The sequence below is a fragment of the Actinomadura sp. HBU206391 genome, from assembly GCF_014323665.1.
Classification (GTDB): domain Bacteria; phylum Actinomycetota; class Actinomycetes; order Streptosporangiales; family Streptosporangiaceae; genus Actinomadura_C.
Genome location: NZ_JABVEB010000012.1, coordinates 1 through 57392, shown reverse-complemented (window position 1 = coordinate 57392; position 57392 = coordinate 1). Strand labels below are relative to the sequence as shown.

At 68.9% G+C, this 57392-nt stretch carries 52 protein-coding genes (1 of these 52 running past the window's edge); 22 read left to right on the top strand and 30 right to left on the bottom strand.

The window, feature by feature from the left end:
* Together dapC and fdxA are read right to left on the bottom strand one after the other, a co-directional pair.
* Positions 1–1107 carry the 5' portion of a succinyldiaminopimelate transaminase gene (gene dapC / locus HKK72_RS07800; RefSeq protein WP_187233581.1) on the bottom strand. The gene continues 12 nt to the left of window position 1, outside the view, so 1107 of the gene's 1119 nt are visible here — the first part of the coding sequence; its start codon is at positions 1105–1107; the stop codon falls past the left edge of the window.
* 141 nt (positions 1108–1248) lie between these two features.
* The gene (gene fdxA, locus HKK72_RS07795; protein WP_187233580.1) at positions 1249–1572 is read right to left on the bottom strand and encodes a ferredoxin; all 324 of its coding nucleotides are present in this window, start codon (positions 1570–1572) and stop codon (positions 1249–1251) included.
* Between the two features lie 96 nt (positions 1573–1668).
* Between fdxA and HKK72_RS07790 the strand changes: the two genes are divergently transcribed.
* The gene (locus HKK72_RS07790) at positions 1669–1920 is read left to right on the top strand and encodes a hypothetical protein (RefSeq protein ID WP_187233579.1); all 252 of its coding nucleotides are present in this window, start codon (positions 1669–1671) and stop codon (positions 1918–1920) included.
* 67 nt (positions 1921–1987) lie between these two features.
* Here the strand turns inward: HKK72_RS07790 and HKK72_RS07785 are convergent, their stop codons facing one another.
* Positions 1988–2887 carry a hypothetical protein gene (locus HKK72_RS07785; RefSeq protein ID WP_187233578.1) on the bottom strand — a complete coding sequence of 300 codons (900 nt, stop codon included), beginning with the start codon at positions 2885–2887 and terminating at the stop codon, positions 1988–1990.
* A 203-nt stretch (positions 2888–3090) separates the two neighbouring features.
* On the opposite strand from HKK72_RS07785, the gene HKK72_RS07780 reads away from it, so the two are divergent.
* Positions 3091–4509 carry an HNH endonuclease signature motif containing protein gene (locus HKK72_RS07780; protein ID WP_187233577.1) on the top strand — a complete coding sequence of 473 codons (1419 nt, stop codon included), beginning with the start codon at positions 3091–3093 and terminating at the stop codon, positions 4507–4509.
* 169 nt (positions 4510–4678) lie between these two features.
* Here the strand turns inward: HKK72_RS07780 and HKK72_RS07775 are convergent, their stop codons facing one another.
* A complete protein-coding gene (locus HKK72_RS07775) occupies positions 4679–5551 on the bottom strand; it encodes an enoyl-CoA hydratase-related protein (RefSeq protein WP_187233576.1) in 873 nt (290 codons plus the stop codon).
* Positions 5552–5775: 224 nt separating this feature from the next.
* Between HKK72_RS07775 and HKK72_RS07770 the strand changes: the two genes are divergently transcribed.
* The 5 genes from HKK72_RS07770 to HKK72_RS07750 all read left to right on the top strand — a co-directional run bounded on the left by HKK72_RS07770 (position 5776) and on the right by HKK72_RS07750 (position 10034).
* Complete coding sequence (locus HKK72_RS07770) at positions 5776–6621, top strand: class I SAM-dependent methyltransferase (RefSeq protein WP_187233575.1); 846 nt, start codon at positions 5776–5778, stop codon at positions 6619–6621.
* A 121-nt stretch (positions 6622–6742) separates the two neighbouring features.
* A complete protein-coding gene (locus HKK72_RS07765) occupies positions 6743–7411 on the top strand; it encodes a hypothetical protein (RefSeq protein WP_187233574.1) in 669 nt (222 codons plus the stop codon).
* A 150-nt stretch (positions 7412–7561) separates the two neighbouring features.
* Positions 7562–8545: an LLM class flavin-dependent oxidoreductase gene (locus HKK72_RS07760; RefSeq protein ID WP_410050288.1), complete on the top strand. Its 984-nt coding sequence runs from the start codon at positions 7562–7564 to the stop codon at positions 8543–8545.
* A gap of 170 nt (positions 8546–8715) precedes the next feature.
* Entirely contained in the window at positions 8716–9282 is a 567-nt protein-coding gene (locus tag HKK72_RS07755) for a hypothetical protein (protein ID WP_187233572.1), read from the top strand.
* A complete protein-coding gene (locus tag HKK72_RS07750) occupies positions 9276–10034 on the top strand; it encodes a hypothetical protein (RefSeq protein WP_187233571.1) in 759 nt (252 codons plus the stop codon). The genes HKK72_RS07755 and HKK72_RS07750 overlap by 7 nt, the downstream gene beginning before the upstream one ends.
* Here the strand turns inward: HKK72_RS07750 and HKK72_RS07745 are convergent.
* The 3 genes from HKK72_RS07745 to HKK72_RS07735 all read right to left on the bottom strand — a co-directional run bounded on the left by HKK72_RS07745 (position 9975) and on the right by HKK72_RS07735 (position 11734).
* Entirely contained in the window at positions 9975–10517 is a 543-nt protein-coding gene (locus tag HKK72_RS07745) for a C40 family peptidase (RefSeq protein WP_261986635.1), read from the bottom strand. The genes HKK72_RS07750 and HKK72_RS07745 overlap by 60 nt on opposite strands.
* 253 nt (positions 10518–10770) lie before the next feature.
* Positions 10771–11259 carry a ribonuclease E activity regulator RraA gene (gene rraA, locus HKK72_RS07740; protein WP_187233569.1) on the bottom strand — a complete coding sequence of 163 codons (489 nt, stop codon included), beginning with the start codon at positions 11257–11259 and terminating at the stop codon, positions 10771–10773.
* Between the two features lie 19 nt (positions 11260–11278).
* Entirely contained in the window at positions 11279–11734 is a 456-nt protein-coding gene (locus HKK72_RS07735) for an Lrp/AsnC family transcriptional regulator (protein ID WP_187233568.1), read from the bottom strand.
* A gap of 154 nt (positions 11735–11888) precedes the next feature.
* Here HKK72_RS07735 and rocD point away from each other — a divergent pair, with 154 nt between their 5' ends.
* On the top strand, positions 11889–13082 hold the full coding sequence (gene rocD, locus HKK72_RS07730) for an ornithine--oxo-acid transaminase (RefSeq protein ID WP_187233567.1): 1194 nt from the start codon (positions 11889–11891) through the stop codon (positions 13080–13082).
* A 40-nt stretch (positions 13083–13122) separates the two neighbouring features.
* Here rocD and HKK72_RS07725 read toward each other — a convergent pair whose 3' ends face one another.
* From HKK72_RS07725 to HKK72_RS07710, 4 genes are all read right to left on the bottom strand, one after another.
* A complete protein-coding gene (locus tag HKK72_RS07725; RefSeq protein WP_187233566.1) occupies positions 13123–13644 on the bottom strand; it encodes a flavin reductase family protein in 522 nt (173 codons plus the stop codon).
* Positions 13645–13651: 7 nt separating this feature from the next.
* On the bottom strand, positions 13652–14092 hold the full coding sequence (locus HKK72_RS07720) for a DUF6113 family protein (RefSeq protein ID WP_187233565.1): 441 nt from the start codon (positions 14090–14092) through the stop codon (positions 13652–13654).
* Positions 14093–14279: 187 nt separating this feature from the next.
* Positions 14280–15152: an N-acetyl-1-D-myo-inositol-2-amino-2-deoxy-alpha-D-glucopyranoside deacetylase gene (gene mshB, locus HKK72_RS07715; RefSeq protein WP_187233614.1), complete on the bottom strand. Its 873-nt coding sequence runs from the start codon at positions 15150–15152 to the stop codon at positions 14280–14282.
* Positions 15153–15192: 40 nt separating this feature from the next.
* On the bottom strand, positions 15193–16539 hold the full coding sequence (locus tag HKK72_RS07710; protein ID WP_187233564.1) for a serine/threonine-protein kinase: 1347 nt from the start codon (positions 16537–16539) through the stop codon (positions 15193–15195).
* 97 nt (positions 16540–16636) lie between these two features.
* Here HKK72_RS07710 and HKK72_RS07705 point away from each other — a divergent pair, with 97 nt between their 5' ends.
* Together HKK72_RS07705 and HKK72_RS07700 are read left to right on the top strand one after the other, a co-directional pair.
* Positions 16637–18709, top strand: coding sequence for a prolyl oligopeptidase family serine peptidase (locus HKK72_RS07705; RefSeq protein WP_187233563.1), 2073 nt, complete (start codon positions 16637–16639; stop codon positions 18707–18709).
* A 115-nt stretch (positions 18710–18824) separates the two neighbouring features.
* A complete protein-coding gene (locus tag HKK72_RS07700) occupies positions 18825–19379 on the top strand; it encodes a hypothetical protein (protein WP_261986630.1) in 555 nt (184 codons plus the stop codon).
* 42 nt (positions 19380–19421) lie between these two features.
* Here HKK72_RS07700 and HKK72_RS07695 read toward each other — a convergent pair whose 3' ends face one another.
* The 4 genes from HKK72_RS07695 to HKK72_RS07680 all read right to left on the bottom strand — a co-directional run bounded on the left by HKK72_RS07695 (position 19422) and on the right by HKK72_RS07680 (position 24365).
* Entirely contained in the window at positions 19422–19718 is a 297-nt protein-coding gene (locus HKK72_RS07695) for a DUF4190 domain-containing protein (RefSeq protein ID WP_261986634.1), read from the bottom strand.
* Between the two features lie 33 nt (positions 19719–19751).
* Positions 19752–21473 (bottom strand): ABC transporter ATP-binding protein, encoded by a 1722-nt coding sequence (locus HKK72_RS07690; protein ID WP_187233560.1) that lies wholly within the window; start codon positions 21471–21473, stop codon positions 19752–19754.
* Between the two features lie 19 nt (positions 21474–21492).
* A complete protein-coding gene (locus HKK72_RS07685) occupies positions 21493–23214 on the bottom strand; it encodes an ABC transporter transmembrane domain-containing protein (RefSeq protein ID WP_187233559.1) in 1722 nt (573 codons plus the stop codon).
* Positions 23215–23309: 95 nt separating this feature from the next.
* Positions 23310–24365: a LysR family transcriptional regulator gene (locus tag HKK72_RS07680; RefSeq protein WP_187233558.1), complete on the bottom strand. Its 1056-nt coding sequence runs from the start codon at positions 24363–24365 to the stop codon at positions 23310–23312.
* Positions 24366–24442: 77 nt separating this feature from the next.
* On the opposite strand from HKK72_RS07680, the gene HKK72_RS07675 reads away from it, so the two are divergent.
* From HKK72_RS07675 to HKK72_RS07665, 3 genes are all read left to right on the top strand, one after another.
* On the top strand, positions 24443–25129 hold the full coding sequence (locus tag HKK72_RS07675; protein ID WP_315987134.1) for a succinate dehydrogenase cytochrome b subunit: 687 nt from the start codon (positions 24443–24445) through the stop codon (positions 25127–25129).
* Positions 25130–25229: 100 nt separating this feature from the next.
* Entirely contained in the window at positions 25230–27173 is a 1944-nt protein-coding gene (locus HKK72_RS07670; RefSeq protein ID WP_187233557.1) for a fumarate reductase/succinate dehydrogenase flavoprotein subunit, read from the top strand.
* Between the two features lie 11 nt (positions 27174–27184).
* Positions 27185–27940, top strand: a complete 756-nt coding sequence (locus HKK72_RS07665; RefSeq protein ID WP_187233556.1) for a succinate dehydrogenase/fumarate reductase iron-sulfur subunit — start codon at positions 27185–27187, stop codon at positions 27938–27940.
* A 60-nt stretch (positions 27941–28000) separates the two neighbouring features.
* On the opposite strand, the gene HKK72_RS07660 is transcribed toward HKK72_RS07665, so the two are convergent.
* The 3 genes from HKK72_RS07660 to HKK72_RS07650 are packed head-to-tail and all read right to left on the bottom strand — an operon-like array spanning position 28001 to position 32009.
* A complete protein-coding gene (locus HKK72_RS07660; protein ID WP_187233555.1) occupies positions 28001–30118 on the bottom strand; it encodes a hypothetical protein in 2118 nt (705 codons plus the stop codon).
* 53 nt (positions 30119–30171) lie between these two features.
* Positions 30172–30654, bottom strand: coding sequence for a hypothetical protein (locus HKK72_RS07655; protein ID WP_187233554.1), 483 nt, complete (start codon positions 30652–30654; stop codon positions 30172–30174).
* Positions 30655–30668: 14 nt separating this feature from the next.
* Positions 30669–32009, bottom strand: a complete 1341-nt coding sequence (locus tag HKK72_RS07650) for a C2 family cysteine protease (protein ID WP_187233553.1) — start codon at positions 32007–32009, stop codon at positions 30669–30671.
* 317 nt (positions 32010–32326) lie between these two features.
* Between HKK72_RS07650 and HKK72_RS42030 the strand changes: the two genes are divergently transcribed.
* From HKK72_RS42030 to HKK72_RS07620, 6 genes are all read left to right on the top strand, one after another.
* Complete coding sequence (locus HKK72_RS42030; RefSeq protein WP_187233552.1) at positions 32327–33403, top strand: tyrosine-type recombinase/integrase; 1077 nt, start codon at positions 32327–32329, stop codon at positions 33401–33403.
* A complete protein-coding gene (locus HKK72_RS07640) occupies positions 33400–33735 on the top strand; it encodes a helix-turn-helix domain-containing protein (protein ID WP_187233551.1) in 336 nt (111 codons plus the stop codon). Before HKK72_RS42030 ends, HKK72_RS07640 begins: the two co-directional genes overlap by 4 nt.
* Before the next feature lie 91 nt (positions 33736–33826).
* Positions 33827–35371 carry a hypothetical protein gene (locus HKK72_RS07635; RefSeq protein ID WP_187233550.1) on the top strand — a complete coding sequence of 515 codons (1545 nt, stop codon included), beginning with the start codon at positions 33827–33829 and terminating at the stop codon, positions 35369–35371.
* A 136-nt stretch (positions 35372–35507) separates the two neighbouring features.
* Positions 35508–36101 carry a dihydrofolate reductase family protein gene (locus HKK72_RS07630; protein WP_187233549.1) on the top strand — a complete coding sequence of 198 codons (594 nt, stop codon included), beginning with the start codon at positions 35508–35510 and terminating at the stop codon, positions 36099–36101.
* Positions 36102–36256: 155 nt separating this feature from the next.
* Complete coding sequence (locus HKK72_RS07625; RefSeq protein WP_187233548.1) at positions 36257–36670, top strand: YciI family protein; 414 nt, start codon at positions 36257–36259, stop codon at positions 36668–36670.
* The gene (locus HKK72_RS07620) at positions 36667–37812 is read left to right on the top strand and encodes an RNA polymerase sigma factor (protein WP_187233547.1); all 1146 of its coding nucleotides are present in this window, start codon (positions 36667–36669) and stop codon (positions 37810–37812) included. The genes HKK72_RS07625 and HKK72_RS07620 overlap by 4 nt, the downstream gene beginning before the upstream one ends.
* Positions 37813–38118: 306 nt before the next feature.
* Here HKK72_RS07620 and HKK72_RS42025 read toward each other — a convergent pair whose 3' ends face one another.
* Together HKK72_RS42025 and HKK72_RS07610 are read right to left on the bottom strand one after the other, a co-directional pair.
* Positions 38119–39507, bottom strand: coding sequence for a C2 family cysteine protease (locus tag HKK72_RS42025; RefSeq protein WP_187233546.1), 1389 nt, complete (start codon positions 39505–39507; stop codon positions 38119–38121).
* Between the two features lie 443 nt (positions 39508–39950).
* Positions 39951–42365, bottom strand: a complete 2415-nt coding sequence (locus HKK72_RS07610) for a hypothetical protein (RefSeq protein WP_187233545.1) — start codon at positions 42363–42365, stop codon at positions 39951–39953.
* Between the two features lie 305 nt (positions 42366–42670).
* Here HKK72_RS07610 and HKK72_RS07605 point away from each other — a divergent pair, with 305 nt between their 5' ends.
* Positions 42671–43567, top strand: a complete 897-nt coding sequence (locus tag HKK72_RS07605) for a hypothetical protein (protein WP_187233544.1) — start codon at positions 42671–42673, stop codon at positions 43565–43567.
* A 78-nt stretch (positions 43568–43645) separates the two neighbouring features.
* On the opposite strand, the gene HKK72_RS07600 is transcribed toward HKK72_RS07605, so the two are convergent.
* The 10 genes from HKK72_RS07600 to HKK72_RS07555 form a co-directional block, all read right to left on the bottom strand.
* Positions 43646–44416, bottom strand: a complete 771-nt coding sequence (locus HKK72_RS07600; RefSeq protein WP_187233543.1) for a succinate dehydrogenase/fumarate reductase iron-sulfur subunit — start codon at positions 44414–44416, stop codon at positions 43646–43648.
* Positions 44413–46299 carry a fumarate reductase/succinate dehydrogenase flavoprotein subunit gene (locus tag HKK72_RS07595; RefSeq protein ID WP_187233612.1) on the bottom strand — a complete coding sequence of 629 codons (1887 nt, stop codon included), beginning with the start codon at positions 46297–46299 and terminating at the stop codon, positions 44413–44415. The genes HKK72_RS07600 and HKK72_RS07595 overlap by 4 nt, the downstream gene beginning before the upstream one ends.
* A gap of 8 nt (positions 46300–46307) precedes the next feature.
* Positions 46308–47114, bottom strand: a complete 807-nt coding sequence (locus tag HKK72_RS07590) for a hypothetical protein (protein WP_187233542.1) — start codon at positions 47112–47114, stop codon at positions 46308–46310.
* A gap of 485 nt (positions 47115–47599) precedes the next feature.
* Positions 47600–47989 carry a hypothetical protein gene (locus tag HKK72_RS07585; protein WP_187233541.1) on the bottom strand — a complete coding sequence of 130 codons (390 nt, stop codon included), beginning with the start codon at positions 47987–47989 and terminating at the stop codon, positions 47600–47602.
* Positions 47986–48561 carry a hypothetical protein gene (locus tag HKK72_RS07580; protein ID WP_187233540.1) on the bottom strand — a complete coding sequence of 192 codons (576 nt, stop codon included), beginning with the start codon at positions 48559–48561 and terminating at the stop codon, positions 47986–47988. The genes HKK72_RS07585 and HKK72_RS07580 overlap by 4 nt, the downstream gene beginning before the upstream one ends.
* Before the next feature lie 177 nt (positions 48562–48738).
* Entirely contained in the window at positions 48739–49182 is a 444-nt protein-coding gene (locus HKK72_RS07575; RefSeq protein WP_187233539.1) for a hypothetical protein, read from the bottom strand.
* Complete coding sequence (locus HKK72_RS07570; RefSeq protein WP_187233538.1) at positions 49179–49754, bottom strand: hypothetical protein; 576 nt, start codon at positions 49752–49754, stop codon at positions 49179–49181. Before HKK72_RS07570 ends, HKK72_RS07575 begins: the two co-directional genes overlap by 4 nt.
* A 17-nt stretch (positions 49755–49771) precedes the next feature.
* The gene (locus tag HKK72_RS07565; RefSeq protein WP_187233537.1) at positions 49772–51301 is read right to left on the bottom strand and encodes a hypothetical protein; all 1530 of its coding nucleotides are present in this window, start codon (positions 51299–51301) and stop codon (positions 49772–49774) included.
* Between the two features lie 263 nt (positions 51302–51564).
* The gene (locus HKK72_RS07560) at positions 51565–52968 is read right to left on the bottom strand and encodes a hypothetical protein (protein WP_187233536.1); all 1404 of its coding nucleotides are present in this window, start codon (positions 52966–52968) and stop codon (positions 51565–51567) included.
* 699 nt (positions 52969–53667) lie between these two features.
* Complete coding sequence (locus HKK72_RS07555) at positions 53668–54879, bottom strand: C40 family peptidase (RefSeq protein WP_261986629.1); 1212 nt, start codon at positions 54877–54879, stop codon at positions 53668–53670.
* Positions 54880–55042: 163 nt separating this feature from the next.
* On the opposite strand from HKK72_RS07555, the gene HKK72_RS07550 reads away from it, so the two are divergent.
* Complete coding sequence (locus HKK72_RS07550) at positions 55043–56773, top strand: hypothetical protein (protein ID WP_187233535.1); 1731 nt, start codon at positions 55043–55045, stop codon at positions 56771–56773.
* Between the two features lie 266 nt (positions 56774–57039).
* A partial coding sequence (locus HKK72_RS07545; RefSeq protein ID WP_222720464.1) for a hypothetical protein occupies positions 57040–57392 on the top strand: 353 nt, incomplete at its 3' end.

Genomic DNA, 57392 nt, shown 5'->3' with positions numbered 1-57392 from the left:
GGTGGCGGCGGCGACGCGCTCGTCCGTGGCAGTGAAGGCGACCCGGACGTGCCGGTCCCCGGCGGGGCCGTAGAAGTCGCCGGGTGCCACCAGGATGCCAAGGTCGGCGAGGTGCCCGACGGTGTCCCAGCAGGACTCTCCGCGGGTCGCCCAGAGATACAGCGCCGCCTCGGAATGGTCGATGCGGAACCCGTGCCCTTCGAGGGCGCGCTTGAGCGCGGTGCGACGCCGGGCGTAGCGGGCGCGCTGCTCCTCGGCGTGCACGTCGTCGTCGAGCGCCACGGCCATCGCCGCCTGCACCGGAGCCGGCATGATCATCCCCGCGTGCTTGCGTACGGCCAGCAGCCGCGCGACCACGGCGGGGTCGCCGGTGACGAAACCCGCGCGGTAACCGGCCATGTTGGAGCGCTTGGACAGCGAGTGAAGGGCGAGCAGGCCCTCGTGCGACCCCTCGCATACGTCCGGATGCAGGATCGACACCGGCTGCCTGCCGGGCGTGGCGTCCCAGCCGAACTCGATGTAGCACTCGTCGTTGACGACGAGCACGCCACGGTCGCGCGCCCACCCGACGACCTTGCGCAGATGCTCGGCCGGCAGCACCGCGCCGGTCGGGTTCGACGGCGAGTTGATCCAGATCAGCTTGGGAGTGACCGGCCCGAGAGAGAGCAGCCCGTCGGTGGCGATCGGCTCGGCCCCTGCGAGTCGCGCGCCCACGTCGTACGTCGGGTAGGCGAGCCGGGGAAAGGCCACCTGATCACCGGGACCCGCGCCGAGCAGCGTGGGCAACCAGGCGACGAGTTCCTTGGTGCCGATGGCCGGCAGCACGGCCGCCGGGTCGGCGTCCACGCCCAGCCGCCGGCGCAGCCACCCCGCGGCGGCGGCGCGCACTTCGGGTGCGCCGTACGTCAGCGGATAGCCGGGGGCGTCGGACGCCTCGCTCAGCGCCTTGCGCACCGCGTCAGGCGTGGGGTCGACCGGGGTGCCGACCGACAGGTCGACGATGCCGCCCGGATGGCGACCGGCGAGCTCCTTGTACGGCTCCAGCCGGTCCCACGGGAAGTCGGGCAGCGCCCTGTTCACGACCGCCCTACGTTCACTCGCACTCATGGCTTCGCCCTCCCCCGTGCTCATCTGGCTCAAGGCCGTGACCTTGCGACACCCGGTTCAAGGCCGTGACCTTGCGATCCTACCCAGGACAGGTCGCAAGATCACGGCCAGGTGAGAACGCTTCGAGAGGAAACCCGTCACCTACTCCGCGGTCTGCGGAGGCAGCGCGGAGACGATCGGGTGATCCTTGTCGATCTTCCCTACCTTGGACGCGCCGCCGGGCGAGCCCAGATCGTCGAAGAACTCCACATTGGCCTTGTAGAAGTCCTTCCACTGCTCAGGAGTGTCATCCTCGTAATAGATCGCCTCTACCGGGCACACCGGCTCGCAAGCACCACAGTCGACGCACTCGTCCGGGTGGATGTAGAGCATGCGCTTGCCCTCGTAGATGCAGTCGACGGGGCACTCCTCAATGCATGCCTTGTCAAGCAGATCCACGCAGGGCTGCGCGATGACGTAAGTCACGTCGTGACTCCTCTCGGGCCTCGTCTCGGCTCATCGCAAGCCTATGCACCTAATATTGCCGTGCCGGACCGGTAGATTCGACCTGGGGGTTGCCACATGTCCTACCGATTTGCCGCACGGCTCCTCGTTTCGGTGACGCCGGCCGACGTGGGGCAGCGGGTCTCGCTGCGCCGTCGGCTGCCAACCGGAGAGTACAGCGATGTGGTGGGCGTACTCGAATCATGGTCCGACGGGATGCTGCGGGTGCGGAGGCGTACCGATGAGGTCGTCGAGGTGCCTGAGGGCATCGTCGTCGCGGGCAAGGTCGTCCCCCCGGCGCCGCCGCGTCGCCGCCCCCGCACCGAGTGACACTCGGGGCGATCTCGCGGTCGTTCGCGATGGATCACCCGAGCGACTCTGCCGTCGGCACCTCCGATCATCCGCCCAGCAGGGCGGCGACGATCTCCCGGCGCCAACGCCCGGCCGGTCCGCGAAAAGCGCGCGGCGGCAGGACGGTGAGGTAGGACGCCCTGCCGGGCGCCCCGGGATCGAGGCGCAGCCGAACCTCGGCAGAACCCGGTGGATACCGGCGGCCGGTCGCGGCCTCGACATCCTCGGATGTGACCGTGACCGTCTCGGCGATCTCGCGGAAAGCGCGTCCGGGCTCGACGTCGAGGTCGGCCCAGTGCGCCCGCAGCAAGGTCTGGGCAAGCCCGTTGACCACGTCGCACCAGCCCACCGTCAGATCCGGCGGGATCCGCCTGCCCTGGAGTTCGGGCAGGCCGAATCGGGCCAGCCCGGCCGTGGTCATCCACATGCCGCGCCGGATGTCGGTCTGGTCGGCCGAGACGCCGACCTCCAGCCACTCCCCCACGGCGAAGCGGTGCCGGTCGCGTAACGCGCAGGGCGCCCACCGGACCGGCCGCAGGAGCGGCGCCTCGGGGTCGAAAAGGATGCCTCCGGTGGCGACGGCGAGGGCTTCGGCGGTGGTGACCGCCGTCCACGCGTGCAGCGGTGGCCACGCCGGGCCGTACGTCGCCGCGACCATAAGATGCCGTTCCGCCGAGCGCACCTTTGCCAGCGTCGCCGGATCGAGATGCGGACCGCAGTCGAGGCAGCCCAGCAGCTCCACCATTCCCGCGAGCGGTGGCCGACCGGCCTCGATCACCTCGACTCGCGGTGCGACATCGACGAGCGGAGCGCCGTCCGCCGATAACGCCTTGGCCGCGTGTCCGACGGGCCGTTCCGCCAGGCCCGACGGCATCCGCTCGGGCGCCGCGACGACGTACAGGGACAGGAGTCTCTCCGGTACGGGGAGGACCAGGGTGTTCGCCATGCCACGGAAGCTACGCCGAGGGCCCGACAGTCCGTTCGAGCACGTACCCACGAGCAATCGCCTCTTTCACCACGAACAGGCTCTTATTCTGACGCACCGTCTCGACATTTCCATGATTCTTATTGCAAGGCACATCTGTTCTTCACTTCGTTCGATATATTCTTTTCATAGATTCGAGTAGTGCCGATTGAACGGAGTCCTTGGTGCTCACCGCGACGTCGGACCAGGAGCTGCCCGCCGGTCTCGAGGAGATGTCCCCCGGCCCGGCGCTGGCGGCCGTGCCGGCGTCGGTCGACCGGTCGAGGCTGTGCGGTTTCGACGTGGTGGTGGTGCTCAAGGCACGGGCGCGACAGGTGGCCTACGAGCAGGCCGAGCTACAAGCGGACATGGTCGCGGTCGCCGACCGGGTGAAGGCCGAGACCACGCACCTGAGCACGGTGTGGGACTCGGACATCCCCAAGTTCGCCGCGGCCGAGATCGCCGCCGCGTTGACCTGGACGAAGCGGGCGGCACGAGACCGGCTGGACGAAGCCTGGTTTCTGACCGAGCGGCTTCCGATGGTGTGGGAGGCGTTGCGCGACGGGCTGATCGATCTGCCCAGGGCGCGCGTGTTCGCCGACGCCACGGCCGTCTTGAGCGAGCAGACCGCGCGCCGGGTCACGGCTCGGCTGCTGCCCGAGGCCCCCGCTCTGACCACCGGCATGCTGGCCTACCGACTGCGCAACCTCGTCGCCGACGCGGATCCGGCCGCGGCCAAGAACAACTACGAGCGCGGCGTCGGCGAACGGCGAGTGACCAAGGGCACCAACCCCGACGGCACCGCCTACCTGTACGGCACCGGACTGCCGGCCGAAGAGACCGCTGCGGCCTTCGAGCGACTCGACGCGATGGCCCGCGCCGCCAAACAGGCCGGTGACTCCCGGCCCATGGACCAGATCCGCTGTGACGTCTTCCTCGGACTGCTGTCCGGCACCTGGCAGGGCCCCGGGCCCATCCACCGTCGCGGTGTGCTGGAGCTGACCTGTGACCTCCCCACTCTCGCCGGCCTGGCGGAGAGCTCAGCCGACCTCAACGGCTTCGGCCCGGTCATCGCCGAAATCGCCCGCAAGATCGCCGAAGCCATGGCACAGGACGGGGACACCGTCTGGCGCTACACCATCACCGACCCCGTCCCCGGGCGACTCCTCCACCACGACACCACCCAGGCCCGCCCCAATCTCCCGGCGACACCTCTCCCGGCGGCACCGGGAACCGGGCGGCCGGCCCGCCGCAAAGACCCCCGCCGCAACCTCACCAGCCGCGACCGGGCCCTGGTGATTGCGCGCGACCGCACGTGCCGGGGCCCCGGTTGCCGCGTCCCGGCCAACCGTGCCGAGATCGATCACCTCGTCCCGCACGCCGCCGGTGGCCCCTCGAGGCCGTCCAACACCGACTGCAAATGCGGTTACTGCCACGACCTCCGAGACGCCGGGTGGACCGTCGTGCGTGACGCCTTCGGCCAGACGCACTGGACCACCCCGCTCGGCCACCACTACACCGTGCCACCCGAACCGATCACCGCACCGCAGCGGCTCAGTCCGCTCGAACGACACCTCTTCGAGACCGTCCGCATGCGCAGGTGACGGACAAGCCCGAAGTGCCACCCGAACCGATCACCGCATCTCCCTCGGACGCCGTGCCCGGGGGCTGTCGCCATCCGCGCAGCGCGCCCGAGGATGCTCTGGTGACCTGAGGGCGCTCCTGATGAAACGGACGGTAACGATCAATTCTCCTGTGGGCGGGCAAGCGACCTCAGGGGTGGGGCCAGTCGGGTAGCGCCTGCGGGAGGTCGGTGCTGAGCCGCATCGGAAAGTCCGCCGGCCGCTTCTCCAGGAACGACGTCACTCCCTCGGCGGCGTCCGGCGCGCCGCCCAGCGCGTACATCAGCCGCGAGTCCGCCGCATGCGCCTCCCACGGCGACGCGGCCGACAGCCCCGACCACATCAGCCGCCGAACGGCCGCCACGGACACCTGCGAGGTGTTGTCGGCGATCTCCCGGGCCAGCGCGTAGGCGGCGGGCAGCAGTTCCTCCGGGCCGTACACCCGGGACACCAGCCGCCCCCGCAGCGCCTCGGCCGCGTCGAAGACCCGGCCGGTCGCCGCCCATTCCATCGCCTGTGAGATACCGACGAGGCGCGGCAGGAACCAGCTCGACGCGGCCTCGGTGACGATCCCCCGACGGGCGAACACGAAACCGAAGCGAGCGGTGTCCGACGCCAGCCGGACGTCCATGGGCAGGGCCATCGTGATGCCGACGCCGACGGCCGCCCCGTTGATCGCGCCGATGACCGGCTTGAGGCTGCGCGCGATGCGCAGTGCGACCGTGCCGCCGCCGTCGCGGGGCGTCCCGTCCGCCAGCAGGTCGTCGTCCCCGCCGAACATGTCACGCCGCTGCGCCGGATCGAAGGTGTCGCCGCCCCCGCCGAGATCCGCACCAGCGCAGAACGCGCGACCCGCGCCGGTCACCACCACCGCGCGTACGGAGTCGTCCGCGTCGGCCTCGTCGAAGGCGGAGATCAACTCGGTGCGCATCACGAACGTGAAGGCGTTCATCCGCTCAGGCCGGTCGAGCGTGATCGTGGCGATCCCGTCTTCGGCGGAGTACTCGATCTCGCTGTAGGCCACTGCGGCTCCTCACTGCGGCGCATCCGGAACTACGGCACATCCGAAGCCCACCTGGAGACCCAGGCGATTCCGAACCAGATTCTAGAGGGGTGCGCCGCGTCGCGGTCCACCTCCGGCCACGCACCGCCGCCTCACCGCGCATGGCCTGTGACAAACCTCATGACCGCCCGTCGACCATTGTGAACAGGAGGTCACCTGCATGAATTGTCGGATATCTTTCGGATATGAACTGGGCCGTCGCGACATATGACTCCGCCTTCGGGTATGTCTCCGCGCACGGCGCACCCCTCATCGACCTGCTCGATCCACAGCAGGGAGAACGCGTCATCGACCTGGGCTGTGGCACGGGCACCTTCTCGGCGGAGATCGCCGCACGCGGCGCGACGGTGCTCGGCATCGACGGGTCCCGGGAAATGATCGCCCAGGCCGCCTCGATCCATCCGTCGCTGTCGTTCGCGGTCGGCGACGCCCACGACTTCACGGTGGCCGAGCCGTACGACGCCGTGGCCTCCAACGCGGCCCTGCACTGGATGACCCGCGACCCGGACGCGGTCATCGCACAGGCGCACGCGGCGCTGCGGCCCGGCGGCCGGTTCATCGCCGAGATGGGCGGTGCGGGCAACTGCGCCGAGCTGATCACCGCGATGCAGACCGCCTGGCGGGTGTTCGGGCTGGCCGAGCCCGAACTGCCGTGGTACTTCCCGACCCCGGCCGAGTACGCCACCCGGCTGGAGGAGGGCGGGTTCACCGTCCGCCTGCTGGAGTTCTTCGACCGGCCCACCCGCATGAGCGAGGGGCCCAACGGCGCCGCCGACTGGGTGCGGCTGTTCGCGCCCGAGGCGCTCGCCGACGTGCCACCCGAGATCGCCGAGCCGCTGCTCGACCGGATCAACGTGCTGGCCGCCCCTGCGCTGCGCCGCGAGTCCGGCTGGGTCGCCGACTACGTACGCCTGCGGTTCGCGGCCATCCGCAAGCCCAACGGCAGCGGCCCGCTGCTCGAGCCGGGCAGCGCGGTCGCCGAGACCTCATGGCCCGGCGGAGCGCCCACGGCCGCACTCGACCCCATCTGAGACGCCGACCGCGATCGGCCCGCCGGGCTCCCTCGCCCGTACGCACATCGACGGCGACGGTGGACGTCACGCTCCGGTTCGCCCCGCGCGGTGTCCTCGGGCGTGGCCCTACGCTGGGGACATGCTGCGGCTGTACGACGCTCGCACCGGCCGGCTCGACGAGCTGCCCCGTGCCCGCTTCCTGCGGGTCCATGTCGGCGGCCTCGACCTGCGCTCGCAGGTGCTGGGGGACGTCGTCCGCAGACTGGTCGAACGACATCGCCGGCAGGTTCTGCTCACCGCCTCGGGTGGCCGGGACCTCACCCCGCTCAACATCCCGCCGACCGATCAGGACGCGCCCGGCGAAGCCGATCTGTACGTCGGCCAGGGCCCGGGCCGGTTGATGGAAGTGAGCCCCACGACCGTAGAGCCGACGCTGACGCGGGTCGCCGAGCAGGGGCTCGATCCGCTGTCATTGCGGCTTGCGGCGCTCGAACATCCCTATCGTGAGCCGCTGGAGCTGGGCTCGCGGCAGGTCGAGGAGGCCGATCGGGAGCTTCGGAGGCTGAGGGAGAGCGTCGCCGGATGGGCGGAGCAGCCGTCCAAGGCGATGCACGACGGCTTCCGGGCCGAGTTGATGGAGGCCCTCGACTCGGATCTGAACACTCCCGCGGCGCTGGGGGTGATGCGGCGGCTCGCGGCCGCCGAGATCGCACCGGGATCGAAGTTCGAGACCTTCTCCTATTTCGACATGGTGCTCGCGCTTGACCTCGTCCGTGAGGTCGGCCGTTCGCGGCCGGCATCGCGATGAGCCGGACCGGCCCGCTTCTTCCCCCTGTGCACTTCCGCCACCAGGCGGAATCCCTCCTCCGGCTTCCCTGTTGATGGGAATCGGGCATAGGTAATGCCGGTTGTCCCCCTTGTGGCAGATTTCCGAATGTCCGTACTTGACCTTGCCCCGGTGAGCAGCGGCTCGACTCCGGCCGCCGCGCTGCGCGCCAGCATCGACCTCGCGCGCGCGACCGAGGCGCTCGGCTTCCACCGCTACTGGGTGGCGGAGCATCACAGCATGCCCGGTATCGCCAGCTCCTCCCCCGCGGTGCTGATCGGCTACCTCGCCGAGGCGACGAGCACCCTGCGGCTCGGCTCCGGTGGCGTCATGCTGCCGAACCACGCTCCACTCGTGGTGGCGGAACAGTTCGGCATGCTCGAGACCATGCATCCCGGCCGCATCGATCTGGGGATCGGACGGGCGCCGGGCACCGACCAGGTCACCGCGCACGCCCTGCGGCGCACCGCCGACCTGTCGGCCGACGACTTTCCCCAGGAGCTCGCGGAGCTCATGGCGTTCCTCGACGGAACCTTCCCCGAAGATCATCCCTACCGGCGGATCAAGGTGGTGCCGGGCGGGCGGCCGGCGATCTGGCTGCTCGGCTCGAGCGGCTTCAGCGCGCAACTGGCCGGCGTCCTCGGCCTGCCGTTCGCGTTCGCCCATCACTTCAGCGCCCAGAACACCGACGCCGCCATGGAGCTGTACCGCTCGTCCTTCCAGCCGTCGGAGACCCTCGATCATCCGTACGCCATGGTGACCGCGGCCGTGGTCTGCGCGGACACCTCGCACGAGGCCGAACGGCTCTCGGCGCCGATGGGCCTGTCCATGCTGCGGCTGCGCAAGGGCGAACCGGGACTGCTGCCCACCCCTGAGGAGGCACTGGCCTACCCGTACACGGCGCAGGAGTCCGGGATCGTCGCGTCCATCACCGAGTCGCACGTGATCGGTGATCAGGAGACGGTGCGGCGCGGGCTCGCCGAGCTTCGAGAGCGGACGCGAGCCGACGAGCTCATGATCTCCAGCAACATCGGCGACCCCAAGGCGCGACTGCGCTCGTTCGAACTCGTGGCCGAGGCCCATCCGGAGATTTTGCGAGGGGCCGTCGCCTCTTGACCACCGCGCGAGCCCACCGCGCCGGTTCCAAGACCGGCGGGTGGTGCTCCGGTGTGCCGCACCAAGGCAGAGCAAGGTCACGCTGACGAATCCCTTTTCTCGCTTCCTGCACATCTGTAAGCTTTCGCGGGTACTCCGCCTTGGTGTCGGCCAATTGATCAGGGGTTTCGATGAGCTCCCGGTTCGCACCCCTCCTCGGCGGGCTCGGGCTGGTCGTCGCGGTCGCGGGCTGCGGAGGTTCGGGCTCCGAGGGTGCGTTCCGCCCGGCGGGCGACGTGAACACCCGATCGACGACCGCGATGCCCTCGCAGGCCGGTCGGCCGGGCCCGGTCGACACGCCGGCGCTGACGCCCGTGATCATCGCCCAGTACAAGCGCTTCCAGAAGGTCTATGAGACCTCGTTCGCCATGAACGACACGAGCGAGCTCGCCGGCGTGGCGACCGAGCCCATTCTCGGGCAGCTCCTGCGGACGGCGCAGCGCGCTCGTAGCCAGGGCATCTTCTGGCGCTATCACAACGTGCTGAACCCCAAGCTCGCGTCGATCACCGAGGACGGGCGGCAGGCCGTCGTCCTCGACTGTGTGCAGACACTCGGCACCTTCAAGTACGACGCCAGGACCGGCCGACGGCTGACCGCCAACGAGACCGTCGGGCAGACGAGATACCGGGCGCTCATGCGCCTCGTCGGCGGCACCTGGAAACTCTCCGACTCCCGATCCGAGGTCAGGAAATGCTGATCAGGTCCTCCCTGCTGGTCACGGCGATGACGGTGAGCGCCGGGGCGGCCGTCCTGGCCTTCCCCGCGGCCGCCTCGACGCTGCGCGCCGACCCGCCCCCGCTCAACCACTGCGACACGACCACCTGTACCGCCGGTGGTACGAGGCCGGGCCGCGACGGCGAAGGCCAGGGTCCTCCGGGCTCCGCCCCCGGGACGATCGTGAGGGACCCCTGCAACGGCGATCCCCTGTGCGCCACCGGCGACATGGGCACTCCACCGCCCGCGGCCATCACGGCCGCCGACGTGGTGCTCAGGGCCCAGGCCCAGATGGAACGGCCCCTCATGAAGATCCAGACGAGCCCTCGCACCCGGACCTACGTCGGCCTCCGCACCTTCCTGTGGGTCGACCCCGGGCAGTGGCAGCCCGAGGTCACGACCGTCTCGGAGGCCGGCTTCACCGTCGTCGGAACGTCCACCCCGGTGGAGGTGGTCTGGAACCTCGGCGAGAAGACGATCACCTGCACGGGCCCCGGCACGCCGTACGACCCCAAGGGTCCCGAGAACCAGCGGAGCACGTGCACTCACGTCTACGAGAAGTCATCGGCCGATCAGGCCGGTGGTGAATACCAGATCAGCGCCACGGTCAACTGGCACGTGACCTATACCTGCGAGCCCAACTGCGCGGACGGTGACCTCGGGATGGTGCCGGGCCTAGGCGCAGTCGAACAGCTCCCCGTCGGGGAGATCCAGACCGGCTCCCGGAGCGGTTGAGTCCGCGGTCGGGTCGAGGCACGGCGCACCAGGCAGCAAGGGCTCTTCGGTGGTGGTCGGCCTGCGCAGGTCCTGATGTGGCACCAGGTGTCGCCGGCCACGCCATGCATGGGGACGAGTGGGCCTGACCGCCCCGACCATGCTGCGCGCGTAATGGCCCCTCAGCGGGACCACTCGGACGGTCTTTCCCGCCCTCGGCGAGTGGATGAATCTACCATTTCCGACATACATCCCCACATGGCCGAATCCATGGAAGAAAATCAGGTCCCCCGAGCGCAGCCGGGAGCGGCGAACCTTCTTGTGGATACGGCGGTACTGGCTTCTGGCCACCCGTGGGATGTAAACTCCGGCTGACCTCCAGGCCCTCTGAACAAGGCCGGAACAGTCATATCCGTGCGGACCGGTCCCGCCCCATCGATACGGTTTGCCCCGTTGCCGATAGGCGAAGCGCACAGCTTGTGCCGCCTGATCCCGCGCGGTCATGAACCGATGTGCCCGATCCCGCCGGGTGAACACCTGGCGAAAGGCATCGGCTTGTGCCGTCATGTCTATATGGCGAAGAGATATGTGTGATTTGCACTCCTTGGCCCAGGCTACCGGTCCCGACGCGACTGCCAGTGCGATGCCGGTCGCACAAGCGACAACCTTTAACGGAATGGTCATACCCAACTTCTTTCTCTATGGGTCGAGCGCGGTTAGGTAGTTACCCAAGATCCAAAACATAAACCCATAATCTTCAGCTCAGACGGCGATGCGCCACGACGATTCCGTCCTCATCGCTGTAGAGCCAGTCTCCAGGACGGAACGCCGCACCGCCGAATACAACCGGAACATTGGCGTCACCGGCGCCGTTCTTGGTGCTCTTACGGGGGTTGGAGCCAAGGGCCTTTACCCCCAGATCCATGGTGCGGATCGCGGCCACGTCCCGTACCGCTCCGTTGATCACCACACCGGTCCAGCCCTGCTCCACGGCGGACGCCGCGATGAGGTCGCCCATCAGCGCGGAGGCCAGCGACCCACCGCCGTCCACGACGAGCACCCGGCCCGCACCGGGCGTGCCCAGCAGATCCTTCACCAGCGCGTTGTCCCGGAAGCACCGCACGGTCGCGATGGGCCCGGCGAAGGCCGAGCGGGCGCCGTACTGGCGGAACTGCGTCTCGCAGCTCTCCAGTTCGTCCCCGAAGTCGTCGATCAGGTCGGCGGTGGCGAACTCGTCGGCAGTCATGCGACCGGAGGGTAACAACCTAGGTGGCGGGGCCGTCAGTAGGGCGTCCGATCAACCGGGACAGCACGATGGACGTCTTGGTCTGCACGATGTTCTGCTCGCGCCGCAGCCGCTCCAGCGCCTGCTCCAGGTGCTGGATGTCACGCGCCCGCAGATGTACGAGAGCGCTCGCGTCCCCGGTCACCGTGTAGGCCGCGACCACCTCCGGATGCTTGCGAACGCTCGCGTAGATCTCCTCGGGCGCCGTCGCCCCGGTACAGAAGATCTCTATGAACGCCTCGGTGGTCCATCCCAGTGCCGCGGGGTCGACGACCGCGGCGTACCCGGTGATCACACCGTCGTGACGCAGCCGGTCCACCCGTCGCTTGACCGCGGGAGCGGAAAGTCCGACCACGTCACCGATCTGCGCAAAGGACGCACGGGCGTTCTGGAGCAGGTGCGCAACGATCTGACGGTCGATGTCGTCAAGACGCAACGATCAGCCCTTTCAGAGTGCGGGTTCGTTCTTGGTCGTCCCTCGCTGCCGAACCTACGCTGGTGGGAGTACCCCACCACCTCGCGGGGGTGCGATCACGCCCGGCGGTGCCAGGGCGTCCACCGCCGCACATCGAACGCAACGAAGGAGCGCCGTGACCCAGTCGGCCCAGCTACGTGCCCTCTCCGAGGCGCACAGCGCACACAACTATCACCCTCTCCCGATCGTGATCGCCGAAGCGGACGGGGCCTGGGTGACCGACGTGGAGGGCCGTCGCTACCTGGACATGCTGGCGGCCTACTCGGCGGTCAACTTCGGCCACCGCAACCCGCGGCTCATCGCCGCCGTCAAGCGGCAGCTCGACAAGGTCACACTGGTCAGCCGGGCCTTCGACCACGACCAGTTCGGGCCGTTCTGCGCGGAACTCGCCGAGCTCGCCGGCAAGGACATGGTGCTGCCGATGAACAGCGGCGCCGAGGCGGTCGAGACCGCGCTCAAGACCGCACGCAAGTGGGGCTACGAGGTCAAGGGCGTGCCCGCCGACCAGGCGAACATCATCACGTTCGAGGGCAACTTCCACGGCCGCACCACCACGATCGTGAGCTTCTCCACCGACCCGGACGCGCGCGGCTCCTACGGCCCCTTCACCCCGGGCTTCCGCACCGTGCCGTACGGCGACATCGACGCCCTGCGCGACGCCGTCGACGAGTCGACGGTCGGTGTCCTGATCGAACCCATCCAGGGCGAGGCCGGCGTGAACGTCCCGCCGAGCGGCTTCCTCACCGCCGTCAGGCGGCTCTGCACCGACGCCGGCGCGCTGATGATCGCCGACGAGATCCAGTCCGGACTAGGGCGCACGGGCACCACGTTCGCGGTCGAGCACGAGAACGTGATCCCGGACATCTACATCCTCGGCAAGGCGCTCGGCGGCGGGATCCTGCCGGTGTCCGCGGTGATCGCCGACTCGGACATCCTGGGCGTCTTCAAGCCCGGCCAGCACGGGTCCACCTTCGGCGGCAACCCGGTCGCCTGCGCCGTCGCGCGTGAGGTCGTCGCCATGCTGAAGACGGGCGAGTTCCAGGAGCGGTCCGCCAGGCTCGGCGCGCACATGCACGATCGGCTCGGCCACCTGCCCTCCGACCTGGTCCACGAGGTGCGCGGCCGGGGCCTGTGGGCCGGCGTCGAGCTCGGCGGCCGGGCGCGTCCGGTGAGCGAGCGGCTGATGGAGCTCGGGGTGCTGGCCAAGGAGACGCACGAGACGACCATCCGGCTGGCCCCGCCCCTGGTCATCAGCGAGCAGGACCTCGACTGGGCGCTGGACCAGGTCGAGATCGCCCTCAAGGCCTGACCGGCCTCGGCGTTCCCCGCGGGCTGGCGCCTCCTCGCGGTTACGCGAGGCCGCCGTAGCGGCCCTCGTAGTAGACGAGGGGGCGGCCTCCGGGGTCGGGACGGGACACTCCCAGGACCTCGCCCACCACGATGCTGTGGTCGCCCCCGTCGTGCACCGCGTGCGTGCGGCACTCCAGCGCGGCGACGGCGTCCGAGAAGATCGCCGCACCCGTGTGCGCGCCGCGGACCGTGTTCCACCCGGGCAGCCGCCCGTCCATCGGACGGCCGCGCGTGGCGAACCACTGGGACACGTCCCGGCCGCCCTCGCCGAGCACCGACACGGCCCACTCCCCGGCCGACACGACCACGTCGTGGAACCGGGCGATCTTCTCGGCGCAGAAGAGCACGAGCAGGGGATCGAGCGACAGCGAGGTGAAGGCGCTCACGGTCATGGCATGGTCGACGCCGCCGGTGGCGGTGCTCACGATGGTGATCCCGGTCGGGAACCGGCCGACCACCCGGCGGAACTCGTCGCGGTCGACGGCCGCGTCGGGAGACGACGGGAGGGGCCCGGCGTTCACGGCCGGCTCACCGGGCCCGTGGGCCGGCGTCAATGCCTCCGAGCAGCCAGGAGCCGCCCGATCGGGAGAACGCGCCGACGACCGCCACGAGAGCGGCGGCCATGCCGCCCACCATGAACACGTAACCGGGCAGCGTGCCCGTCACCACGAGATCGCCCTCCGGGCGCCTCGCCGACATGAGCACGACGACGACCAGCCAGGGCACCGCGGGCGCCAGCGCGCCGAGCGGGGTGCGCATCGCCCAGCCGGCCAGGTGGAAGCAGCAGAAGTTGAGCAGTACGAAGAAGATCGCCGCGATCGGCACCGAGTCGACCGTGCCCGAGAAGAGGAACGACCCGGTCAGCCCGAGAGCGAGCCCGAGGACGACGAGCACGCCGTAGGCCCCGCCGGTCACGAACGCCGCCAGCCGCGGGTTCGCGGGCGCGGCGCCGTGCGACCCTCCGGACATGTGCGGCCCGTAAGGTCCGGGAGGCGGCCCGTAAGGGCCAGGCGGGGGTCTGTAGGAGCCAGGCGGAGGCGCCTCGGAGGGGACCGGCGGCGCGTCGGACGGGACGGGCGGCGTCCGGCCGTCATCGTCTGGAGACCTGCCGCCCCGGCTGCTCTCGTCCTCGCCCACAAACGCCCAGATTAATAGATCAGACAAGCCCGGCGAACAGGTCGGTCTCCCGCCCATTGGCGGCCGCGAGCCCCAGAGGCCCGGCGAGCAGCGTGTAGTACTCCGCCCCGAACGCCTGCTGCCCCAGGTTGTTCGACAGCGCGAAGAACGGCTCATCGACCTGGATCTGGGTGCGGTGGGCCCGGAGCGCGGCGAGCTTGGCCCGCAGGTGCTCGCGGGCGTCCACCACCGTCGTCACCTGCTCATCCGGCACGCCGAACGGCAGTTCGTCGACGCTCGAGACGGTCTCGAACGGCCAGGCGTCGTCGCGTGCGACGGCGACCGACCGGGCCAGGACCGTACGCGGCATCGCGGTGACGTAGAACTTCGGCACCTGCCACGGGGCGCCCTCGCCGAAGGAGGCGTCGGCCGCCTTCTCGAACGCGGCCCAGGTCACCCGGTGGGCCTGGATGTGGTCGGGATGACCGTAGTAGCCGCGGTCGTCATAGGTGACGATCACGTGCGGGCGCTGCTCCCGTACGACCGCGACCAGTTCCCGGCACGCCTCGGCGAGATCGGCGCGCCAGAAGCAGCGCGGATCGTCGTTGGTGGGCGCGCCCATCATGCCGGAGTCGCGCCAGCGCCCCTGACCGCCGAGGAATCGATGGTCCTTCACCCCGAGCGCGGCGCAGGCGGCGGCCAGTTCGCCGATGCGGAACTCGCCGAGGCGGTCCTCCTTGTCCGAGGCCAGATAGCGCAGCTCGTCGGGGATCACCTCGCCCTCTTCGCCCAGTGTGCACGTGACCAGACGGACGTCGGCGCCCTCGGCGGCGTACTTCGCCATCGTGGCGCCCGTCCCGATGGACTCGTCATCCGGGTGAGCGTGCACGAACAGAATCCGACGGTCGGGCAGAATCCGGCGGTCGGTATCCGTGGAATCCATGACCCCGAGCCTAGGGCGTCAGCGCCCCGATGGACGGTGGCGGCTCCGTGGAGACGGAAGTAGGGGTCTCGGGCGGCTCGGACGTCGGGGGCTGGGAGGTCCTCGGCGGCGCCGTCGTCAGCTCAGTGGTGGGCGGGGCCTGACCCGTCGTCGCCGGCGACTCCGGACGAGTCGACGTCTGCCGGCCGGGCGACGCCGGGCCCTCTCCGGTGGCGGGCGCCGAGCCGCTCGAGCTGGTCACGGTCACCGTGGGTCCAGGGTTACCCGAAGGATCCTTGTCGCCGTTGGTGAGCGCCCACGCGCCGACGCCGACCAGGGCGAGGGCCCCCACCAGCGCCGCGACGGCGATCGCGGCACGCCGCCCGCCGCCCGCCGGGCGGACCGGCCGGTCGGGCCCGTAGGCCGTGGCAGGGGCGGTGGCCAGGGGGGCCGCGCCCACCGCACCCCAGGTCGCGGTGCGCGCCGACGCGCCGGCCTGGTCGACGCCCTGAGCGAGGACCGTCGTGGGGATGGTGTCCCTGTTCTCGAGCCGGGTCTGCTGTGCCGGCATCGGCTGCCCCAGCAGCCGCATCAGCAGTTCCGGGGCATGCGGACGCTGCTCGGGGTCCTTGGCCAGACAGGCCCGGACGAGCTCGCGCAACTCCGCCGGGATCGAGTCGAGCGGCGGCTCCTCGCTGAGGATCCGGCTGATCACGGCCGGGATGGTGTCCTGGCCGAACGGAGGACTCCCCGTGGCGGCGTAGACCATCACCGACGCCCAGGAGAAGATGTCCACGGCCGCCGTGACCCCCTGGCCCCTCACCTGCTCGGGAGCCATGTAGGCCGGGGTGCCGATGGCCGCCGTGGCGACCGTCGAACTCGCGTCGAGCGCACGCGCGATACCGAAGTCGATCACCCGCGGCCCGTCGGGCGCCATCAGGACGTTGTGCGGCTTGAAGTCGCGATGCACGATGCCCGCCTGGTGGATCGCGGCCAGCGCGGTCACGGTGCCGATCGCGAGCCGTTCGAGATCGGCGCCGCCGCGCGGACCCGCCTCGATCACCTGCCGCTGCAGCGAGGGTCCGGGGACGAACTCGCTCACGATGTACGGGCGGTCTCCGGCGACATCGGCATCGAGCACCTGGGCCGTGCAGAACCGCGCCACCTGCTTGGCCGCGCCGACCTCCCGCACGAACCTGGAACGAGCCGTTTCGTCACCGGTCAGATCGGCACGCAGCAGCTTGATCGCGACATGTCCCCCATCGGCGCCGCGACCGAGGTACACCACACCCTGGCCGCCCTCGCCGAGCCGGCCCTCCAGTTCGTACTCGCCCAGCCGTCGCGGGTCACCGGACTGCAGCGGGGGGGTATCAGGCATGTCTCTCCTGTGCGAGGTGGACCGTCGGGGAAGCCGAGTACCGAGGGTACGTCCGGGCGGCGCACCGTGACCAGCGGAACGGTGGGAGGATCAGGACATGAGCTTTCCCCGGCAGAGCGCCCGCACCCGGCGGTTCACCCTCGGCGTTCCTCGTGGCTTCCAGATCGCACCCGACGGGTCCCGGGTCGTCTTCCTGCGCTCCCGAGGAGGCACCGACCCGGTGACCTGCCTCTGGACACTCGACGTCGCCACGGGCGAGGAGCGGCTCATCGCGGATCCGCGAACGCTGGACACCGGTGAGGCGCGGCTGCCCGCCGAGGAACGCGCCCGCCGCGAACGGGCGCGGGAATCCGCCGGGGGAATCGTCGGCTACGCCACCGACCGTGACATGAGGCTGGCGGCCTTCACCCTGGCCGGGCAGCTGTTCGTGGCCGACCTGGAGGCCGAGACCGTACGCGCTCTCGACGCGGCCGCCCCGGTCTTCGACCCGCGCCCCGACCCGGCCGGACGCCAGGTGGCCTACGTGTCCGGGCGCACGGTGCGCGTCATCGAACTCGGGCAGAGCGGTGGCCGAAACGACCGGGCGCTGGTGCAGCCCGAGAGCGACCAGGTGTCGTACGGGCTGGCGGAGTTCATCGCGGCCGAGGAGATGGGCCGCATGCGCGGCCACTGGTGGGCGCCCGACGGCGGTTCCCTGCTGGTGGCGCGGGTCGACGAGACCCCGGTCGGCCGCTGGCACATCGCGGACCCGGCCGAACCGGCCAGTGCGCCGACCGAGATCGCCTACCCGGCCGCGGGCACGCCGAACGCGTACGTGGGGCTGGTCCTGCTGACCGTCGACGGCCGGCGGACCGGAGTGGCCTGGGACCGCGGGGAGTTCCCGTACCTCGTGAACGTCCGGTGGGACGAACGCGGACCGCTGATCGTCGTACAGTCGCGCGATCAGCGGGTGATGCGCCTGCTCAGCGTCGACCCGTCCAACGGCGACACCGGCCTGGTGCACATCTCGCACGACCCGGTCTGGGTGGACATCGTTTCGGGCGTGCCCGCCCGCACGAAGGCCGGCGAGCTGGTGTGGACCACCGACGACCACGAGAGCGACACGCGCCGGCTGACCGTCGGCGGCACCGCGGTGACGCCGGCCGGCCTGCAGGTCCGGGCGGTGCTGAGCGTCGACGGCGACACGGTGCTGTTCTCCGCCTCCGAGGAGCCGACCGAGATCCACGTCTGGTCGTACTCCCCGGACGGGCTGACCCGGCTCACCGAGGGCTCCGGCGTGTTCAGCGGGAGCCGCTCCGGCGGCAGCACCGTGCTGACCGGCTCGCGGCTGGACCACCCGGACGTGATCACTTGGGTGGCCGGCTCGGACGTGAAGATCGCCTCGCTCGCCGAGAGCCCCATGATCACCCCATCGGTCGAGCTGGTGCGCGCCGGCGGGCACGCCATCCGCACCGCCGTGGTGCTGCCGACCGGCTGGGAGCCGGGCGCGGGCCGGCTGCCGGTGCTGATGGACCCCTACGGCGGCCCGCACGCCCAGCGCGTCGTCGCCGCCCAGCGGGCCTACCGGGAAGCACAGTGGCTGGCCGACCAGGGCTTCGCCGTCGTGATCGCCGATGGCCGGGGCACCCCCGGCCGGGGGCCCGGGTGGGAACGCACGATCCGCGGCGACTTCGTCGGCCCGGTGCTGGAGGACCAGATCGCCGCTCTGGAGGAGGCCGCCAGGCTGCACCCCGACGCACTCGATCTGGACCGGGTCGGCATCCGCGGCTGGTCGTTCGGCGGCTGGCTCGCCGCGCTCGCCGTGCTGCGCCGCCCGGACGTCTTCCACGCCGGGGTCGCGGGTGCCCCGGTGACCGACTGGGCGCTCTACGACACCCACTACACCGAGCGCTACCTGGGCCATCCCGGCGAGGAGCCGGAGACGTACGCGCGCCACTCGCTGCTGAGCGACGCTCCGAAACTGGAGCGGCCACTTCTGATCATTCATGGGCTGGCCGACGACAACGTGGTCGCCGCGCACACGCTCCGGCTGTCTGCGGCGCTGCTCGCCGCGGGGCGCCCGCACACGGTGCTCCCCCTGTCCGGAGTCACCCACATGACCCCCCAGGAGGTCGTCGCCGAGAACCTCCTCCACCTCCAGGTCGACTTCCTGCGCAAATCGCTCAGCTGATCGCGGCTGAGCGTCCACGGGGACGGATCGGGCGTCTGTGGGAAGGATCGTCGTCGCCGGGGTGACCACGGTCCCTTCCGATCATGACCTGACCGGGTCGGCCTAGGATGCGGGCATGGGCCAAGAGGGGTTTCGGATACTTTTCGTCTGTACGGCCAATATCTGCCGCTCGCCGATGGCCGAGGCCATGGCGCGGGAGACGCTGAGCCCGCACGGCACGCGCGTCATCGTCGAGAGCGCCGGCGTCTTCGGGCACGAGGGCAGCCCGATCGCCCCGGGTTCCGGCGCCGCCCTCGACGCGCTGGGGGTCGTTCACGCCGGTCATCGCGGACGGATGCTGACCCACGCGATCGTCGACGGGTCCGACCTCATCCTCACCATGGAGGTGGCGCACCGGAACATGATCGCCACCCAGCAGCCCGCGGCGGCCGGCCGGACCTTCACGCTCCGGGAGTTCGCCCGGCTCGTCGCCGGTGAGCCCGCGCCGGCCGGTACCGAGTTCGCCGACCGGGCCAGGCTGCTCGTCACGGCCGCGCACCTGCGGCGGGCGCAGCGGCCGGGCATCGACGACGTCCCCGACCCCTACGGCGGACCGGCCGACGGCTACCACGTCTGCGCCACGCTCATCCGCTCCGAACTGGACATCGCCCTCGGCCCCCTCGGTAAGTGATCCGGAATTCCGGGGGAATGTCGCACCGATTCGTATCTCTCGTCAGCGCGTGATGTCCCGCTCGAACTGCTTGGCACACTGGTCCCTCTGCGCTTGGCCGGTGGCCTTCTCCAAGCAGTTGTTGTAGTCCCTGCCCGAGTCGGAGCTCAGGAACGCCGCACCCATCGCGACCACCGCTCCCGCCAGCACCAGCGCCAGTCCGCCCAGCGCCACGCCGACCGTCGCCATGCCCTTGTTGGTGGCATCGCCGTGCTTCACCCGATGCCGACCCATGATGCCGAGCACGACCGCGACCACGCCCAGGGGCAACGCCACGAACCAGAGCCAGAACAGCGCCAGCGACCCGATGCCGTAGCGGGCGAGGGCGGCCGGTCAGGCACCGTGCCAGGAGGACCAGAGCGCGGCATAGGAGCCGCCCGCGGCGACGAGTTCGTCGTGGCTCCCGAGCTCGGTGATCCGCCCGTCCTCGACCACCGCGACGCGGTCGGCGTCGTGCGCCGTCTGCAGGCGGTGGGCGATGGCGACGACCGTGCGGCCGTCCAGCACCGCGGCGAGAGACCGCTCCAGATTCCGTGCCGCACGAGGGTCGAGCAGCGAGGTCGCCTCGTCCAGCACCAGCGTGTGCGGGTCGGCCAGCACCAGTCTGGCCAGCGCGAGCTGCTGGGCCTGTGCCGGCGAGAGCACCAGTGCGCCCGGCCCGACCTCGGCGTCCAGGTCGGGGCCGGCCCAGTCGACCGCCGCCAGTGCGGCACCCAGGTCCTCTGGGGAGGCGTCCGGGCTGGCCATCACGAGGTTGTCGCGGAGCGTTCCCCGGAAGACGTGGTGCTCCTGGGTGACCAGGGCGACGTGCCCGCGCAGATCGTCCAGTGGCAGCTCGACCAGGGGAACGGAGCCGACCGACACCGAGCCGATCCGGGGCCCGTGGATCCCCGCGAGCAGCCGGCCCAGTGTGGACTTCCCTGCGCCGCTCGGCCCTACGACCGCGAGCCGTTCGCCGGGGCGCAGGCAGAGGTCCACGCCGTGCAGGACGTCATGACCCTCGCGGTAGGCATAGTGCAGGTTCCGCACGTCGATCTGCTCATTCGCGGGCTTGGCGTCGGGCACCGTCACCCGGTCCTGCGGCACCGCCGAGATGCCGAGCAGCCGGGCCAGTGAGGCACCGCCGACCTGCAGCTCGTCCAGCCAGGTCAGCAGCATGTCGAGCGGCTCGATCAGCTGCTGGACGTACAGCGTGGCGGCGGTCACCTGGGCCAGCGACGCCATGTCATTGATGTAGAACAGCCCGCCGACCAGCAGCGTCGCCACGACCGGCACGACGTAACCGATCTCGACCGCCGGGAGATAGAACGTGCGCAGCCGCAGCGTGTAACGCTCGGCCGCCCACGTACGGCGGATGTCGGCCCTGCAGCGCTGCCGCCGCCGCTCGGCCAGGCCGAGCGCTTCGATCGTACGGGCGCCGTTCACGGTCTCGGCCAGCCCGTCGGTCAGCTCCGCCCAGGTGGCGTTCTCGCGCAGATAGCCGTCACCGGCGCGCGCGAGGTACCACCTCGTGCTGATCCACAGCATCGGCACGGCGATCAGACAGGGCAGCACGAACAACGGCCCGACCAGCGTCAGCGCGCCGAGCGTGAAGGCGACGACCACGAGGGCGATGAGCGTCTCCGGCACCGCCATGCGCACCGTACGGGACAGGGCGTCCACGTCGCGCGAGGTGCGGGTCACCAGGTCGCCCGTCCCGGCCCGCTCCACCGTGGACAGCGGTAGCCTCAGCACCCCGTCGACGAACTCCTCCCGCAGCTCGGCGAGCACCTGCTCACCGAGCCGGGTGGAGGCGTAGAAGGCATAACGGACGAGCACCCCCTGAGCGACGACGAAGCCGGCGATGGCCAGCGCCACCAGGTTCACGTCGACCCCGCCGGAGCGTACGCCCTCGACTAGGTCGCCGAGCAGCCGCGGCGTGACCAGCCCGGTCACCGCGGCCATGGCGTGCAGGGTCAGCGCGCCGGCCAGCGCGCGCGGATACCGCAGTGTCAGCCGGCGCGCGTACGCCCGCACCTGCGCGGGCGTCGCCACCGGCAGGATCTGCCCGCTCATGCGATGCCTCCGTCTCGCGTCATCGGTCCTGCCCTCTGGTCACGGCGGCCGCGTAGTCGGGACGGTTGCGCAGCAGCTCACGATGGGTGCCCTCGGCGACGACCACACCGCCCCGCACATACGCCACGTGGTCGGCCTGATCGAGCACCAGGGGGCTGCTCGTGCACACGACCGTCGCCCGGTCGGTCCCGGCCGTCGCGGCGTCGCCCGTCCGTGGACCGTAACGGGCCTTGCCGAGCCGCTCGGCGATGCGGGCCTCGGTGTGCGCGTCGACCGCGCTCGTCGGCTCGACGAGGACCAGGACGTCGGGGTCGGCGAGCAGGGCACGGGCGAGCCGCAGTCGCTGCTGCTGACCGCCGGAGAACTCTCGGCCCGCCTCGGCGACATGCGCGTCGAGTCCGACCGTGTCGACGAGATCCTCCGCGCACGCCGCGTACAGGGCCGGGCCGAGGTCGGCCTCATCGCTGGACGGCGAGAGCAGGGCGTCGCGGAACGGACCGGAGAACAGGGTGTCCTCGTTGACCGCGACGAGCACGCGCCTGCGCACGTCGGCGATCTCGGCCAGCGGGATCCCGCCGTAGGTCACCGGGCCCTCGGCGTAACGGCCGAGCCGGTCGGCGAGGGCGCGCGCCTCGGCCGGGTCGGCCGCCGCGACCGCGGTGAACAGACCGGGCCGCACGACCAGGCCGGACTCGACGTCGATCAGCTCGGCGCCGGCCGGCGGGACCCGGGTGCCGGCGTTCGCCAGCTCGGGTCGCATCGCCAGGATGCGGACGACCCGCCCCGCCGCCACGTGCGCCTTGGTGATCCGGTCGGCCGCCTCGCCTATGGTGCGCATCGGCTGGATCAGGAAGACCGCGTAGCCGTAGAAGGCGACCAGTTCACCGGGGGTGATCGTGCCCTTGACCGCGAACCCGGCGCCGATCCAGGTGACCAGCGCGATCAGCAGGCCCGGCAGCAGCACCTCGGCGCCGGCCAGCATCGACTCGGCCCGGGCCACCTCGACGCCCGCGCCGCGCACCCGTTGTGACTCCTCGCGGTAGCGGGTGCCGAACACCTGCTCGCCGCCGATGCCGCGCAGCACGCGCAGCCCGGCGACGATGTCGGTGGCGCGGGTGTTGAGCTCGCCGGCCAGCTCGCGCTGCCGGTGCTGGCGCCGGTGGAAGGGACGCAGCAGAGGGGCGGCCAGGGCCAGGATCACCGGGACGCCGACCACGACGATCAGGCCGAGCGGCGGTGACGTCGCGAGCAGGATCACCGCGACCACGACGATGGACACCACCGCGCCGGAGCCGCGCGCGAGGATGTCCATGGCGCCGCCGATGTGCGAGACGTCCGCGACGCCCACACTGACGACCTCACCGGTGGTCAGCCGTTTCAGCAATGTGCCGCCGAGCCGGGTCACCTGTCTGTTGACGACCTGTACGGTCCGGTAGGCCGCCGCCAGCCAGTTGAACACCGCGAACCGGTGCCGCATGATGCCGCTGACGGCCTGCATGATGCCGAGTAACAGCAGGACGCCCGACCATGCCACTAGGGCCGAGGCGTCCTTGTCCATGACGCCATCGTCGATGGCCTGCCCGATCACCGCGGGCATGAGCGCCTGGCTCACCATCCAGACGACGCCGAGCAGCATGCCCCCGGTCAGTGGACGAACCTGCCTCCGCGCCACCCACGTCAGGTAGCGCAGCGGCGATCTGTGATCCGGTTCATCGACGTCGGGCAGAGGCAGTTCGCGCATGGCGGAGTCCAGTCGGAAAGCGTCGATGGGGTTCATTCGACGGTATCCAGCGAATCCGGCCGGACGCGAACCATTTTCGATGCGCAGGGCCAGGGTCAGCCCGCGCCGCCGGGCGGGGTCGGGCCGACGAGCGCCTCGACTCCCGGCGGGAGGCTGCCGTCGCGGGCCGCCTCGGCGAGGAACGCCTCCAGCGTGGCCTGGAAGGCACGCGCGGCATGGGTGGGGGCGACGTCCTTGCGGTGCGCGAGCGCGATGGTCCGCAGCAGTCCCGAGCCGAGTTCGCCGCCGCCTGGACGCCCGGCGGCCCCTTCGGCCATCGCCGCCGGGGAGGGCTGATCCGGCCCGATCAGCGGGGCGCCGCGCAGGCCGGGCCGGCCGGCCAGGACCATGCTCGGCACCACGGCGAGACCGAGACCGGCCTCGACGAAGCGCAGGACGGCGTCCATCTCGCCGCCCTCCACGGCGAACCGCGGCTCGAAACCGGCCTGCCTGCAGGCGCTGATCGTCGCCTCTCGCAGGTCGTACCCGGGCCGGAACATCACGAGCGGCTGATCCCGCAGATCCTCGATCCGCAGAGACGACCGCTGCGGCGACACCGCTGCCAGGCCGGTGCGGCCGGGCAGGCGGGCGGGATGCGACGGCATCGCGATCACCAGGTTCTCCCGCAGGATCGGACGGGTCACAAGCGGAGCGTCCCCGCCGAGCGGAAGGATCACCAGAGCCAGGTCGAGCGCGCCGCGGGTCAGGTCCTTGACCAGGTCGCGCGAGCCACCCTCCTCGACGAGCAGCCGGATGCCCGGGTGGTCGTCGTGAAAGCGGCGGAGGACGTCGGCGAGCAGGCCGGCGAACAGCGAGGGCGTCGCACCGAGCCGCACGCGGCCGCGGCGCAGCCCGGTCAGCTCCCGCACCTCCAGGCGCGCCGTGTCGACGTCGGCGAGGATCCGCTTGGCCAGCGGCAGCAGTACCTCGCCCGCCGGGGTGAGCGCGATGTTGCCCCGCGCCCGGCTGAACAGTGAGGCGCCGAGCTCACTCTCCAGGGCCTTGATCTGCTTGGAGAGAGACGGCTGGGCGACGCCGAGAGCCTCCGCGGCCTGTGTGAAGTGCCTCACCTCGGCGACCGCGACAAAGTACGCAAGTTGCTGTAGCTGCACAGTTATAGCCTACGGCTATCGAAACGAGTTCCATCATGACTTGGACCGATAGTGCGGCGGCGACGTAGCTTGCGGCCGTGGCACTCGCGATACCCGCTCTCTACCGTTCGACGGTCGGCAAGAAGGCCGTCATGGCCGTCTCCGGCGGTCTCCTCGTGCTCTTCATCGTCGCCCACATGGTCGGCAACCTGAAGATCTTCTTCGGTCGAGGGGAGTTCGACGGCTACGCCGCCTGGTTGCGGACCATCGGGACACCGGCCCTGCACGAGACCTGGTTCCTGTGGCTCCAGCGGACCGTTCTCACGCTCTGCGTGCTACTGCACATCGGCACCGCCGCCGACCTGGCCGTACGCGCCAGGAAGGCCAGGCCGATCCGCTACCGGCACCGCGCCAAGGTGCAGGGAAGCTATGCGGCGCGCACCATGCGGTGGGGCGGCGTGATCCTCGTGCTCTTCATCGTGTGGCACATCCTCGATCTGACGGTCGGCACCGTGAACCCCCGCGGAGTGCACGGGGAGCCCTACGGGAACGTGGTGGCCGACTTCCAGCCGGGTCGCTGGTACATCACGCTGTTCTACGCGCTGGCGGTCATCGCACTCGGCCTCCACCTGCGGCACGGCCTGACCAGCGCACTGCAGAGCCTGGGCCGCCGCAACGCCGTTCGAGAGCGAGGCCTGTCCGCCTCCGCCACCGTCTTCGCCGTCGTCATCGTCGTCGGCTATCTGTCCGTACCGTTCGCGGTCATGACCGGGCTGGTGAGCTGAGCCGTGAGTGAGTCCCGCCACAGCGAGCAGAGCCGACGACCGCATCGGCCGAAGCCGCCATCCGGTCGTCGGCGGAGCGAGTGAGAAGGGCGAGCGAACAATGAGCACCGCTGAGAACTTCTACAAGAGCGGCGAGCCGATCGCCGACGCCAAGGCGCCGAGCGGGCCCATCGAGGATCGCTGGACCACCCGCAAGTTCGAGGCCCGGCTGGTCAACCCGGCCAACAAGCGCAAGCGCACCGTCATCGTGGTCGGCACCGGGCTGGCCGGCGGCTCCGCCGGTGCGACCCTCGCCGAGCTCGGCTACAACGTCGTCCAGTTCTGCTTTCAGGACAGCCCGCGCCGTGCGCACTCGATCGCCGCACAGGGCGGGATCAACGCCGCGAAGAACTACCGCGGAGACGGCGACAGCGTGCACCGGCTGTTCTACGACACCGTCAAGGGCGGAGACTTCCGCTCCCGCGAGTCGAACGTGCACCGGCTCGCGGAGATCAGCAACGAGATCATCGACCAGTGCGTCGCCCAAGGGGTGCCGTTCGCCCGGGAGTACGGCGGGCTGCTGGACAACCGGTCCTTCGGCGGCACGCAGGTGTCGCGTACGTTCTACGCCCGCGGCCAGACGGGTCAGCAACTGCTGCTCGGCGCCTACCAGGCGCTGCTGCGCCAGATGGACGCCGGCCGGATCGAACTGCACGCGCGGCACGAGATGCTCGACCTGGTCGTCGCCGGCGGGCGGGCCCGCGGCGTGGTCGTCCGCGATCTCGTCACCGGTGAGATCAAGACCTACACGGCGGACGCCGTCGTACTGGCGACCGGCGGGTACGGCAACGTCTTCTTCCTGTCGACCAACGCCAAGGGTTCGAACGTCACCGCCTCGTGGCGGGCGCACAAGAAGGGCGCGCTGTTCGCCAACCCCTGCTACACCCAGATCCACCCGACCTGCATCCCGGTCAGCGGCGACCACCAGTCCAAGCTGACGCTGATGTCGGAGTCACTGCGCAACGACGGCCGGGTGTGGGTGCCGAAGAAGGGCGGCGACTCGCGCGCACCGGGCGACATCCCGGATGACGAACGCGACTACTACCTCGAGCGGATCTACCCGTCCTTCGGCAACCTCGTCCCGCGGGACATCGCCTCGCGGGCGGCCAAGAACGTCTGCGACGAGGGCCGCGGCGTCGGGCCAGGAGGGCTCGGCGTCTATCTCGACTTCGCCGACGCGATCGACCGGATGGGGCGCCCCGCCGTCGAGGCGAAGTACGGCAACCTCTTCGAGATGTACGAGCGCATCACCGGCGAGAACCCCTACGAGGTTCCGATGCGCATCTACCCCGCCGTCCACTACACGATGGGCGGGCTGTGGGTCGACTACGACCTGCAGGCCACGATCCCCGGCCTGTTCGTCGCCGGCGAGGCGAACTTCTCCGACCACGGGGCCAACCGGCTCGGCGCCTCGGCGCTGATGCAGGGCCTGGCGGACGGGTACTTCGTGCTGCCCAACACCGTCGGCGACTACCTGGCCGGCGCCCCGTTCGGCGAGGTCCCGGCCGAGGCGGTGGACGAGGCCGAGGCCGGGGTGCGTGCCCAGATCGACCGCCTGCTGTCCATCGACGGCGACCGTACGGTCGACTCCTTCCACCGCGAGCTCGGCCACATCATGTGGGAGTACTGCGGCATGGAGCGCACGGAGGAGGGGCTGCGCAAGGCGCTCGACCTCATCCCCGCGCTACGCGAGGAGTTCTGGCAGCGGGTCAGGGTGCCCGGTGACGGCGAGGGCCTCAACCAGTCGCTGGAGAAGGCCGGCCGGGTCGCCGACTTCTTCGAGCTGGCCGAGCTGATGTGCGTGGACGCGCTTCACCGCGGGGAATCGTGCGGTGGCCACTTCCGCGCCGAGAGCCGCACCGAGGACGGTGAGGCCCTGCGCGACGACGACAACTTCGCCTACGTCGGCGCATGGGAGTGGGCCGGGGCCGGTGCGCTGCCCATCCTCCACAAGGAGGCCCTCGAGTTCGAATACGTCAAGCCGAGCCAGCGCTCGTACAAGTGAGGCCGGACAGCATGAAACTCACCCTGCGTATCTGGCGCCAGAACGGCGCTTCTGACAAGGGCGCCATGGTCCAGTACGAGGTCGACGACGTCTCCCCGGACATGTCCTTCCTCGAGATGCTGGACGTCCTCAACGAACGTCTGATCGTGGAGGGCGAGGACCCCGTCGCGTTCGATCACGACTGCCGTGAAGGCATCTGCGGCATGTGCTCGCTCGTCATCAACGGCACGCCGCACGGCCCTGAGCGGGCCACCACGACGTGCCAGCTGCACATGCGCAAGTTCAAGGACGGCGACACGATCGACATCGAGCCGTGGCGGGCCCGGCCGTTCCCGGTGATCAAGGATCTGGTCGTGGACCGCTCGGCGTTCGACAAGATCATCCAAGCCGGCGGTTACATCTCGGCGCCGACCGGCGCCGCGCCCGACGCCCACGCCGTGCCGGTGCCCAAGCCCGACGCCGACAAGGCCTTCGAGGCCGCCGAATGCATCGGCTGCGGGGCCTGCGTCGCGGCCTGTCCCAACGGCTCCGGGATGCTGTTCACCGCCGCCAAGGTCATGCACCTCGGGCTCATGCCGCAGGGCCAGCCGGAGCGCTACGACCGGGTCGTCGACATGGTCGAAATGCACGACGACCTCGGTTTCGGCGGCTGCACCAACACCGGCGAGTGCACGGTCGCCTGCCCCAAGGGCATCTCGCTCGACACCATCGGCATGCTCAACCGCGACTACCTGAAGGCGACCGCCGGCGGCGCCAAGAAGTCGTAGGGCTCACGACCCGTTACACGGGTGCCGGTCCGCCCGCTCCCTCTGCCGACTCGCGATCCGTCACGGCGAGAACGTCGACGTCAGCTCGGCGAGTTCGGCTTCGCCCGGAAGCGGTCTGCCGGAAGGGCGCGCCAGCCGTTCCGCGGTCCGCCGGCCGACCATGGGACCGTCGGCAGCGCCCTTCAGCGCGCCCCGGTTCCATCTGCGCAGGGAGGGATCGTACCAGATCTTTACGGAGCCCTTCGACACAACGATCTCCCGCACGTGACCGGACGGGCCGAGACCCTGCGCGTGGTGGTGAAAGACGTCAGGTTCCGGCGCGGTCACGAGCCGGCCTCGCCACTCCGCCACCTCATGATCGCGGTGCCAGGTCAGCCCGGCGGCCTCCACTCCGGCTTCGCGTACCCCCTCGTCCGCCCCGGCCGCGTCCAGGGGCCTGTCGCTCAGCAGCAGCACGCTCAGTTCGGACCCTGAGTCCCGGGCCAGCCTGCACAGCGACCAGTAGCGGACGCCGTACGCCTCGCGCAGAGCGGGCGAGTACTCACGGCACCTCAGACCGCCCACGGCAGTCGTCGCGGTGCGGGCGAGGCCATCCCACTCCTCGTCGGCGGGCAACGGGGTGCCGAGGGCGAGGGCCAGACGTTCCGCCTGCTCCCGGGTGACGAGCAGCCGGTGCTCTTCCTCATCGCCTCGGGCCCACCAATCCGGCGTCAGGCCGGTGGTCCAGAGCAGGGGGCCCCAACCGTTCAGGGCGGAGTCCCATCCCAGGTGAACGTCTGGATCCGTGAGCCGCCGCTCGACGAAACCGACCCGATCGTATTCGCCACCGCGGCAGACGGCGTCGAAACCCTCGTCCCAGCACCGCGGATCCTCGGTGACGTGGGCCCACCACTCGCCCGGCGGCCGGTCGCACGGCCGGACCGTCTCCACCACGACGCCCATGGCGGTGAGAGCGTCGGCCACCCGCGCCGCAGTGAACGGCCGGTCTCCGAACAGCAGCGCGGGGAGGTCCACCGCCTCTTCACCGCGCCTCCAGGACGGCACCACCGTCCGTACGGTGGTGCAGTAGCGGGCGCCGAGCACCGCTTGGAGCGACGGACCCAGTTCCCGGCATCTGGTCAACGCCGGCGAGGCCACCTCACCCGTGCCGAAGCCGCCGGCCAGGGCGATCAGCTCATCGTCGTCCGGCAGCTCGATGCCCTTGGCCCAGGCCACACGCTCGGCCTGCTCACGGCTGACGAGAAGGATCTCGCTCTCGTCGTCGTTCATGTCGTCGAGAGCATGGGGTGCGCGCCCGGCCCCGGGGACCAGCCCGGACCAGCGTTCCCACCGGCCCGATCGCCGGCTGAAGTACAGCCGGTCGTGGCCGACGGCCGGGCAGAGCGCGTAGATCTCGTCGCTACGATCGCGCTTGCCGCGGCGTACGTAGTGGCGGAGTCCACGGTGCGGTACCGGCGCGGCCAGGCTCGCCCGCCATCGCCGGGCGCTCCACTCGATCGTCGTCGGCTCCAGGCCGAGTGCCCGCAGCCGCCCGCCCACCAGTTCCTCGGTCAGCGGTTCGTCTGCCTGGATCAGCGCGAACTCGTCGAGCGGCAGATCACAGATCGCCCAGTAACGCGCTCCCGCCAGGTCTCTGTGCTCCGGGAGATATTCCTTGCAGCGCAGGACCTCAGGCTCGTCGTCATCCCTCGCGGGCCCGGTGCCGAGCTCCGCAGGCGAGGGGAGCGACGTCCCGAGGACACGCGCCCACCGCTCCGCCTGGTCCAAGGTGATGGAAAGGCAACTGCTGATCCACCCGTGTTCTCGGGTCCACCATGTTCGGCCCCATCGGCGCCGCTCGGAGTTGAAACCGGTGAGCGGCCGCTCCCGCTCCCCCGCACCCCCCATGATGACGAGGCTGTACACCCGGTCCGGACGACCGTACGGACACCACACCACGTACGGGCCGACCTGCGGTTCCTCGCTCACCTCGGCCTGCCAGTCCATCACCCCGTCGCCCGCACGCACACTGAGCACCCGCAGACCCCGCCGGGCGAGCGCGGCCGCCACGAGGGGAGCCGTGAACGGTTCGTCGCCCTCGAGCAGGAACTTCTGCTCTCCGGCGGCGCAGGCCGTGCAGTAGCGGAAGCCCAGCAGGTCACGAACGTCCGGGGGGTACTCCCTGAAGCGCTCAAGCATGACCGCCACAGTAAACGATCTCGGCCCACGGAAACGAGGGGCCGCTGAGGCCGTCAGCCCGGTGGTGTGACGGCCGGTGGTGTGACGGCCGGTGGTGTGACGGTAAGGGTGACCGATCCGCCGTCGGAGCCGGTCCGGCCAGGCCCCGCTTCGGCGTCGAAGACCTCGTCAATGGTGACCAGGTAACCGTTGGCCAGTCGTTTGGCCAGCCCGGCCCGGCCGCTCACCGTCCAGTCGGCTTCCGCGGGGACGCCGGGACCCGCCAGCACGGCGACCGCGCCCTCGCCGCCCCCGGCCGCCATGACCCCGATGCGCAGCCCGCCCACATGAGCGGTGGTGCCGCGCTCGACGTTCACGGTCTGCTTCCCGGGCCTGCCCGTCGGGTCCGGCTGAGCGGTGCGCAGGGGCCTTCGGGTGCCGTCCACAGCGGGCCTGCCCTCCTTACCGTCGTCGGTGGAACCGCATCCTGCTGCCGCTGACAGGACCAGCGCACCGACGAAGATCATGCCCGCGACACGGACGTCGCAGCGGAACATGGGACCACCCTCCCTCAGGGGATCGGATTGGTGTCCACACGCCGGAAGAGCGTGTTCAGTTCGTCCATGGTGACGGTCACGTGCCTGTTACCCCACGGGTTGTACAGCCTCACCTTGCCGTCGGAGGTGAAGCCCTGGAGGACGTATTCGTGGCCGGCGATCAGCCGGGGAACATCGCCCCCATAGGCCGCCTCGCCCGCAGCGTCGTCGGCGTCCAGGGTCGAGACCGTGACGGCCCCGTCGGCGCGCCAGCCTTCGAGATCGGATCGGCTGATGCCCCCCGTCGCGTGCGCGGCGCTTGGCCGACCGGTGATCAAAGGCATGCCGTTGAAGCCCAGATCTCCGACCAGGTCACCGTAGCCGCCCATTCTCTCGGCCAGCGCCTTCTCCAGGACCAACGGCCACACCAGCGGCGGCCGGTTCGGCTTGGCATAGGCGATGGCGCCGTCCTTCTTGACGGGGTAGAAGGGCGTGACGGTCACCGTGCGCCCGTCCGCGAATCTGACCGTGTAGGTCCCATTCGGGTTCTCGGTGATCATCTTCTTGATCAACTCACGGCCTTCAGGGGTCTGTGTCATGGCGCCCATGCTCGCCATCCACCAGCAGTCGCCGAGGGATCCCTGGCCGATGTCGAACAGCGTGGGCTCACCCGAGGCTCCGAACAACTTCGCATCCTGGAGGTACGCGTAGTCGGTGGCGGGATCACCGGGCTTCTTGCCATCGTTGCGGACGTCGGTGAAGTCGGGCTCAATGGATCTCGGCGCGATGTCCTCGAGTCGCTGCAGAAGGTACGGATCGGCGCGCAGCTTCAGGATGTCCACGACGTCGTCGACGTCCAGCAGTCTTCGGATCTCGTCGTCGGTGAGCCGATCGAACAGGGCGTTGAGCTCGCCCGGCGACATACCGGCGAGGACGTCCCTGGGATGCTCCGGCCCGTCGGATCCCCACGTCCAGAATTCGTACCAGGCGGAATCGTCGTCGAGGTAGTCGCGGATCTTGCCCGCGGCGTCTTCGCCCCGCTCGACCTCCTTCTCGGTCGGCGGTGGAGGCGCCTTGAAGGGGTCGGTGCTCCGGTCCCCCCATTCCTCGTCGGTCGGCGGTCTCTCCACCTCGTTCGGGCCACCGGTCACCGTGCCGCGCGAGGCTCCCGGGTCATTGCGTTCGCACTCTCCGCCGGCCACTTTGCACACCGCGGACTCGATGCCGCCCCCGACGGCCGAACCGATACCGCTGCTGATGATCCCTGCGGTGATCACTGCAAGGAGACAGGCGACGGCGATGTACTCGACCGGACCGGATCCGGTATCGCCGGCACGACGACGGCCACGAGACGGCGCCGGAGAACTGGCCGTCATTGCGGGTCACCTCTACCAGGGATCTACCGGGGGTCTGCCCTGGCGAGGCTACGGTCGTCCGATCTTGTAACGGTGGACTGCGGGCGAACGAGAGAAGACCGGCGGATGGCCGCACCGGTAACGCATCGGCTTGTGTTAGTTCCCTTGGGTTCCCTGCATGCAGCTGGCTGTATCTCGTGGTTACGTCGTGCCTGGCCTGGGGCTATGTCAGGTGCGCATTGAGCTAGGCCGACTTTGAGGATTCGCCAGACAGGGCGAGAGACCCGTGCTTACGTAGAGAAGTCTTCAGTGTGCGTGAAGTTACGGGAGGAGTGCCCGTGCCGGCTGCGGTGGTGAAAGCCCTGCACGAGCGGCGGGCGCCAGCCAGCGGTGAGGAACTGGCCGAGTTCGAGACTGACGTGCTCGCCGAATTCGTGTTGGCGCGGGCGGCCGCGGGGATAGCGGACACGACGATCAGCAACGATGTGACCGACTTGGAGCAGATTCGTGCCTGGTTCGGTCGCCCGTTGTGGGAGATGGAGCCCTCCGACGCCGACCGTTACCTCGGCCGGGAGCTGAGGAAGGCCTCTCCGCTGACCCGGCAGGGCAAGGCCGGGACCTTGTCGATGTTCTTCGACTTCCTGGAGTTGCGGCATCGCGCTGAGATCTATGCGCTGACCGGGCACGCGGTCGAGTGCCCGATCGACGAGATGAACCGGCCGGTCGGCAGCCCGCAGGCCATGATCAGGGTGCCGCCCAGCCGCAGGGAGATCGAGGCGCTGTTCGGCTGCTGGGCTGAGGAGCTCGACACCTGCCGCAAGTTCGCCCCCGCAGCCCGCAACTACACCGCGGCGCGGATGATGTCCCAGGTCGGGCTGCGCGTCAACGAGTCGCTCAAGCTCGACTTGGACGACGTCCGCTGGGACTTAGGCACCTTCGGCAAGCTCAACGTCCGGTTCGGCAAGGGCAAGCGCGGGCAGGGCCCCAAGCAGCGGATCGTCCCGCTGATCAACGGCGGGCGGGCGACGCTGCAGTGGTTCGTCGAAGACGTCTGGGCGATGTTCGGGGGCGACTGGACGCTGCCGGGAGTGCCGCTTTATCCGTCCGAGCGCAAGGCCCGGGACGGCGGCTGCCTGCGGGTTGGCCAGGATCAGATCCGCAGCGCACTGCATGAGGCGGTCAAGCGTTATCTGCCGGGCTGGATGGGACGGCTGACACCGCACGTCCTTCGGCACTACTGCGCGTCAGAGCTCTATCTCTCCGGGATGGACCTGGTCGCCATTCAGGAACTGCTCGGTCACGACTGGGTGGCCACGACCATGCGCTACGTCCATGTCCAGCGCACGCACATCGAAGACTCCTGGATCAAGGGTCAGCAGCGCGCCGCCGACAGGCTGAAGGGGTTGGGATCGTGAAGTGGAACCTGCGGCTGGCGGCTGCCAACCGCGACATCTGGAAGGCGAGCGAGCTGCAACGGATGCTGGCCGACCGAGGCCTGAAGATCAGCGCGGGCAAGATGTCGGGGCTGTGGTCGGGGCGGCCCAACACCATCAAGCTCGACGAGCTGGATGTGATATGCGCCGTCCTAGGCTGCGGAGTTGAGGAACTGCTGTTGCCCGAGCCGGCCAAGGTCCCGGCCCCCGTCGACGCCGAGGCCAACTTGCGGCAGGCCGCGGCTGGTGAGCCGTCCGGCTCACCGACGGTGACGCCGCACGACCGCGGACGGCGAACCCGCCCACCGCGGTGAGCCCGCGCAAAGGCCCCAACGGCAGGGTCTATCCCAGGCCGATCGGCAGTTGCCCGGAATGTCACGCCTGGGGCCGGCTCCATTGGACCAAGTGCGCGGCCTGCTACGTATTTGGGCGCAACCATCCGGTCGGCGCCTGCCAGGGCTGGCCGTCCCGCTGAAGAAGGACTTCTGCCGTCTCTGCTGGATCCAGACCCGCGACTTCCCCCACGCTCCTTCCGTCCGCTGGTCCGAGGCCGCTCGCCGGGAGGCTCTGCAGGCCACCCGGACGCATCAGCTGTTTCTGGCCAACACCTTCTATGCCTTGAGCCTGCAGGGTGCGCGGGGGCCCCGGCCGCCGGCGGAGGTCCCCCAGCTCGATCCCGCGTCGCTGCCGCCGTTGATCCCCGGGCAGCTGCGGTTGTTGGAGGCGCCCCGTGATCTACTGCGCATCCACCGCGACCGGACGATCGTGCTGCTGCGCGAGGTCAGGGCCATCCCGCACCTGGCGCAGGCATGGGAGGCAGCCGAATCGCTCGCCGACCGTCACGGCTGGTCGGCCAGGCTGCGCTATGACGTCAAGCGAGCCTTGGTGATCAGTCTGTCCTGCCGCGGCCCCGACGAGCCCGTCCTCTACTCCGAGCTGGAGCCCTTGGCCAAACGCCAGTATCCGGTCGCGCGGACCGCCCGGGTCCTGGCCGAGGTCGGCATGCTTCACGACGATCGTCCCGACCTGCTGGAGCAGCACTGGACCCGGCGTCTGGAGGGCGCCACTCCAGCGATCTTCGCTCAGGCCGATGCATGGCTGCGGCACCTGCGCGACGGAGGGCCCCGCTTCAAGCCACGAAGCCGCAAGACCGTCTCTGAGTACTCACGCAACACCGCCCCGATCCTGGTGAGGTGGTCACAGACCTACGACGATCTGCGGGAGATCACCAGGGACGAGATCGACCGGACGATCCGAGCTCTGCCACCGGGACGACGCCGGCTCGCCCCGATCACCGCCCTGCGCTCGTTGTTCAGCTACCTGCGCAAGACCAACCGGATCTTTCAGAACCCCACCACTCACCTCAAGCTCGGCAGCGCCCCCACCGATGTCCTCCTGCCGCTGGGCAGCGAGCACTACCGGCAAGCCGTCGCCGCAGCCCGCACGGCGCTCCACCACGTCGCCTTAGCGTTGGCCGCGGTGCATGCGGCCAGCAGCAACGACATCCAGCACATGAAGATCGACGATGTCGACCTCACCCAACGCCACATCACGATCAACGGAGTCCGGCGACACCTCGACGATCTCACCCGCCAGGCGTTGATCACCTACTTGAGGGACCGCCAAAGTCGCTGGCCCGGGACCTCCAATCCGCACCTGGTCGTCAGCGCGGTGACCGTCTTCGACCAGCGCCCGGTCAGCACCTACAGCATGACCCAGCTGTTCAGAGGGCTCAAAGCGACCATCGACCAGCTTCGTCAGGACCGCATCCTCGAAGAGGCCCTGACCCGCGGCCCCGACCCGCTTCACCTCACCGCAGTCTTCGGAATCAGCCACAGCACCGCCATCCGATACTCCGACGCGGCAAGAAAGATCCTCCACACCGCCGCCGAGAACCCCTTGGACCAGGAACCCAGCCTCGGGGAGCAACGGAACAGCCATCAGCGCTAAGGAACGATCTTGGCGTCTAGCACAGTGATCTCACGTTTCATGTCGAAGGCGGGCGCCTGGCTCCGTCCTAGTGGGTGACAGAGCTGTTCCGCGACGCGAGCGCGGAGCGGTGGACAACGACTGGTAGGAGGCCGGGATGCGGAAGTTGATCGCGAACGAGTGGATGACGCTGGATGGGGTGGTGCAGGCTCCCAGCTATGCCGATGAGGACGTGTCCGGTGGCTTCGGGCACGGTGGCTGGCATGCCCGCTACTTCGATGAGTTGTCCATGAACTGGGTGATCGAGAACGTGCGGGGCGCGGGCGGCTACCTGCTGGGGCGCGGAACGTACGAGATCTTCGCTGCCCACTGGCCGAAGGCGCCGGAGGAGCAGCAGGTGCTCGCCGAGCCGTTGAACGCGTTGCCGAAGTATGTCGCCTCGACGACCCTCGATGAGCCGCTCGGCTGGCAGAATTCGCGGCTGCTGCGAGGTGACATCGGTGCGGCCGTGCGTACGCTGAAGGCGGAGGAGGGCAAGGACCTCCATGTGATCGGCAGCCCGGGGCTCGTCCAGAGCCTGATGGTCCTGGGCTTGGTGGACGAGCTCCGGCTGATGATCGATCCGGTGGTGGCGGGCGGTGGCAAGCGCCTGTTCCGCGATGACGGCGCGCTTCGACGGCTGCGGTTGGCTGACAGCCAGGTGACCAGCACGGGCGCGATCATCGCGACCTACGCTGCCGCAGGGGGCTGACCCGGCGATGGCCGGCGGAGCATTCCAGGGCTTGGTGCGGGCGGCGCTTTCTGTTGCATCCGCTGCAACGTTTGTGATGTCGAGAACTCGTGGCCGGTTCCGTCCTGGGTGTGACGGCGGCACACGATGGCTGCCACGGAATATGAGGAGTGACGATGCCGAAGTATCTTCTGCTCAAGCACTACACCGGTGGCCCGGAGCGCTACCCGGACTTCGGGCCGATGAGCGAGTGGACCGAGGAGGAGATCACCGCACACTTGGCATTCCAGCGCCACGTGGGCGAGTTGCTGCGTGAGCGGGGCGAGTTCGTCGACGTGCAGGCGCTGAGTCCGGAGGGGACGTACGTCCGCTACGGCGGGCCGGGCATGGCACCGGTGACCACGGACGGCCCGTTCCCCGAAACCAAGGAACTCGCCGCCGGCTGGTTCATCATCGACGTCGAGTCCCAAACGCGGGCGCACGAGGTTGCGGCCTACCTGTCGTCCGCGCCAGGTAAGGACGGGCAGCCGATTTGTGAGTGGATCGAGGTACGGCCGGTGATGAGCGACGCCCCGGCCACGGTGGAGTGAACGAGGACGTCATCCGCGTCCTGGCACCGCAGGTGCTCGGCATCCTCGTCCGTCGCGGGAACGACTTCGCGGCGGCCGAGGATGCCGTGCAGGACGCGCTGTTGGAGGCGCATCGGTCCTGGGGCGAGGGGCCTCCCGACGACCCGAAGGGCTGGTTGCTGACCGTCGCGGGCCGCAAGCTGCTCGACGCGCAGCGCTCTGAGGCGGCGCGGCGCCGGCGTGAGGACGCGCTGAGCGACGAGCCCGGGCCCGGACCGGCCGCACAGGCCGACGACACGCTGCTACTGCTGTTCTTGTGCTGCCACCCGGCGCTGAGCCCGGCATCGGCGATCGCGCTCACGCTGCGCGCCGTCGGCGGGCTGACGACCAGACAGATCGCCGAGGCGTTCTTGGTTCCGGAGGCGACGATGGCCCAGCGCATCAGCCGCGCGAAGCGGATGGTCAGCGGCCGGCCGTTCGCGCAGCCCGGCGACGTCGCGGTCGTGCTGCGGGTGCTGTATCTGATCTTCAACGAGGGCTATTCCGGCCGGGTCGACCTGGCCGGCGAAGCGATCCGCCTCACCCGCCAGCTGGCGCTCGCGTGCGACGAGGCCGAGGTCGCCGGGCTGCTCGCGCTGATGCTGCTGCACCACGCCCGCCGCGCCGCGCGCACCGACGAGCACGGCGCACTCATCCCCCTCGACAAGCAAGATCGCACACGATGGAACGAGGCCGAGATAGCCGAAGGCGTGCGCATCCTGCAGGCAGCCCTGGGCCGCGACCGGCGCGGCGAGTACCAGATCCAGGCCGCCATCGCTGCGCTGCACGACGACGCCCGCACCGCCGAGGAAACCGACTGGCCGCAGATTCTCGCTTGGTACAACGAACTCCTCGAGCTCACCGACAATCCGGTTGCCGCGCTCAGCCGCGCGATCGCGGTCGGCGAGGTCGACGGCCCACTCGCCGGGCTGAGCGCCGTCGAGGACCTTGCGACACGGCTCGGCAACCATCACCGGCTCGACGCGGTGCGCGCCCGCCTGCACGAGCGGGCCGGACACCTCGACATCGCCGCAGAGCACTACACCCGCGCGGCGGCCCAGGCGCGTAACACCGCCGAGCGGGACTACCTCACCAAGCAAGCGGCCCGATTGCGCCACAGGTGACCAGCCATGCCACCGACGCTCCGCACACGAACTGGTCCTCCGTGCGCTCCTGAGGCAGGTGACGACGCCCAACGCTTCCATCCGGCTGGCTGATCTCACGATCTCTCGGGCTCAGCCCGCGGCGAGGTTGACCTCGCGCTCGAGTTCCAGCTCGCGATCCATACCGAAGGGGATGCCCGCCATCAAATGAATACGACCGTGTGCATCGGAACCGAAACGTACGCCAAGACCTGGACTCGCTACGCCCCCAGCAACCACACACGGTGACCGTCTGTCCGTCTACACCGACGAATACGCGCTCAACGGTTACGCGAGCTCACCAGTCCCGAGGCCGGAACCCAAGCCCCCATCGAGCTGAACTTCCCTGAGTTCAGCCCGAAGGACCTTCAATCTCGCTGAACTCCCGGAGGACCAGCGAACGGGGTTGGTCTCCACTCGCTTGAAGAGCTTGTTGAGCTCGTCCATGGTGACGGTCTCGTGCTTGTAACCCCACGGGTTGTGCAGTTCCACCCTGCCGTCCTCGGTGAAGCCCTTGACGACATAGGAGTGGTGGGCGACCAGACGCTGGTCGTACTCCGTCTTCCCCTCGGCGTTCTTCTCCGAGATGCTCGAGAGCACGACGGCGCCTTCGTCGAGCCAGCCCTGAAGCTGCGATCGGCTGACCTTCCCGGTCTTGTGCGACGAGCCGGACTCCCCGGTGATGATCTGCATGCCCTCGCCCGAGCTGCGATTGAGCGTGGCGCCATAGCCACCGTCCTTCTCGGCGAGCGCCTTCTCCAATACCAGCGGCCACACCACCGGCGGGTCCCCTGGGTCGGCATAAACCAGGCTGCCGTCGCTTCTGACCGGGAAGAAGGGTGTGATGGTGACATTGTCGCCGTCGGGGAACCGGACGGTGTAGGTCCCATTGGGATTCTCGATGATCATGTTCTTGATCAGGTCGCGGCCGTCTCCAGTGCCCGCGACGGCTGCCATGCTCGCCATCCACCAGCAGTTGCTGATGGCCCCCTGCGTGACGTCGGTCATCGCGGGCACGCTCGAGTCTCCGTACAACTGCGCGTTCTCGATGTACGCGTACCCGGTGGCCGGATCGCTCGGCTTCTCACCGTTCTCGCGAACGACGTCGAGAGCGGGCTCGATGGAGCCCGGGGCACGGTCCCCGAGGCGCTGGAGGAGGTCGAGGTCGGCGCAGAGCCTGACGAGGTCGGCCACTCCGTCGACCGCCAGGAGTCTCCTCGTCTCGTCGTCGCTCAGCTCGCCGAACAGGGCGTCGAGCTCACCGGCCGACATGTCGGCGAGAACGTCCCGGGGATGCTTCGGCTCGGCGTCACCCCACGTCCACGGCTTGTACCAGGCGGAGTCGTCCTCGAGATACTCGCGGATCTCCGCCGCGGCGGCCTCGCTGCGACCGTCGGACTGGCCGCGCCCGAGGGGCCCGCCGGTCGGTGGCGAGGGCGCCTCGGACGGGTCGGTGCGGCGCTCACCCTGTTCCCCGCCGACGGCAGGCCGCGAGGTCTCGGTCCCGGCGGGGCCACCTGCGTCGCCCAAATCCCGTGCGGCATCGCGGTCGCACTCGGCGGACGCCACTCTGCAGACCGCCGACTCGATACCGGACCCGACGGAGGCGCCGACACCGCTCGCGAGGAGAACGGCCGTGATCGCGGCCACGATGAAGACGACCGCGACGTAGTCCACCGGACCGGATCCGGCGTCGCTTCGCGACCTACTGCGGCGCGACGGCCGCGGGGTTCTGGCCGTCATGCTGGTACCTCTGCCGCCGGTCAGATGATCGTGTACGACAGAGGACGCTATAAGTACGCCCGCGGGGACAGCGAGGGCCCAGGGACCTGCGGTCGCAGTGACGCACGGGCCTCCGGGCCCAGGCGTGCATCAGGCAGATCGGTGGGCGCGCACCCGGCAGGTCACCCGGGGTGAATCAAGCCGAGCGCACGCCCACTGATGATCAAGCCTTCGGGGTGTCCTGCCCCTTGCGGACGATGCCGAGCTTGGAGCCGAGCCAGACCACGGGTCGTACCGGCGGCCGACCACCCGTTCCTTCATCGGGATCAGCGCGTCGGACGGGATCGCCCGTGGGCGAAGGTGTCCCGCACGCAACTGGCGCACCGGTCATTGCGGCTCTACGCCGCGACGCCCGCAATCCGGCCCGTCGCCGCGCTAGGACTCACGTGACCAAAGCGGGATACCACACCACTCTGCGGGAGTGCCTGCCTTTGAAGAACCCCCTCGGAATCGAAGATGCGCCCCTTCCACGCCTCACCGGTGATCATGCCGTGCCGCCGAACCTCTTCGAGCCGCGCCAGCGCGCCGTCGATCGCGTCCTGACTCAGGTCCGATCCGCGTAGCGTTCTGCCGAACTCGGCCGGATCCACAGACCGGATCCGGGCCAGCACCTCGGGACTGAGCGGCCGGTCCAGCGCTTCCAGGACAAAGTCGGATTGAATCCAGTCCGTCGAACTCTCTTCCGAGAAGGAGTATCCGTGATCTATCGCCACCAGGCGCCCGCCGGGGGCCGTGAGGTAGTTCTTCCTGTGACGGTCTGTGTTGCCGATGATGTAGTCGAGTGCCGCCATCCGGTCCTGTTCAGGGGGCTGATATTCCCCGGCCGGCCTGCCGTGGGGTGCGCTCTCCACGTACTCCTGCAACGAGCCGACGCCCCGCGGCCCCTTCCATAGTCTCGTGGTCGGGACAAGGCCGAACCCGAACATCCTGTCCACCTGAAACGCGGCGACTTCACGGCGGGCGAGCTCGCCCTGAGGAATGCTGCGGTCGACCTTGGCGTGCTCGCCCTCGATGGGCTTGTAGACCCCCATGCCGCCCTCCTCGAAGCGGACGAGGAACGCCGCGTTCACGCCTAGGGTGTCCAGCGGCTCGACCGATGAGACCTTCCTCTGCAGAAGCTCCAGGTTAGGTAGTTTGTACCGAACGAAGTCACGGAAGACCTCACTCTCGGACCGCCCGTCGGATTCCTTCCTGAGCACGAGCGTATTGCGACCGGCGTCATACCCGGTAGCCGTTGTAGAGGCCCATTCCGGGTCGCCAGGCTGGACGATTTCCACGTTTACGGCATGCTGCCTGAGGAGCTCATATTCGGACGATCGCAGGGCACCGATGGCGTTGAGCGCCTTGGCGAGCCTCGCGATACGCGCCGCTTGCGTGGCATCGCTCTCTATCTGGCGGAGCTCATCACTCCCTGCCGGATAGCCTCTTCTCGCTTCGGCCAGTATCTCCGCCGCCCTGCGTGCGGCCTCCTCCGCCTCGACGAGGACGCCAGCGAGCAACCCGATGAGCGCCTGCGCCTGGAACGGCGCGGCCGCTGTCGGCAGAGGCACGTGTTCGAGCCGTGGGCGGGCGGGCTCGGACCTCCCGGGGGAATCCCCTGCTCCCTCAGCCTCGGCCTCGGCGGCGCTCCGGCTCCCCCGGGGGTTCCCTCCGATGTCCGGGAGAAAAAGCCTCCTGCCACCGAAGACACTGCCCAGAACAAGAGGGAGGGCCCGACCAGCGGCGCGCGCGTCCCGTCCTTCATTCCAGTCTTTTCGGATGTCAGTGGTGGACTCATCCCAGATGGCCCTGGCAGTCTCGAGCGGATTGGTGGTGAAAAGATCCCTCCACCCCTCCCAGGTCTCCCTGAACCGCGCCGGACCGCAGCGGATATAGACCGAGCACGCCAGATCATCCACTTGGTCGACGATGCCGTTGCCCGCGTCGCCGACACCGAGCCAAAGCCCCTGGCCCAGATCACAGGCCCTCTGCGCCCACTCGGGACAGCGGAGCGGCTCGGCATAGTTCTCGCCCGGAGTGATCCCTCCCCGGTCGGCCGAAATCCGTGGCTGCCTGGCGGCCTGCCGCGTGATGTACGAATCCGACCCAGGCGCCGACCCGGCGTCAGGTGCGGGCGAGGAACCGACCGGGCCACCCGCCGCGGCGGGTGGTGGAGCACCCGACGCCGCCCGCCCCTCACAACGCTCACCGGTGACCTCGCAGAGCGCCGACTGAGCCGCACCCGTCAACCGACCCGGGATCCCAGAGTTCATCAGCATCGCCACAATCGCCCCGAGGAGCACCACCACCGCCAGGTGACCGACACCCGCCTCACCACGATCACGCCGGATCCGGTTCCGGACGGCCACCGCAGCACGGCCCGGCAGCGCCCGAAACTCCGGCCACCCCGCGGGGTCGAACCACGCCCGAGACCGGAACACCAGAACCAAGATCGCGACCGGGAACATCGCCCCGACCAACCCGGACGGATCACCCGCGGGCAACCGCCCAAGCTGCCACACCAGGTAGAACACCTCGAGCGCGACGACCGTCCACCACGACCATCGCCCTGCTCGCGCCGACCGCCACGCCGCCAAGGCACAGGCGACCGCCGGCACGGCGAAGAACAACGCCGCCCCGGCCCCGCGCGCCCCGCCCGTGAGAATCCATGCCTGCACCGCCACAGCAAACGTCAAACCAGCGGAAACATACAAGAACACCCGAACAACACGTACCGGCAACGGCATCCCGCCGCCACGGCCCTTCGACGACAAGACCGGCCCCTCAACTGCCTATGGCCGTATCTTGAACGTGACACATGAGAGAAATCAGTCGCTCCTTTCGATGCACATCATCGAGTGCTGAAAACAATGGCCGGAGATAGTTCCTCGTGCACTCATCCCGAGAGAGGCAGATATCGACGGCGAGCATCGCGATAACGCAAGGTAGATACGACCTTATTCCTCGGCCCAGTGGTCCGACCAGGGCCCAAAGGCCCAAACCGTGCCACTTGGCATTAGTCACATCAATGAGCCTTAAGGCCCTGGCCGATTCCACAGCACCGGCTTAACCTGTCTCGGTGATCAAGTGTCAGCCTGACTGCGGTGAATCCGCGATCTCCTATCTGGCGCTTGTGGTCCTGATCGGCGCTATTACGGCCTCCTTAGCGGGCTCAGGCGTCGCCACTGAGCTCGCGACCGGGATCGATACCGCGCTCTGCCGGCTCACCTCCGGCGAGGGATGCGGCGGAAGGACCTCGCAGCAGGCGCTCGACTCCGCCGTTCCGAAGGCGGCGCCCGCCTCGAGACCCAGGACCCTCGTGACGCGGCCCGCGCAGCCCCTCTCGCCCGACGCCCAATGGCCTCCCGTCGAGCGGGCACTGAACGAGACCCCGCTCGGACGGCAGACACTGGCCTGGGCACGCGAGAACGCCGTTCAGATCTTCTTCGATGAATTGCGCGGCTCCTTCTATGACGACAACTCCAACACGATCACGCTGGAGTACTCCGGGCTGCCGTCCCATGAGATCGCCGGTACCGTCGTGCACGAGGTCCAGCACGCCAGGAACCGCCACGCCCCCGACTGGAGGACGATGGGACGCGACGAGTTCGTCAGCGCGTCAATCGAGGAGGAGGCCACGGCCTATGCGATAGCGGCCAAGGCCAACCGCCAGCTGCAGAGCGTCCGGCCGCCGAAGACCGTGCCGGACAAGATGTATCAGCGTCTGTTCGAGAGCACTTATGAGCACGCCGTCGAGCGGGAGAACAAGGCCCGCGAGAAGATGGGACGGCCACCTGTGACCCCGTTGGAGCGGTACCTGATCGGCACGGCTGCCGGCATCCGGCGGATCAAGAAGGCGATCATGACCGGTGAGGCGGTGGACGGGCTGAAGAAGGGGGCTTCGAAGATATATGCGAAGAACTACTCCCATGACTGGGAACACGAAAGAGAGATAGCCCGCCTGCCGCTGAATTGACGGCGGGCGGGCGTACCGCGGGGAAGGGCGCCGAGCCCCGGCCGAGACGGCCCGGCCGGGGCTCGGCGTTCGCGCGCCTCAGGCCTTCGGGGTGTCCTGGCCCTTCCGGACGATGCCCAGCTTGGAGCCGAGCCAGACGACCGGGTCGTACCGGCGGCCGACCACCCGTTCTTTCATCGGGATCAGCGCGTTGTCAGTGATCTTGATGTGCTCCGGGCACACCTCTGTGCAGCACTTGGTGATGTTGCACAGCCCGAGCCCGAAGTCCTCCTGCGCGATCTCGCGCCGGTCGGCCACGTCGGCCGGGTGCATCTCCAGCTCGGCCACCCGCATGAGGAAGCGCGGCCCGGCGAACTCCGGCTTGTTCTCCTCATGGTCGCGGATGACGTGGCAGACGTTGTTGCACAGGAAGCACTCGATGCACTTGCGGAACTCCTGCGAGCGCTCGACGTCCTGCTGCTTCATCCTGAACTCGCCCGGCTTGACGTCACCCGGGTCGAACGAGGGGACCTGCCGCGCCTTCTCGTAGTTGAAGCTGACGTCGGTGACCAGGTCGCGGATCACCGGGAAGGTGCGGACCGGCGTCACCGTCACCGTCTCGTCCTGGGCGAACGTCGACATGCGGGTCATGCAGAGCAGCCGTGGCATGCCGTTGATCTCGGCCGAGCACGATCCGCACTTGCCGGCCTTGCAGTTCCAGCGCACTGCGAGGTCGGGCGCCTGCGTCGCCTGGACCCGGTGAATGATGTCGAGGACGACCTCGCCCTCGTTGACCTCGACGCTGAAGTCCTGCAGCGCTCCCTCGCCCCCGTCACCGCGCCAGATCCGGAACTTCGCCTCGTAGCTCATGCGTCCTGCTCCTTGGGCAGCTCGTCCTCGGTGAGGTACTTCTTCAGCTCGTCGGTCTCAAAGAGGGCGATCAGGTCCTCGCGCATCGGCTCGCCGGGCTTTCGCTGCAGCTCGACCGACTCGCCGGCCAGCCGGCAGATCAGGTTGACCTTGCGCCATTCGGCCGACATCCCCGGATGATCGTCGCGGGTGTGCCCGCCACGGCTCTCCTGGCGCTCCAGCGCCGCCCTGGCGATGCACTCGGACACCAGCAGCATGTTCCGCAGGTCGAGTGCGAGGTGCCAGCCCGGGTGATAGCCCCGGCCGCCCTCGACCGACACCGCGGCCACCCGCTGACGCAGCTTCACCAGGGCCTCGAGCGCCTCCTCGAGCTCCTCCTCCTTGCGGATGATGCCGACGAGATCGTTCATCGTCTGCTGGAGCTCGGCGTGCACGGCGTAGGGATTCTCGCCGCCTTCGCGCTCGAAGGGGGCGAGGGCCTCCGCCGACGCGGCGGCGACGTCGTCCTCTGACACGACAGGCCGATCCTCGCCAAGCGCGTCGACGTACTCCGAAGCGCCGGAACCGGCACGCCGCCCGAAGACCAGCAGGTCGGTGAGCGAGTTCCCGCCGAGACGGTTGGAGCCGTGCATACCACCCGAGCACTCCCCCGCGGCGAACAGCCCGGGGACCGCCGCGGCTCCGGTGTCGGCGTCGACCTCCACCCCGCCCATGACGTAATGGCAGGTCGGGCCCACCTCCATGGGCTCAGCGGTGATGTCGACGTCGGCCAGCTCCTTGAACTGGTGATGCATCGACGGCAGCCGGCGGATGATCTCGTCGGCCGGCATCCGGGTCGACACGTCGAGGAAGACGCCGCCGTGCGGCGATCCGCGTCCGGCCTTCACCTCGGAGTTGATCGCCCTGGCCACCTCGTCCCGAGGCAGCAGCTCGGGCGGGCGCCGGTTGTTGTCCGCGTCGGTGTACCAGCGGTCGCCCTCCTCCTCGGTGGTGGCGTACTGGTTCTTGAAGACGTCCGGCACGTAGTCGAACATGAACCGCTTGCCCTCGGAGTTGCGCAGCACCCCGCCGTCGCCACGGACCGACTCGGTGACGAGAATGCCCTTCACCGAAGGCGGCCAGACCATCCCGGTGGGGTGGAACTGCACGAACTCCATGTTGAGCAGGGTCGCGCCGGACAGCAGCGCGAGCGCGTGGCCGTCGCCGGTGTACTCCCAGGAGTTCGACGTGACCTTGAAGGCCTTGCCGATGCCGCCGGTGGCCAGCACTACCGCGGGCGCCTCCATCACCACGAACTTGCCGGTCTCGCGCACGTAGGCGAAGACTCCGGCGATCTTGTCACCGTCCTTCAGCAGCCGGGTGACCGTGGTCTCGGCCCACACCTTGATGCGGGCGTCGTAGTCGCCGAACTCGGCGTGGTCCTCCTGCTGCAGGGCGACGATCTTCTGCTGGGTCGTGCGGATCAGTTCCAGGCCGGTGCGGTCGCCCACGTGCGCGAGGCGGGGATACTCGTGGCCGCCGAAGTTGCGCTGGCTGATCTTGCCGTCCTTCGTACGGTCGAACAGCGCGCCCCACGCCTCGAGCTCCCAGACCCGGTCCGGCGCCTCCTTGGCGTGCAGTTCCGCCATCCGCCAGTTGTTCAGGAACTTCCCCCCGCGCATCGTGTCGCGGAAGTGCACCTTCCAGTTGTCATTGGCGTTGACGTTGCCCATGGCGGCGGCGGCGCCGCCCTCGGCCATCACCGTGTGCGCCTTGCCGAAGAGCGACTTCGAGATGATCGCCGTCTTCTTGCCCTGCATCCGGGCCTCGATGGCGGCACGCAGTCCCGCGCCGCCCGCACCGATGACGACGACGTCGTACTGGTGCCTTTCGATGTCGGTCATCATGACCCCTAGTTGAAGATTCGCAAGTCGGAGATCGCACCGCCGGACACCAGCGCGACATAGAGGTCCGCGACCACCAGCGAGCCCAGCGTGATCAGCGCGAAGAGCCCGTGCTTCTCGTTGAGCTTCGAGACCTGGGTCCACGCCCAGTAGCGGACGGGGTGCTTGGAGAAGTTCTTGAGCCGACCGCCCACGACGTGCCGGCACGAGTGGCACGACAGGGTGTAGGCCCACAACAGGATCACGTTGGTGACCAGGATCAGCGTGCCCAGCCCGATGCCGAATCCGCCGTCCTTGCCGTGGAATGCCTTGATCGCGTCCCAGGTGTTGATGAGCGAGATCAGGAACGCCGCCGCCCAGAAGTAGCGGTGCAGGTTCTGCCCGATCAGCGGAAAACGCCGTTCACCGGTGTACTTGGCGTGCGGCTCGCGCACGGCGCATGCCTGTGGCGCCGCCCAGAACGAGCGGTAGTAGGCCTTCCGGTAGTAATAGCACGTCAACCGGAAGAGGAGGAGGAACGGCAGAGAGATCGCCGCGAAGGGGACGAAGAACGGCAGTTTCGGAAGGAACGTGCCGAACTCGGCCGCCTCCGGAACGCAACTCTCACTCACGCACGGTGAGTAGAAGGGCGTCAGATAGTGGTACTCCTCCACCCAGTACCACTTGCCCATCATCGCTCGCACGGTGGCGTAGACCACCCAGCTCGTGAAGATCACAAAGGTGATGATCGGCGTCTTGCGCCAGTTGTCCGTACGGAGCGTGCGCTCCTTGATCTGGGCTCGATCCTTGGTGATCGGCGCCTGCACAGCGCTCATTTCTCGCGCTCCTGTGCCTGGGTCATCGGGGACCTTTCCACTTACCGCAGGGGACGCCGCACCAGCAACGCCTTGGGTCATCCGAGGGTGACGCACAGCCTGCCGTCGTCGCGCCGCGGCTACAAGCCGTACACATGTTCGTAACAGGCCAACGTTAGGGCACTAGCCTGTCACTGTGACACGGACAACAGACAGGTCAGGAGTGTGAACCTGGCCACAGGCACGCGATGGCGGCGAGATCGTCTCGACCATTCATGCACTGGGGCATCACAGATCGAAGAACGGCTCACCGACCCGTCGCGGCTTGGGCCCACAGTGGGCCCGCCTGGGCCCAACACGGGGCCCAAAACCGGGCCCAGCAGGACCCACGGATAAGACCTACTCCCCGGCCCGGACTGGGCCTGCTTCAGGGCCCTGTAGGGCCCAACTCCGGCCCATCTCTAGGCCCTTTCTCTGGGCCCTCCTTGGGCCCGAGGTGTGTCTTCTCACCGCCCGGCTCGCGAGCGCGAGCCGACGGTCAGGGCACCGATCGTCGCGCCGCCGAGCGTCGCGACCTCGTACAACACGGCCCCGCCCCACGATCCCTGCGCTGCCGCGGGAAGCCCGGCGAGCAGCGTCGCCGCCGCGACCGGGCCCAGCAGGGCCCAGGGCAGCCGCGGAACGTCGAGGGGTAGCCGGCCGGCGCTGATCCGTCCCGCGGCCGCGGCGGACGCCGTGATGACGGCGGTGCCGCCGATGCCTGCCGTCCAGGAGAACCCGTCGCCGAGAACGGCGTCAGGGGCCGCCACCACCAGCGCCAGGGTGAGCACCAGCAGCAGCACGAGGGCCAGCAGCATGACGAGCGCGCCCCAGGCGACCGCCCTGGCGACGCTCACTCCGCCACCCGGAAGGTGGCGAGGACCTTCGGCAGACCGACGGCGTCGAAGTCCGCGCGGATCGCACGCACGGTGAAGTCGAGCATCGTGCCCTTGCCGGTCAACGCGTAGACGTCCACGCTGCGGATCTCGACCTGCGCCCCGTCCGGCGCCTGCTCGCCGTACACCGCCTCGACCGCACGCGCCTCACGCGCACCGTGAACCCGGGTCGGCTTCTCACTGAGGATCCGGCGGCCGCCGACGAGACTGAGGGCTCTGGCCTGGACCAGCATGTCCTTCATCGATCCCTGGAACCCGTCGCGACGGGACACGATGACCTGCCCGCGAACCGTCCCGTTCACGCCCTGCTCGCCGTTGACTCCGATGAGGGGAACGCCGCGCTCGTCCACCGTGCGGGCCACCGTCCACTGCCGCGGGTGGGCGAAGGTGTAACCGTCACCGCGGTATTCCGTGAAACCCGGCGGAGTCCCGGGTGGAGCGTCACGCCAAGAGCACCCCGACGGCAGCACCGCCGCGATGGCGCAGACGACCGCCGCCAATCGGCCCCACGCGGCCACCCCTGCCTCCCGCACACCTGCGACCCCACTCGCCCCGTTCCGCTGCGGAACGGCCGGCGGCGACACGAGCCATCGGACCCAACGGGAAGATCGTAAGTCGGCCGGGGGACGGTGCCGCGACCGATCGCCGACTGTTCACCGGACCGTCGTCCATCGCTCGCCGAGACGCCATGGGGTTCAGCCGCCGGACACTCAGTACCTGACGGCCGCCCCGCTCCGATACCGGCGGCCCGCGGCCCAGCGCACGCCCATCGCGGCGCCGCCCGCCGCGGCGACGACCGGCAGAAGGACTCCGGGCACCGGTGGAATCCCCTCCACCGGGTGCAGACTGGCCAGCAGCGAGACCGTCGCCGGCCCGGCCGCGGCCAGTGCGTAGCGCGGCAAGCCCTCGGTCACCCCGGCACGGCGCAGCCGGGGCGCAGCCAGCCGCCCGGCGAGCGTCCCGACGAGCAGTTGTACGAACACCGCGGCTACGGCGGATGCCCAGAAGAAACCGTCCGACAGCGCGAACTCGGTGGCGGTCCCGCTCACGATGACCACGACGACGACGGCGACGGTCACTCCGGCCAGTGCCACGCCCACGGTCAGTCCCACCGCCGCCGCGACCCTCCGGCGGTCGGTCCCTCGCTTGCTCATCCCTGTCCTCTCTCCACGGGTCTCACCTGGAACGACGCGAGCACCTCCGGAAGGCGGGCGGTGGCGGCGCCGCCCTCCGGTGCGCGGACGACGAAGTCCAGCAGTGTCCTGTCCTCGGTCAGCACATAGATGTCGATGATCTGCAGCTGAGCCGGCTGGCCCCCACTCGTCCTGACGGGCTGAACGGCCTCGAACCGATGCGCCCGCTCGGCTCCGCTGACCTTCACCTCACGGTCGACACTGACCTTGCGGCCCGACATGACGCTCAGTGCGCGATACTGCCCCAGCTGTTCCTCGAACGGGAGCTTGGCGGGCCTCTCCCGGCCCACCGACACCTGGCCCAGTGAGACCCCGGGCGTGACGTCCGGACCATCGATGTGGAGCAGCTGGTGCCCGCGCTCGTCGGTGGCGCGCCGAAGCGTCCATCCGGCCGGGTAGGCGAACGTGTACCCCTCACCCCGGTATCGGACGAAACCGGCCGGGGTGGCTCTTTCGGGGTCGCCCGCGAAGCAGCCGGCCAGCACCGCCGCACACGCCACCGCGGCCGCCAGCGTCCGCACCCTCATCGTCATCTGTATCGCCGTACCTGTCACAGACCGCATTTTTCCCACGGCACCCATCCGACGTCCGGCTTGAAGTATTGGGCGCTCGTCGCCTTGCTGCTTCCGCCCTCCCACTCGAAGCTCATTGCGCCGATGCCGGCGTTCAGGTTGGGATTGGCCGTGGTCACCTCGTAGTCATAGTCGACCTTGCCCATGGTCCCAAGTCCCTTGTCGAAGAGCTCGTCCAAGAGGAAGGGGGCGACGATGGTTCCCCCCGCGCCCTGCCCCGCCTGCCTCAGGACCAGCGAGAGGGCGCCCATCTGCTTCGGATCGGTGAGGTCCAGCGTCTTCGTGGTCCGCCACCGGACGCCGTCCATGGAGTTCTGGTACCAAAAGCCCAGAGGACCCACGCTGATGTCGCCTCGCAAATGCCACGAGCCCTGTACATCGTCGAGCTGTACGAAGCTCACCGGCTTTCCGTTCTTGTCGACGGTGAGGCCGTACCATCGCGAAATCGTCCCCCGGAGGCCCACCCCGACGCCGCTGTCGGTCGCCAGCCCCCTGCGCAGGCCATCAGGGAACTTAATGGGTGTCCCGAGCTGCTTGCTCAGTTGCTGTTCCATCCAGTCCATGGCCTTGTTCAGGTTCGCAGTCGTCTTCTTATCGAGTCCGAGAGCCTTGAGCGCCCTCTCGATGTCGATCTCCAGCGACTCCATGAGCTGGTCACTGCCCTGGAGGTAGTAGGTGGTCTCCCCCGTGTCGTTGTCCTTCCAGACGCCGCCCGAAGCGGTTCCCCAGTCCTTGCCCACGATCGAGAACGGCAGTTTGCCGAGCGCGACGTCATTGAACCCGCCGAACCACAGGCCGCCGTCGTAGACCTCCTGGGAGGGCTTGCGATCAGGTTCCTTACCGCCCCAGAACTCGTCAACGCCGTCACCGAACATCCAACTGCCGAGCCGGACGACCGCACCGCTGATGGGATTGGTCCGGACCGCGAGTTTGAACCAGTTCCCGAGGCGGTAGTCCTTCAACTGCTCGTAGAAGTCCCTGGCCTGTTTCTCGTCGGTGAAGTTGTAGATCTCGGTGTTGGAGCCCGCGATCGCCGCCCAGATGCCGGCCTTGAACTTGTTCTCACCCGGGGTGCCGACACCGGCGTCCGACCACCCCATGTCCCAGACCTGCCAGAGATCGGGCTTGCCGTTGCCCTGGACATAGCGCCGGAGGGTGATCTGACCGCCCCCATCGGTCAGAATGTCGACGCGCTTCAATCTGGCCGAGGTGGTGTTCTCCAAGTACTCGTAATCGATGTCGGTCAGGCAGTTGGCCGTGGGCATGTCCGGATCGACCGCGACGAGAGGAGGGGGCTTGTCCCCGGCGGGCTCGCATTCCTTCTGAAGCCCGCCCGCCTGCCCGACCCTGCAGATCGCCTTCTCGATACCGGACCGGACACCGCCCGCGGCCGGTGACACCGCGATGGCCCCGGCCAGAACGGCGATGAGTAGCAGGACCACGAGGTAGTCGGTGGCTCCGGCACCACGCTCACTACCCCGCCACCAGCGCGCTGGCTTCGCGACCATTTTCCACACAGAACGCATGCTTACACGCACGTGAACTGTGGGGATGAGCCCATAGGCCCAAAATCGGACCTAATGGACTTAAGGGCCCAAAGAGTTCACATGCTGTTAACATGTGGTGACAACTGCTTAAACAGTGTTCTGCTCACCACACCTCGCAACGTTCTCATATGTGATGATTCCCCTGTCGCAGCGACTGAATGTTGTCCATCGACACCATTGCGTGCGGGCACTCTCGTGCCCTATGTGGACCAGAGCCATGGCGGTCAACCGTGGCAGGCGGTCCATGGCACCCACCCCTTCCCGCTCTCCCAGATCTCGGCGCCGGAGAGCCTGTTGTCCTCCACTTCGAGCTTCAGCTCGCCGAGGACGCTGCCGCGTCTGCTCGCCGCGTTTCCGCTGATCTTGACGTTGCCCGCATCCGAGTCGTAGCTCTGCCGGGTCGTGGTGCCGGCCGCCTCGAACCGCTCCCGCAGCCGGTCCGCGGCCGGCGTCAGCTCCGCGCCGACTCCCAGCGGCGCGTACAGGCCGAAGTCCTGTACGGCCCGCAGGTTCGCAGAGTCGTTCAGTCCGAGGGTGCTCTGCTCGATGGTCCGATGGCCTCCGAGCGGCACCAGCAGGTTGCCGGCGACCTCTTTGCGCTGGTTCTTCGTGCTCACCTTGTCCGCGAGGCGCCCGTACCAGTTCAGCTGAGTGTCCACGAGCTTGGTGAACCTCACCGGATCACCGTTGCGGTCCATGGTGACCTGGTACGTGATCGTTCCCTTGGCCTTGGCGGTCACCCCGAGGTCCGGCCAGTTCTTCTTCAAGTGCTCGCGCATCTTCGCCGGAAGCCTGAACCCGGCACCGAACTTCTTCGCCGCCAGCTTCTCGAGTTCGTCGATCCCCTCGTTCACCTTGCCGTTGAACCGATTGCGCACACTCGGCGGCAGGAGCGTTCCAAGGTCGATGATGATCGAGGGCTCCACCTCTCCCGAGTCCCTGACCGTGAACGTGGACTCCCCGTTGGCGGCATGGCGGACTCCGAGCAGACGCCAACCGCGCATCCCGAGCGATCCGCCCACCTTCAAGATGTTCATCTTCCCGGTGAAGCCTCCGGTCGGCCCCGCCTCGAGCGACCATTCCTTTCTCGGCGGCAGCGGATCGCCCTCAAGCACCTTCTCGATGTCATCGCCCACCCACGGCAGGTGCTTGGCGAGACCCACCAGCGGGCCGGTCACCGGATGCGAGCTGATGACCGCATCGCCGAACTGCCTAAGACGTTTCTCCGCATATTCCCACGGGAAACCGGTGGCCTCCTTCTCGCTGTCGAACTCGTAGGTGTCGCCCAGCGTGAGGTTGCCACCGATCCAGATCCCGGCCGGAAGCTCGAGCTTTCTCGGGTCGATGCCGAGCGGGTCATCGGACTCGAGCTGCGTTTCGGGCACTCCCGGCGTCGCCGCCGACAGCTCACCCCAACCATAGATCTGGACCTGCCACTTGTCCGGCTGGCCCGGTTTCACGATCTTGCGGATCTGATAACCGATCCGGCTGCCGCCCCGGACGTCGATATAGCGAACCGGAATGGTGGCCGTCAGTTCGCCGTAGTCGTTCTCGATGCTCCCATAGCAGGGATTCTCCGGTCGCAGCACCACTGGCTGCCCGGGCGGCAACGCGGGATCAGGCCCCACCGGCTCACAACGCTCGACCAGCCCGCCATTCTTTCCGACCTCACATACGGCCGCTGATACGTAACGGGCGACACCACCCCCGACCCCGGACAGATGAAGGGCAGCGGCAATTATCGCAATGAAGAGCACGACAGCCAGGTACTCGACCGGTCCGGCGCCACGGTCAGCGGGGATCCGCCCGTTCACCGCCACGCGCGTGAAAAGGAACACGCCAGGAGGTTGACACGGCACTCAGGCGTTGCGGATGGGCCCGAGGGCCCAACCCCAGGCCCAACCCGGAACTGCTTTCTTCGCAGGTCAGAGGCTATTTCCCTACTCTTCACCCGACGGTCGCCCGGCCGTCGGTCAGGCCTGAAACCTGGGCCGGAAGACCCATCTGATCCGCGGTCGAGCACTTGGCGCCGACCCCCGCCGTTCCAACCGCGGAGCACCGTGCCGCACGGTCTCCGGCCCGCGGCGTACGCCCGCCTGTTGCACTCTCTCAAGCCATTCCAAATGACGAGAGTCGCCGCAATTCACAGGTCTTCAAGGCAGGAAATGCCGCAAGTGACCGAACCGCAAGAGACGACCATAATCGCCGCACAAAATGCGGCCTTACACATAATGGTGGGCCTGGCCGTGCGCCGTCAGAAACGCGCTGCCCATGACGACGGGACCGCCGGCGATCCGTCTGGCGTCCGGCGGCCCCACCCCGGCGGGTTACTCCTTGCCGAACCGGGCGAGCGGGCGGGTGAAGCCCACGACATTGCGACCGGCGTAGGACTTCGGCCTGATCGGCCCGCAGTTGGTGCAGCTGGCCTCGACGGCGATCTTCTTCGCCGGGTCGACCACCAGCGCGACGTGCCCAGGGCTGTTCGGGCCGTTGTTCGGCCCCGAGCTGAAGAAGACGAGGTCCCCAGGCTGCTCGCTCCCCGCGGGGACCTGGACGCCGAACGGCCATTGGCCGAACGTCGTGCGAGGGATGGAGACACCGGCCGACAGATAGGCGGCGTAGATGATTCCAGAGCAGTCGTAGCCGCCCTCGGCGTCGGACTCGCCACCCCACACGTACGGCATCCCGACCTTCGAATACGCGAAGGCGATGATCTTCTTCACCAGGTCAGAGGCGTTCTCGGGCAGCGGCGGGAGCTCACCGTTCCAGTTCGAGTAGTTGTCGGGCATGGGAATGCCCGTGTAAGGAGTGGAGTCCTCCTTGGCGACCAGGCGGATTTTGAAGACCGGGATGATTTGCGAGCGTGGGATGGTCCGGCCTATCTCCCACACGGTCTTGCCGTCACACTTCAGTTCCACCGGAATCGCGTCGCCCTCGGGCTCCTCGCCCGGGGGGAGTGGCGCCGGGTCATTGACGACCTGGTACCGGAATTTGCAAGTCGGCATCTTCAACTGGGCGATCGCGGTCGCCGTCCCCCTGCCTTCGGGGATCCCCACGTTGCCCTCGTTGTCGGTGCAGATATTGCGTTTGTGCGCGAGGTCGTCCCGCTCCTTCGCCGTGAGCTTGTCCGGGTCCTTGATGACGCAGTCCTTGGTCTGCACACTGGCCTTCATGGTGTAACCCATGCTGCCGGAGACCTTCACCTTTCCGGCGAGGTCCGCGTGGTTGCGGTTGGCGTACGTCCGCGCGGCCTTGTTGTAGACGGGGTCGTCCACGTCGTTGTCAGGAACGACCATCCACAGCCCGATACCGGGCATACGGCCGTCCTGCGCCAGGCTCACGGCCTCGTCCCGCAACGGCGTCAACGCACCGATGGCGGCCGCGTCCGCCGCCGTCTGTGCCTTCGTCCGCATGTCATTGGCCTGGGCGACCTGGACGGCCATCAGCGTCAGAGCGAACGCGCACACCATCGCCATGAGCATGATGATCTGCGTCGAACCTTTGTCGCGCCCGGCATCCCGATAACGCGCCAGTCTCATTACCCCACCGCCGCAGACTCGAACCAGAATAGACCCGTTGCGACACTAGAGCACGCCGGTAATTTCGCACAGGGCCCTAGGGCCCAATTCCGGCCTCAAGCAGGTGGGACCCCGAATTCACCGCGTGACCACGGGCGGAGTTCACCTGGTTTACGGTGGCATCGTGACAGGGTTGATTGCCACCGAGCGACCACGAACCCAGCCGAGTTCCCCTCCGTCCCGCCCCTTCCTGTGGGGACCGTGGCTCCTCGTCCTCGGCTGGGCGTCCCAAGTGATCGTTCGGCTGATCCTCTCGCAGTGGCAGGACGCACCGATCATCTTTCCGGACGAGAGCGGCTACCTCGTGGCCGCCCGCTGGCTGGCCGGCGGGCCGGTCGCCGACCTGTCCGGCTCCACGCTCTACCAGGGCGGTTATTCCCTGCTACTGGTTCCGGCGTATCTGTTCGGCAGCGACCCCGAGGTCGTCTACCGGGGCGCCCGCATCATCACCGCACTGGTCAGTGCCGGCATCTTCCCGTTGGCCTACTTCATGCTGGTGCGCTGCGGCTTGCGCAGTCTGCACGCTTATCCCCTGGCGTGGGCGGCGGCCCTCATCCCGGCCTCCACGTTCTTCGGGCTCACCGCGCTGGCCGACGGTGTGCTACCCGTGGTCATGTTGGGGTGGCTGCTCGCCATGGACCGATTCGTACGCCATGAGACCCCGACGGCCGCGGCACTGGTCGGCGCGCTCGCCGGTTATGCCCTTGCGGTGCATTTGAGGGGTTCGGTCGTCGTCGCGGTGACGGGCCTGGTCATGGCCGCCTATCTGGTGAGGGGTCGGGCAAGGCCCTCCGCCTTGCTGGGCTTGGCGATCATCGCAGGCACGTCCGCAGCCGCGCTCACACTCAACTCTCGCCTGGCGGATGCGCTGTACCCGGACGGCCCACTGGACCTCAGCGCTGTTCTGCGGGCGCACCTGTCCGCTTTCGATGGACAGATGTGGGCCATATCGGGTGGAGTCGGGCAGGTCTGGGCGATGACCGCAGGCACTTGGGGGCTTGGAGCGCTGGGGCTGATCACGGTAGTGACGGTGCTGTTCCGTGGCCGCACGCCTCGGGAGGACCGCATCATGGTCGGCGTCCTCCTCCTGGTCACGATCGGTACGGCCTACGCGTCCACGGCCGCACTGCCCGACGAGCACCGCGTCGGCAACTTCGCCTACGGCCGGTATCTCGCCGGCCTGGCCCTCGTGTACATGCTCATCGGCCTGGCCGTGGTGGTGCGGAAGAAGGCGGGCGGACGAGAGATCCTCGCTGCCGTCGCCCTGATCTGCGGAGCCGCGCTCTGGGTCGCCGTCTATGCGGGAAGCCGCCTGCGTACCCATGACTTCATCGGCTGGGACTTCCCCGAGGTAGGTCTGCTCGGCGGCAGCTACGACAAACTGCGGATGCCCGTCACCACGGCGGTCGCGTGCGCCCTGCTGGTCATGTGGTGGGGACTTCGGCGCTGGGGGGTCCAGAAGTTGTTCACCGCGCTGCTCGTGGTCAACCTCTGCGCCATGACCGTACTGATCGGCGTTCTGGCCGCGCCACGCGCGAAACCGATTCCGTCCATTCCCGGCGGCCCGACGGGCGGGGTCGTGCTCGACCGCCGATTGCTCACCGAAGTGCACGTTCCCTCGCTGGTCGTCTCCCGGATCGCCTTCGCGGTCTCGTGGACGAAGGCCGAGTGGTTCGACTCGCGACAAGGCCCCCCCGGGCCAGGGGTGTGCGCGGCCGTCGTCGTCTGGCCCGCCGGCATCCTGGCCCAGGACACCTGGCCGGAGCGCCCACCCGGCTGGCAGTTCAAACGAGCCCAGGGCAACGGGACCTGGTGGGTCATCTGGTACGACCCGGCCTGTCCGTCCGCCCGATGAGGTGAGCGCGGAATGCCGCCCATCGGACCGCCACGCGTCAGGGCGGCAGGCCGTTTGTGGGCCGTTGGGCCACAGGGCCCAGACCAAGGCCCAAGCTCGGGCCCAAATCCGACAGACCGAACGGCCGGAGTTCGAAGGCGCGCCGGCCTTCGGACATTCGCCTGCGCGGGACCGCTCGGGGAATTCGCCGGCCGAGCCCGCATCCTGATCCCCTCCTGCCATAGCGTTACGAAGAGGTCCTAGTGCGTTCCCTTCTCAGACCACGCTTGTCGGCCGACGCAGAGGACGCGACGGGGGACGATCGTCCGGAAGCACCCGGCAATAGGTTCGGGGCCCTGCTCTCCCTGCCCTCCCCCGGCGTCGCGGCGCTGTTCACCGTCGCGATCGGGGTCGGCGCCTGGCTCGTCCAACTCGGCTCGCTCATCGACAACTCGTTCCTCTGGCATCTCAAGACCGGGCACTGGATCCTGGAGCACGGGATTCCGAGGCGCGACCTCTACTCCTTCACCGCATCGGGTGAGCCATGGGTGTCGCAGTCATGGCTGGCCGAGGTTTGCTATGCCTGGCTCGATCGTGTTTTCGGTCCCGTGGGCATCAGGCTGATGCGCGGATTCACTGG

What these genes read in the sequence shown, in the direction of transcription:
- HKK72_RS07790 (WP_187233579.1), top strand. Translation starts at nt 1,669, where the DNA reads ATGTCCTACCGATTTGCCGCACGGCTCCTCGTTTCGGTGACGCCGGCC.
- HKK72_RS07785 (WP_187233578.1), bottom strand. Translation starts at nt 2,887, where the DNA reads ATGGCGAACACCCTGGTCCTCCCCGTACCGGAGAGACTCCTGTCCCTG.
- HKK72_RS07770 (WP_187233575.1), top strand. Translation starts at nt 5,776, where the DNA reads ATGAACTGGGCCGTCGCGACATATGACTCCGCCTTCGGGTATGTCTCC.
- HKK72_RS07765 (WP_187233574.1), top strand. Translation starts at nt 6,743, where the DNA reads ATGCTGCGGCTGTACGACGCTCGCACCGGCCGGCTCGACGAGCTGCCC.
- HKK72_RS07755 (WP_187233572.1), top strand. Translation starts at nt 8,716, where the DNA reads ATGAGCTCCCGGTTCGCACCCCTCCTCGGCGGGCTCGGGCTGGTCGTC.
- HKK72_RS07750 (WP_187233571.1), top strand. Translation starts at nt 9,276, where the DNA reads ATGCTGATCAGGTCCTCCCTGCTGGTCACGGCGATGACGGTGAGCGCC.
- HKK72_RS07745 (WP_261986635.1), bottom strand. Translation starts at nt 10,517, where the DNA reads ATGACCGCGCGGGATCAGGCGGCACAAGCTGTGCGCTTCGCCTATCGG.
- rraA (WP_187233569.1), bottom strand. Translation starts at nt 11,259, where the DNA reads ATGACTGCCGACGAGTTCGCCACCGCCGACCTGATCGACGACTTCGGG.
- HKK72_RS07720 (WP_187233565.1), bottom strand. Translation starts at nt 14,092, where the DNA reads ATGTCCGGAGGGTCGCACGGCGCCGCGCCCGCGAACCCGCGGCTGGCG.
- HKK72_RS07710 (WP_187233564.1), bottom strand. Translation starts at nt 16,539, where the DNA reads ATGCCTGATACCCCCCCGCTGCAGTCCGGTGACCCGCGACGGCTGGGC.
- HKK72_RS07705 (WP_187233563.1), top strand. Translation starts at nt 16,637, where the DNA reads ATGAGCTTTCCCCGGCAGAGCGCCCGCACCCGGCGGTTCACCCTCGGC.
- HKK72_RS07700 (WP_261986630.1), top strand. Translation starts at nt 18,825, where the DNA reads ATGGGCCAAGAGGGGTTTCGGATACTTTTCGTCTGTACGGCCAATATC.
- HKK72_RS07690 (WP_187233560.1), bottom strand. Translation starts at nt 21,473, where the DNA reads ATGAGCGGGCAGATCCTGCCGGTGGCGACGCCCGCGCAGGTGCGGGCG.
- HKK72_RS07685 (WP_187233559.1), bottom strand. Translation starts at nt 23,214, where the DNA reads ATGCGCGAACTGCCTCTGCCCGACGTCGATGAACCGGATCACAGATCG.
- HKK72_RS07670 (WP_187233557.1), top strand. Translation starts at nt 25,230, where the DNA reads ATGAGCACCGCTGAGAACTTCTACAAGAGCGGCGAGCCGATCGCCGAC.
- HKK72_RS07665 (WP_187233556.1), top strand. Translation starts at nt 27,185, where the DNA reads ATGAAACTCACCCTGCGTATCTGGCGCCAGAACGGCGCTTCTGACAAG.
- HKK72_RS07660 (WP_187233555.1), bottom strand. Translation starts at nt 30,118, where the DNA reads ATGCTTGAGCGCTTCAGGGAGTACCCCCCGGACGTTCGTGACCTGCTG.
- HKK72_RS07655 (WP_187233554.1), bottom strand. Translation starts at nt 30,654, where the DNA reads ATGTTCCGCTGCGACGTCCGTGTCGCGGGCATGATCTTCGTCGGTGCG.
- HKK72_RS07650 (WP_187233553.1), bottom strand. Translation starts at nt 32,009, where the DNA reads ATGACGGCCAGTTCTCCGGCGCCGTCTCGTGGCCGTCGTCGTGCCGGC.
- HKK72_RS07630 (WP_187233549.1), top strand. Translation starts at nt 35,508, where the DNA reads ATGCGGAAGTTGATCGCGAACGAGTGGATGACGCTGGATGGGGTGGTG.
- HKK72_RS07625 (WP_187233548.1), top strand. Translation starts at nt 36,257, where the DNA reads ATGCCGAAGTATCTTCTGCTCAAGCACTACACCGGTGGCCCGGAGCGC.
- HKK72_RS07600 (WP_187233543.1), bottom strand. Translation starts at nt 44,416, where the DNA reads ATGAGCTACGAGGCGAAGTTCCGGATCTGGCGCGGTGACGGGGGCGAG.
- HKK72_RS07595 (WP_187233612.1), bottom strand. Translation starts at nt 46,299, where the DNA reads ATGACCGACATCGAAAGGCACCAGTACGACGTCGTCGTCATCGGTGCG.
- HKK72_RS07590 (WP_187233542.1), bottom strand. Translation starts at nt 47,114, where the DNA reads ATGAGCGCTGTGCAGGCGCCGATCACCAAGGATCGAGCCCAGATCAAG.
- HKK72_RS07575 (WP_187233539.1), bottom strand. Translation starts at nt 49,182, where the DNA reads ATGAGCAAGCGAGGGACCGACCGCCGGAGGGTCGCGGCGGCGGTGGGA.
- HKK72_RS07570 (WP_187233538.1), bottom strand. Translation starts at nt 49,754, where the DNA reads ATGACGATGAGGGTGCGGACGCTGGCGGCCGCGGTGGCGTGTGCGGCG.
- HKK72_RS07565 (WP_187233537.1), bottom strand. Translation starts at nt 51,301, where the DNA reads ATGGTCGCGAAGCCAGCGCGCTGGTGGCGGGGTAGTGAGCGTGGTGCC.
- HKK72_RS07555 (WP_261986629.1), bottom strand. Translation starts at nt 54,879, where the DNA reads ATGAGACTGGCGCGTTATCGGGATGCCGGGCGCGACAAAGGTTCGACG.